The sequence below is a fragment of the Methylobacterium fujisawaense genome (assembly GCF_039619325.1).
In the GTDB taxonomy this organism is placed as follows: domain Bacteria; phylum Pseudomonadota; class Alphaproteobacteria; order Rhizobiales; family Beijerinckiaceae; genus Methylobacterium; species Methylobacterium fujisawaense.
Genome location: NZ_CP155000.1, coordinates 4,850,160 through 4,907,830, shown reverse-complemented (window position 1 = coordinate 4,907,830; position 57,671 = coordinate 4,850,160). Strand labels below are relative to the sequence as shown.

Below are 57,671 nucleotides of genomic sequence, written 5' to 3'. Positions count from 1 at the left end.
ATGTTGCCGCCGACGAGGTCCTGCATGGCGTCCGCGGCGGTCTTGTAGCTCTTCAGGGTGGCGCCGTGCTCCTCGGCGAGCTTGCCGAAGGTCGAGGCCGAGAGCGCGCCGACATTGCGGCCCTTGAGATCCTCCGGCCCCTTGATGCCGGTATCCTTGCGGGTGACGATCCGCGCGCCGGATTCGAGCCAGCCGTCCGCGAAGGCGACCTGCTTCTGCCGGGTGGGAGTGATGTCCATCGATTCGCTGGTGATGTCGTACTGATCGGCCATCAGGCCCACCAGCAGGGCGTCGAACTTGATGTTGACCGGACTGTACGCGAGCCCGAGCCGGCGGCAGACTTCGCGCATCACCCGGACTTCCAGCCCGTCGAGCTCGCCGCTCGGGGTGCGCATGCTGAACGGCGCGAAGGTGCTGTCCGTCGCCACGATCAGCTTGCCGGGCTCGATCAGCTCCAGCTTGCCCTCGGCCGCGCGGGTCGCGGGGGCGGCGAGCAGTCCGGCGCCGAGGCTGGCGCAGAGGGAGACGAGGGCGAGGATGTGGCGACGGTTCATGATGATCTCCGGTCTCGAGACGGGGCGGGAAGTGTCGGCCGCGGCCCGTCCCGCGGCGGGGGAGGCTCAGGAGAGGCGGGCGTAGCGCCGCTCGAAATAGGCCGAGAGCTGCGACAGGATCGACGTAAGGCCGAGGTAGATCAGCGCCGCCGCGATGTAGAAGTCGAACGGCCGGAAGGTCGTGGCAATCATGAGCTGCGCGTACAGCGTCAGCTCCACGACCGTGATCGTCGACAGGAGCGAGGTGTTCTTGACCGCCGAGATCGCCTCGTTGGTCAGCGACGGCAGGATCATGCGGAACACCTGCGGCAGGACGATCCGCACCATCATGATCCGCGGGTTCATGCCCAGGGCGAGCGCCGACTCGACCTGGCCCCGGGGGATCGCCGCGAGCCCGGCCCGGATCGTCTCGGCCACGTAGGCGCCGCTGCTGACCCCCAGCGCGATGATGCCGGCCGTGATCGGCGAGAGCTTCACCCCGATCTGCGGCATGCCGAAATACACGATGAAGACCTGGATCAGGGTCGGCGTGCCGCGAATGAACCAGACGTAGAAGCTCGCGAGCGCTCGGAAGGGCGCGAAGGACGAGCGCTTGCCCAGCGCACCGAGCAGGCCGCAGACCCAGCTCACCAGGATGCTCGCCACCGTGACGCCGAGCACCACCAGGGTCGCCGAGAGGAAGCCGGGGCCGTAGGTGACGACCTCGTCCGAGAGGGTGAGCCACCATTCCTGCAACGTCGCGACGCTCATCGCTGTCCGATCTCCCCGGTGATGGGCCGGCGGCTCACGCTGTCTGTCCGAGCGCGGCGGGCTGGTGCAGCACGCGCCGGAGGAACTGGCGCAGCCGCTCGCTCCGGGGCGCGCCGATGATGTCGTCGGGCGGACCGTCCTCGGCGATCACGCCGCCGTCGAAGAACAGGGTGCGGGTGCCGACATCCCGGGCGAAGGCCATCTCGTGGGTGACGAGCAGCATCGTCATTCCGTCCGCCGCGAGGGAGCTGATCAGCGCCAGCACCTCGCCCACCAGCTCCGGATCGAGGGCCGAGGTGACCTCGTCGAACAGCATCACCTTGGGCGCCATCGCCAGGGCGCGCACGATCGCCACGCGCTGCTGCTGCCCGCCGGAGAGCTTCGACGGGTAGGCGTGCCGCTTCTCGTAGAGGCCGATGCGCTGGAGCAGCGCCTCCGCCTCCGCGACGGCCTGACGGCGCGGCATCCGCCGCACCCGGATCGGCGCCTCGATGACGTTCTCCAGCACGGTCATGTGCGGCCAGAGATTGTAGCTCTGAAAGACCATGCCGATCCGAGTGCGCAATTCGCAGAGCTGCTGCGGCGTCGGCTGGCGGCGGGCGCCCTGCTCGTAGTCGAAGGCGAAGCGCTCGAAATCCATGAAGCCGGATGTCGGCGTCTCCATGAGGTTCAGGCAGCGCAGGAACGTGCTCTTGCCCGAGCCGCTCGCGCCGATGATCGACACGACCTCACCCTCGTGGATGTCGAGGGAGACGCCCTTCAGGACCTCGTTGGCGCCGTAACTCTTGTGCAGCTTCCTGATCTTCAGGAGCGGGGGCGCGGTCGTCTCGATCTGAGCCATCGTCAAACCTGATGTTATGCGATCATGCGCCGAATGATTGATTATATCTGCGCGTTATTCGCGCTATGATACTACATTTTTGCTCATCAAATCTCTCAATGTGGGATTTTATTTCGATTTTTGCGCGGTTTTACGTTGCCAAATCCGATACCATGCCTTAGCAGAGCCGGTATACCGCCGGCATTCAAGCGGTATTTTTGAGCATGGCTGCCTCCAACATGGTCATCAAGCCCATGGATCCCGGTATTCCTTGCGCGAGCGCGCCGGGCGCGTGCCTCATTGTTCAGCCGATCGACCGGATCGGTCCGGCGCCGCGGCGGGCTCCGGCCGCGGAATCCCGGGGCGGCAACGGCCGCGCTCCCGCGATCCGCGCCGAACCCGACGTCGGGGAACGGCGGCTGGACGACGTGCGCACCGGTCAGCCGGCATGACCGGCCTCGCGATCGACCCGGATTTCTGCGCGGCGCTCTTCGCCGAGCTCCTCGGCTTCAGCCAGGACGCACCCGGCGTGACGCGGGCAGCCTACGGCGCTGGCGAGGAGCGCGCACACGCCCTGATGCGGGCCACCGGGCTGGCGCTGGGGCTCACCGCCGAGACCGACGCGGCCGGCAACCTGTTCCTGACGATGGCGGGACGCGACCCGACCCTGGCGCCCTGGATGGTCGGCTCGCACGTCGACACGGTGCCCCACGGGGGCAATTTCGACGGGGCGGCGGGCGTGATCGGCGGCCTCGCGGCCGTGGAGGCCCTGCGCCGGGCGGGCCTCGTGCCGGCGCGTCCCGTGACGGTGGCGGTGTTCAGGGCCGAGGAGAGCGTCTGGTTCCCGGCCTCCTATGTCGGCAGCCGGGCTGCCTTCGGCCTGCTGCCGCCGGAGGTTCTCGACCTGCCCCGCGCCGATACCGGCCGGAGCCTGCGGGACCACATGGCCGACCTCGGCCTACGTCCGGAGGCGGTGGCGCGGGGCGAGCGGCTCCTCGATCCGGCGCGGATTCACGGCTTCGTGGAGATGCATATCGAGCAGGGACCGGCGCTGGAGGCGGCCGGGAGCCCGGTGGGGTTCGTCACGGCGATCAGCGGCAGCTTCCGCTATCGCAAGGCCGCCTGTTTCGGCCGCTACGGCCATTCCGGCGCCGTGGCGCGGAGCGCGCGCAGCGACGCCGTCTTCGCCCTCGCCGACCTGATCACCGGCCTGGATGCCCTCTGGGGAACACTGGAGGCGGAGGGCTGCCCGGCCACGATCACGCTGGGCGAGGTCGCCACCGACCCGGTCCAGCACGCCTTCGCCAAGATCCCCGGCGAGGTCCGCTTCTGCCTCGACGTGCGCAGCACCGAGCCCGCCGTGCTGGACCGGGTCGAGGCGGCGCTCGCCGAGCGCGTCGCCGCCATCGAGGCCGCCCGCGGCGTGCGCTTCGTGCTCGGCGAGCGCACCGGCAGCACCCCGGCGCGGATGAGCGCGGCACTCGTCGAGGCCCTGTCGGGCCACGCGCGCCGGCTCGGGATGCCGTTCCGCACGATGGCCAGCGGGGCCGGGCACGACACCGCGACGCTGGCCGGCCAGGGCGTGCCGAGCACGATGATCTTCATCCGCAACCAGAACGGCAGCCACAACCCCGACGAGGCGATGCGGATCGAGGATCTCTGCGCGGCCGCGACCCTGGTGGCCTACCTCGTCGCGGAAGCCTGAACCCCGCGCGCAAGAAAGGATCCACCGATGATCGTCGATCTGAACTGCGACATGGGCGAGGGCTTCGGCGTCTACCGCTTGGGCGACGACGCCGAGATGCTGACCGTGGCGACCTCGGCCAACATCGCCTGCGGCTTCCACGCCGGCGACCCTCTGGTGATGCACGAGACCCTGAGCCGCGCGGCCGCGAACGGCGTGCAGGCCGGCGCCCATCCGAGCTTCCTCGACCTCTGGGGCTTCGGCCGGCGGCCGATTCAGGGCGAGCGCCCGGCCGACATCGAGAAGGCGGTCCTTTACCAAGTCGGCGCCCTCCTGGCCCTGGCGCAGGATGCCGGCTGCCCGGTGCGCCACGTGAAGACCCACGGGGCGATGGGCAACATGGCCAACGAGGATGCCGACCTCGCCCTGGCGGTCGCCCGGGCGATCCGCACCCTCGACCGCGACCTGATCTTCGTGGTCATGCCCGGCCTGGAGACCGAGAAAGCCGGCGAGAAGCTCGGGCTGCCGATCGCGCGGGAGATCTACGCCGACCGGGCATACGCGGATGACGGCACCCTGGTGTCGCGCAAGCTCCCGGGCGCGGTGCTGCACGATCCCGATTCCGTGTCGGAGCGCGTGGCGCGGATGCTAGAGGACGGGGGGATCATCTGCCTGTCCGGGCGGCGCATCCCGACGCGGATCGACACGGTCTGCGTCCACGGCGACACGCCCGGCGCCGTCGCCATGGCGCACCGCCTGCGCGACGACTGCGCCGCCAAGGGGATCGCCCTGCGGCCGATGGCCGAGGTGCTCGGTGTCTGAGCCCGGCTACCGCCTCCTCGATAGCGGCGACCGGGCGCTCACGGTGGAGCTCGGACGCGCGGTCGACCCCGCGATCAACGCGCAGGTCATCGCCCTCGACGCGGCGCTCCGCGGTGCCGGGCGCCCGGGGCTCCTGGAGACCGTGCCGACCTACCGCTCGCTCCTCGTCCTCTACGATCCGGACCTGCTGCCCCGGACCGATCTCGCGGCGCTGATCGCCGCGCACTGGCCGCCCCCGGACGGGGCGGCGGGATCGCTGCGCCGCTGGCGGGTGCCGGTCCATTACGGCGGCGCGCACGGCGCCGACCTCGCCGACCTCGCCGCCGGGGCCGGGCTCACCCCGGAGGCGGTGATCGCCCTCCATGCCGGCCGCGACTACCGCGTCTACATGATCGGGTTCGCCCCCGGCTTCGCCTATCTGGGCGGCCTCGATCCCCGGCTCCACGCGAGCCGGCGCACCGATCCGCGGCCCAGGACCCCGGCGGGCAGCGTCTCGATCGGCGGCAACCAGACCGGCGTCTCGCCGCCCCTGGAGCTGCCGAGCGGCTGGCAGCTCATCGGCCGCACGCCCGCGCGCTCCTACGATCCGGCCCGGGCCGAACCGTTCCTATTCGCGGCCGGCGACCTGATCCGGTTCGAGCCGATCGACCGCGCCGCGTTCGACGCCCTCAGCGAGGCCGCCCGCGCCGGCGAGACCGTCGCGACCCTGGAGCGGATCGATGCCTGAGGGACTGCACGTCATCGCCCCCGGTGTTTCCGCGACCCTCCAGGATGGCGGGCGGCCGGGCTACCTGCGCTACGGCATCTCGGGGTCCGGGGCGATGGATCCAGACCTTCTGGCGCTCGCCAACGGCCTCGTCGGCAACCCGCTCGACGCCGCGGTAATAGAAATGGCGATGGTCGGTCCGACCCTCGTCTGCGAGACGGAGGTCTGCCGCGTCGCCCTCGCCGGGGCACCCTTCGCGATGAGCCTGAACGGCCGCGCCCTCGATCCGTTCACCGCTCACGACCTGCGGCGGGGGGATCGGCTCATCCTCGGCGCCCCGCGGGAGGGCCTGCGCGCCTGCCTGGCGGTCGCCGGGGGCTTCGCCGTCGCGCCGATGCTCGGCAGCGTCGCGACGCACACCCGCACCCGTCTCGGCGGCCTCGACGGCAACCCCCTGGCCGCGGGCGACCTGCTGCCCCTCGCGGCGCCCGCGCCCCGCGACCGCCCGCTGACCCTGCCGCCGGCCCACCGGCCGACCTTCGGCGGCCCGATCCGTGTGGTGCTCGGGCCGCAGGCCGACGGCTTCACCGATGAGGGCCTGCGGACCTTCCTGTCCGAACCCTACACCCTCACGGCACGGGCGGACCGGATGGGCTGCCACCTCGACGGGCCGCCGATCGCCCACGCGGACGGCTTCAACATCGTCTCGGACGGGATCGTGAACGGCTCCATCCAGGTCCCCGGCCACGGGCGGCCGCTGATCCTGCTCGCCGACCGGCACACCACCGGCGGCTACCCGAAGATCGCCACGGTGATCTCGGCGGATCTCGGTCGCCTCGCGCAGGTGCGGCCGGGCGAGACGATCCGGTTCGCGGCCGTCGCCGTCGCGGAGGCCCAGGCCATCGCCCGCGCGGCGCGGCGCAGCCTGGACGCGCGGCTGGCGGCGCTGGTGCCGGCCGGCGGCGGCGCTCTCGCCAGCGCGTTCCTGCTGTCCTGCAACCTCGTCGGCGGCGTCGTCTCGGCGCGCGCCCCGGATCCGGCGCCCTGAGGGCGCCGCTCCCTCCCCTGCGAAGCAAGAGACCGTCGATGCTCACGCCGTTCCATCTCGCCTACCACGTCACCGATCTCGACGCGGCCCGCCGCTTCTACGGCGGCGTCCTCGGCTGCCAGGAGGGCCGCAGCACCGAGACCTGGGTCGATTTCTGCTTCTTCGGCCATCAGCTCTCGCTGCATCTGGGCGAGCCCTTCACCACCACCCGGAGCGGGAAGGTCGGCAATCACACCGTGATGATGCCGCATCTGGGCGTCGTGCTGCCGCTCGAGGCCTGGGAGGCACTCGCCGGCCGCATCGAGGCGGCCGGCATCGCCTTCGACATCCCGCCGGTCGTCCGCTTCGCCGGGGAGCCCGGCGAGCAGCGCACGATGTTCTTCTTCGACCCGAGCGGCAATCCGATCGAGATCAAGGGCTTCCGGGATCTGGCCGCCGTCTTCGCGCACTGAGGCTCAAGCGCCCTCCCCGTGGCAACGGCCCGTCGCCGGAGCGGCGACGGGCGGCCGGGGCGCACCGCCCGTCAGACGCGGCGGGCGTTCCAGAAGACGAACTGGCCGTCGACCACATCCCGGAGATCGCGCCGGAAGGCCGTCCGGTAGAAATACTGGCCGGTCGGCAGGTACGGCACGTCGCGCATCGCCAGCGTCTGCATCCGGGCCGCGATCGTCTTCCGCGCCGCCTGATCCGGCGCCTCGATCCAGGCCTCGCGCAGGTTCTCCAGCTCGGGCAGGTCCGGCCAGCCGAAGAAGCCCTTGGGGCCTCCGCAGCGCAGGACCTGCTCCACGACCGGGTTGGCCATGTCGAGGCCGGTCCAGGTCGTGTTGAAGATGTTCCAGCCGCCCTGGTCCGGGGGCGCCTTGCTGGCGCGGCGCGTGACCAGCGTGCCCCAGTCGGACACGACGTATTGCACGTTCATCCCGAGCCGCTGGAGCAGGTCGTGCATGATCTCGCCGAGGGCGCTGAGCACGGGATTCTCGCTCGTCGACATGAGCACGACGCGCTCGCCCGTGTAGCCGGCGGCCACGAGGTCGCGCTTGGCCTTGGCGAGATCGCGCGGCCGGGTGAGCACGTCGAGCCCGGCATCGGTGGCCATGGCGGTCCCCGGCGTGAAAAGGCCGACATCCTTGCGCCACAACTTGGGATCGTCACCGGCCGCCGCCGCCATGAAGTCCGCCTGCGACAGGGCCTCGAGGACCACGCGACGGACCGCGGGCTTGTCGAAGGGCGGATAGAGGTGGTTCATGACGCCGGTGCCGAGATTTCCGAGCGGCGAGGCGAGCTGCGTGGCGATCTGCGGGCTGGCCTGGAGCGTGGGCACGAGATCGCTGATCGGGTTCTCCCACCAGTCGACCTCGCCGTTCTGGAGGGCAGCGGCCGCGGTTCCGGGATCCGGCATGACCTGCCACTCGACCCGCTCGAAATGGACCCGCTTCGGCCCCGCCACCCAGGACACCGGACCGTCGTCGCGGGGCCGGTAATCCGGGTTGCGGTCGTAGACCACGCGGGCGCCGACCAGTCGCTCCTTGGTGTTGAACCGGAACGGCCCGGAGCCGATCAGCTCGGGGATCTGCTGGGCCGGGTCGGTGGCGGCGAGACGCTCGGGCATGATGACGAGCACCGGTGGACCGAGCTTCGCCAGGGTCTCGAGCATCAGGCCATAGGGGCGCTTCAGGCGAATGACGAAGGTCCGGTCGTCCGGGGCCTCCAGGGCGTCGGTGCGGGCCATCAGGGCCTGCCCGAGGCTGTCGCGCTGCGCCCAGCGCCGGATCGACGCGATGCAGTCACGGCCCCGCACCGGCTCGCCGTCGTGGAACTTCAGTCCTTCGCGCAGCCGGAACATCCAGCGCCGACCGTCATCCTCGACCGTGTGCCCCTCCACCATCTGCGGCTGCGGCGTGAACTGCGCGTCGAGGCCGTAGAGCTGGTCGAACACCATGAGCGCGTGGTTGCGGGTGACGTAGGCGGTGGTCGTCACCGGATCGACGATGGTCAGGTCGGATTGTGGCACGAAGCGCAGGACGCTCGCCCGGCCGCCCTGGGCCAGGGCCGGGCGGGCCGGCAGGAAGGGGGCGGCGGCCGCGGCGGCGGCACCGCCGAGGAAGGTTCGTCGCAGCATGGAGGTCACTCCTGGCTTTCCGGATCAGGCGGGCGGGGACGGTTGCGCCGGGCGGCGCTTCGCGAGGCAGCCTTCTGCGGGCGCGCATGCCGCGGGAACACAACCTGCAAGCGCCGTTCCGCCCGGGCCGGTCACTGGGCGCGGACGGCCTCTTCGGCGCGCCGGCGCAGGGCCGCGCGGTCGATCTTATTGGTCGAGGCGAGGGGCAGCGCCTCGACGAACCAGACCCGGCGCGGGTGCTGGTAGGCCGGCGCGTGGACGAGCGCGTGCGCCTTGAGGGCGGCCTCGTCGACGGTGGCGCCGGGCCGGCGGACCACGAAGGCGACGGGCTTGGTACCCTTGATGGAATCCTCCACAGGCACCACGCAGGCCTGGAGCACGTCGGGGTGGCGCTCCAGCACCAGCTCGACCTCGCCGGGGAAGATGTTTTCGCCGCCCGAGACGAACATGTCGTCGGTCCGGCCGAGAAAATAGAAGAACCCGTCGGCGTCGCGGCGGAACACGTCGCCGGTGTCGTAGAATCCGTCCGCGGTGATCGGAACGGGGACGTCCGGCCGGTTGTGGTAGCCGAGCATGATCGCGGGGCTGCGCATCTGCAGAACGCCGGTCTCCGGCGCGTCTGGCCCGTCGAGGCGCACCAAGACCTGGGGATGCGGCGCGCCGACCGACGCGACCGGCGTCGGCAGGCCGTCCGGATGGTCGCCGAACACGACCGGGCCGCCCTCGGTGGTCCCGTAGGCGTTGAGGATGCGGGCGTTCGGCAGGAGTGCGCGGATCTGCCGGGCCAGGGCGTCGTTGACGGGCGCCGAGCCCATCCGCACCGTCCGCACGCCGGTGAGGTCGGCCTCCGCCAGGAAATCCGGCTCCCGCAGCATCATGGCGATCATCGGCGGCACGGCGGTGAGCCACGTGCAGCGATGGCGATCGATCGCCGCAATGTAGGCCCGCGCCTCGAATTGCGGCAGCAGCACCATCGTGGCGCCAGCCGCGCAGACGAGGAGCGCCAGGGCCAGCGCGTTCATGTGGTAGAGCGGGGCCGCGACGAGCAGCCGGTCGTCGCGCAGGTTCGTCTCCGCGGCGCGGGTCCGCGCCACCCAGAGGTGGCTCGCATGGCTCAGCCGCACGCCCTTCGGCCGGCCCGTGGAGCCGGACGTGTAGAGGAACAGGGCCGCCTCGCCGGGCTCCGGCACGATCGGCACGAAGGGTCCGGGATCGAGCCAGGCCGCAAAACCCGCCGGCCCGTCATCGTCGAACCCGGCGATCCGCATATCGGGGTCGAGCCCCGCCAGCATCGCCCGGCGCGGGCGGTCGCAGAGCACGAGCCGCGCCCCGCAATCGGCGAGCACGGCCGCGATCGTGGCCGGCGGGAACTTGTGATTGACCGGGACCGGGACCACGCCGGCCCGCATCGCGCCGAGCAGCGCCGCGACGGTGTCGGGCCGGTTGGCCGAGAGGATCGCGACCCGCGCGCCGCGGGAGATCCCGCCGCGTACGAGGCCGCGGGCGAAGGCGTCGGCCCTGGCATCGAGGCCGGCGCGGGTCATCACCTCGGGCCCGCCCTCGGGGGCGACGCCGATGATGAGTGGCCGGTCCGGCGGCCCGGACCGGTCGACGAGGTCGCCGAGATTGGTCGTACCCGTGGTCGCGTACGTCATAGGGCCGCCCGGCACGCGAGATGGAGGTCGAAGGCCGGCAGCGTCAGATCGGCCGCGTCCGGCCCGTGCCGGACCCAAGTCGCCTCCGGGAGCGCGGCCGCGCGGGCTTCGAGGGCGTCGAGGCCGCGAAAGTGCAGGCCGAGGGCGGCGAAACGGGCGGCCGGCCCGGGCACGATCACGATCCGCGTCTCCCCGACCCGGATGGTGAAGCCGGCGCCCGCGGCCTCGGCCGGAGCGCCGATCGCGGCCGCGTAGAGGGAAGCGTCGGCCTCCGGCGCCGGGCTCTCGATCGTCAGCGCGTCGATCCCCGAGAAGCCGTTCGGATGGTCGAGCCATTCGAGGCGCCAGACGAGATCCGGGGTCAGGTGCTCGCAATGGTAGAGGCGCCCCGCCGGAAACCGGCCGGCCGGCACCCGTACCGTGCGAAACTGGGCCTGTTCCGTGCGGCCGTCGACGGTCACCGGGCGCGAGAAGACGACGGGCGGACCGGCCGCGAGCCCCGCTGCCGCCAGCCGCGCATGGGTCGCGTCGGCGTCCCGGCTCGCCACCACGAGCCCGTTCAGGCCGAACGGGCTGTCCAGAACGTCCTGCCGCTGCGGCCCCATTTCGGGCACGCCGACGAGTTCCAGGTAGGGGCCTGCCGTCATCATCAGGTGGTTGATCGAGCCCAGCGAGTGGTGGCCGCGGGGCGTCAGCCGGAAGCCGAGGACGGCGAACAGGTCCGCCGCCCCGTCCATCCGCCGCAGCACGTTGATCACGACGTGGTCGAGGGCCCCGTCCGCCGGGGCGGCGGGGGTCGGCCCCGTCATTTCGCCGGCGCCGTCATGTAGACGCCGCGGCCGCTCGCGAGCAGGCGCCCCGCGTCGTCGAGGATCTGCGCCTCGGCCACCGAGAGCTGGTTGCCGAACTTCACCACCGTGCCGCGGCAGGTGAGATCGCCCTGCATCGCGGCGCGGTGATAATCGACCCGCAGGTCCACCGTGGGGACGCCCCGGCCGGTCTTGGAGACCAGCGCCCAGTCGGCAGTGAGGTCGACGAGAGTCGCCAGGATCCCGCCGTGGACGTAGCCGCGCTCGGCGTTGACGACCCATTCGGGCCGCCACGTCGCCTTCAGCTCGATCGTGCCCTCGCCGACGGCGACGACGGAGAGGCCGAGCCACTGGTGGAACGGGCCGCGCAGCAGCAGCGCCTCGACCTGCTCCTTGCTGAGGGGGGTGTCGGACATGGCTTCGGGATCTCCTCGGGCGGGGCTGGGGGCGACGACGCGCGGCGGACCGGCCTCAGACGGTGTCAGGGGGTGACGACGATCTTGCCCATGACCTCGCGGTCGCGGATCATCCGCAGGCCCTCGGCGGCCTCTTCCAGGGGCAGGACCTTGTCGATGGTCGGCTTCAGCGTGCCGGCCTGGATCATGTCCATCAGCGCCGACAGGTCGTCATCGTAGAAGCTGTTCGAGCCGATCACCTTGAGCTCGAAGCTCCAGATGTAGCGGAGATCCTCCTTGGGATCGTGTCCCGCGGTCGCCCCACAGACAAGCAGCGTGCCGCCGCGCTTCAGGCACTTGAGCGAGGGCACCCAGGTGTCGCCGCCGGTGAAGTTGATCACCACGTCGACGCCGCCCTCGTAGGTCCGGCGCTGCGGCTTGCCGTACTGCTGGATCGCCCACTTGGAGAAGTCGGTCTCGCGGTAGTTGACGACGTGGTCGGCGCCGAGCGCCGTCAGCGCCGCCATCTTCTCCGCGCTGCCCGCGCAGGCGATCACCTCGGCGCCGAGCTGCTTGGCCAGCATCACGCAGCCGGTGCCGACGCCGCCGCTGGCGCCCAGGATCAGGACCTTGTCGCCGGCCTTCACGGTGTTGTGGGTGATCAGCATGCGGTGGGCCGTTCCGTAGGCCACCGGCAGGGAGGCGGCGTCCGCGTAGCTCACGTCCGGCGGCATCGCGATCAGCTGGCCCGTCGAGACCCGGCAATACTCGGCCATGCCGCCGTCGAGCATCTCGCCCATAAGACCCTTGGCCTTGTTGAGCGGGTTGACCAGCACCCGGTCGCCGACGCGCCACTCCGCGACGCCCTCGCCGAGCTCGACGACCTGTCCGGCCATGTCGAGGCCGATCACCACCGGCATCGGCACCTTGATGCCGGGCATGCCCTTCACGGTGAATACGTCGTGGTAGTTGAATGAGGACGCGCCGACGCGGATCAGAACCTCGCCCGGGCCGGGGGACGGCTTCGGATAGTCGTTCACCACCTTCAGCGTGTCGATGTCGCCGTGCGCCTCCAGCACGAGCGCCTTCATCGTCTCAGCCATCGGGAAAACCCTCTTCTGCAGGTCGGAAAGGCTACGGGATCGTCTTCGACCGCTCGTAGGGGCCGGGAACCAGAGCGGTGTCCGGCAGGCTGCCCTGGACGGCGCCGACCGCCTTGAACACGTCGAATTCGCGCTTCAGCGAGGCGATGTCGGCAGGCTCCAGGCTGACCGTGTAGATGCCGTCCCAGAGCCCCGCGTAGGCCGCGGCGTCGGCATCGCTCAAGTTCGCGGCGGCCTTCAGGATCTTGGCCACCCCGGGCTTGTCGGCCTGGCCGAACGCGTAGGCCTTGCGCATCGCGGCCACGACCTTGGCGGGCGCGTCCGGATTCTGGGTCATCCAGGCGTTGCGCATCAGGCCGACGCCGAGGACCGGCGGCGCGTCCTGCTGGGTGAGGCGCTTCCACTCCTCCCGGAAGGTGCCCAGACGGCGCAGCTTGACGTCCGGCAGGAGCGCGAGGGTCACGGTGCGCAGGGCCGCCGCGTCGATGTCCTTCTGGACGAGGAATTGCGCCAGCCGGGAATCGTTGCCGGGCACGGCCTGGTAATCGGCGGGCTTCAGACCGTGATTGGTCTCCAGGATCGCCGCCGCGATGGCGGCGGTGCCGCTGCCCGCGGGCGAAGTGCCGATCTTCTTGGCCCTAAGGTCGGCCATCGTCTTGATCGGCGAGTCCTCAAGGACGACGAAGTCGAGGTCGGCCACCTGCGTCGCCAGGACGATGCTCATCGGCAGGCCGTCGGCGGTCACGCTCAGCGCCGTTCCCGCGCTCGCCGCGATCGCGAAATCGATCGCCCCGGCGGCCATGGCCTTGGTGGGCGCGTTCACGTCCGGAAACTTGACGTATTCGGCCGTCAGCCCCTCCTTCTCCATAAACTTGCCGGCCTCCAGCACGGCGCCGAAGCCGAGGCTGATGCCGGAGCTCCAGTAGCCGATGCGCACCGTCTCGGCGCGCGCGAGGGCGGGCAGGCCGACCGCGCAGAGCGCGGCGACGGCGAGGACGCGGATCCGGTTCAAGGCGTTCTCCAGGGGGTGCGAAGGGAGGACGTGCGACGGGCGTTTCCCCGCGTGGCTTCGGCCGTCACGGCTGCGCCACCTTCTTCCAGGCGAACAGGCGCTGCTCGGCCGGCTTCAGGACGAGCGTCTCGAGCCCGATCATCAGAGCGACCAGGGTGAGGGTCCAGGCGAAGACCTGATCGGTCTGGACGAGGTCCGCCGCCTGCCTCAGGCGGTAACCGATGCCGCTGCTCGCCCCCAGCGACTCCGCCACGAGCACGACCCGCGCCCCGAAGCCGATGGCGAGGCGCGCGCCCGAGAAGAAGGCGGGCAGGATCGTCGGCAGGTAGATCTTGGTCAGCACCTTGTGGCGCGGCATGCGAAAGGTGCGGGCGAGTTCGAGATGCTCGGCGCTGACCGTGCGCGTGCCCTGCCAGACGTTGGTCAGGATCAACGGCATCGCGGTCATGAACACCACGAAGATCGTGGTCCAGTTCGACAGACCGAACCAGATCAGCGCGAAGATTGCCCAGATCGCCGACGAGACGGTGTTGGTCACCGTCAGCACCGGCTCGAAGAACCGGCCGAGGCGAGGGCTCGCGCCGAGCAGCAGGCCGAGCGGCAGCCCCACCAGGGCCGCGAAGGCGAGGCCCGCGCCGATCCGGCCCAGCGTGATGCCGAGATCGGCGGCAAAACTCGGCGTGGCGACGAGGCCGAGCCAGGCGTGCCAGACCCGCGCGGGGCTCGGCAGGACGAAGCTCGGCGCGTGCAGCGATCCGAGCTGCCACGCGGCCAGCGCCAGGGCGAGGAGGGCGAGCCTCTGGAGGAGCACGCCCGCCCGGCGTCCGGCGCCGGACGTCCGTGTCTGCCGGATCAGGCGCGGCGGGGTCTTCACGAGCATCGCGCGCTCGCGGCGGAGAGGTTGATGCGCAGGCGCCGGACCTCCTCGGCGACCTCCGCCGAGAGGGGGTCGCGGGGATACGGCAGGTCGATCGCCCGGACCGCACCGATCCGGCCCGGACGCGGGTGCAGAACGACCACCTGGCTCGCCAACACCACCGCCTCCTCGACGTCGTGCGTGACGAAGACCAGGGTCATCGCCCGCAGGTCGGCGATGCGCAGCAGCTCCGCGTGCATCTGCGCGCGGATCTCGGGATCGAGCTTCGAGAACGGCTCGTCGAGGAGCAGGATCCGGGGCTCGGTGACGAGGCTGCGCGCGAGCGCCACCCGGCTGCGCATGCCCCCCGACAATTCGTGCGGGTAGGCATCGCGGAAGGCCTCGAGCCCGACGAGCCGCAGGGTCTCGTCGACCCGCCGCGCCCGCTCCGCCCGGCCCATGCGTCCGGCCTCGAGCCCGAAGGCGACATTCTGGGCGGCCGTGCGCCAGGGCAGCAGCCGGTCTTCCTGGAACATGTAGGTCATCGCCCGCCAGTCGCGGAAGGCGTGTGACGGGATGCCGTCGAGGAGGACGGCCCCCTGATCGGGCTCGACCAGCCCGGCGATCATGTTCAGGAGGGTGCTCTTGCCGCAGCCCGACGCGCCCAGGATCGCGACGATCGCGTGCTGCGGGATCGCGATGTCGATGGTGTCGAGGACGTGGAGCGGCCCGCCCTCGCGCCGGTCGAACCACTTGCTGACGTGGTCGAGCGCGACGGCGTTCACGGCTCGCCTCCGTCGGCCATCGGCGCTTGCATCGGCGGCTGCACCGGCGCCACCACGGCGGTGTCGCGCAGGCTGGCGATGACCTTCTCCAGGGTCATGTCGCGGAACGTCTCGACGTGGCGGCGCGCCACCAGGGCGGCGCTGTCGGCATCCCCCGCCACGAGATGCTCGATCATCGCGGTGTGGTCGTTCTCGATGTTCGGCCTGACCCCCTGCACGCCGAAGCCGAGGGCGACGAGGCGGGTCATCTCGTCGAGGAGGCCCGACAGGGTCCGATACAGGCGTCCGTTCCCGGCCGCGGCGGCGATCGCGAGGTGGAAGCCCCGGTTGGCCTCCAGGAAGAAGTCGATCTGGTTGCCCATCTCCACCGTGATCTTGCGGCGGCAGGCCTGCTCGAGGCGCTCCAGATGCGCCCGGTTCACGCGGCCGGCGGCGCCCCGGGCCGCGAGGGGCTCGAGCTCCATCCGGAGGGCGAAGACCTCGTCGACATCCTTCACGGTCACCGGGCTGACCCGGTAGCCGTGCCGCGGCATCGAGCTGACGAAGCCTTCCTGGGCCAGGCGCTGCAGCGCGATCCGGCAGCTCGCCTTCCCGATCTCGAACCGCTCCATCACCTCGGCCTCGGTGAAGCGCGTGCCGGGCAGGAGGCGGCAGGCGACGATCTCGCGCCGCATCAGGTCGTAGGCCTGATTGCCCTTTCGCGTGGCGTCGGGGACGGCGAGCACCGTCGCCATCGGGCGAGCCGGCCGGGACCTGTCATCGCGCGTCGTCATGGCCCCTCGCTGTTCGGGCATTGAGGCTCCCACAGCATGCTGTGAGCAGCTCACCGCACGCAGGACATGTGCCAACCACGCGCCCGCCCGGCCGCGCCCGTTGGGCATTGGCGGGCAGAACGATTGTCGGATGCCGGCATTCGCCCCGGGCTGGGAAGCTCAGATGCGCCGGGTGATCAGCTCAGCACGCCCTGTGGGCATGTCATGCCGTATTTATGCGCAACCGGCGCGCGCTCTGTAAATGAAATACCCGTCCAATTTTCCCGAAGGTATTGGGACAAGGGACCTTTCGAAACTCTTTGACGCAGAACAATCTGTGTCTTCTTTAGGCAGGCGCCGCGCCCTACACGATGTCGGGCTGGCCGCGCCGGTGCTCGTGCCCCGCGATGACGCGGCGCAGGAGCCGGGTCAGGGTGTCCTGCTCCGCCGGGGTGAGGGCCTCGACGGTCAGGGCGTGCGCGGCCCGCGCCGCCGGCTCCATCGCGCTGTGGAGCGCGGCCCCCGCTTCGGTCAGCCGACAGACCTGCGCGCGGCGGTCGAGGGGCGAGGTCGAGCGGCTCACCAGGCCGCGCGCCGCGAGGCGTTTCAGGGCGCCGGTCGTCGTCGTCCGGTCGAGGGCGACCGCGCTCGCGAGGGTCGTCTGATCGGCCTCCTCCAGGTCCCGCAGCAGCGACAGCAGGCTGTATTGCAGCGGAGTGACGCGAAACGTGGCACAGCTTTCCGCGAAAAGGCTGACGTGGATCTGGTGCATGCGGCGGGCGAGGAAGCCCGGGCGCTCGCCCAGAGGCCAGTGCCGCGTGTCCGCCGCCCCGTTCGCCTTTGCCGACCCCGCCGCGAATCCGGCGTCCAGACCCTCATCCATCGTCCGACTCCGCAGAACGGTTCCAGTCTTGGCACGCCGCGTGCAACGCCGGAATACGAAGCATGCTTCGCTTTTGGCAAGGGCGAGGCCGGCGCGCGCCGGCCGGGACCACGAGGTCGACATGGACAATCGTCTTTACGATCTGGTTCTGCGGGGCGGGCGGGTCATCTGCCCGGCCTCCGGCATCGACGGCATCCGCGACGTCGCGGTGCAGGACGGGCGCATCGCCGCCGTGGCGGAGACGATCCTGCCCTCGGCCGCCGCCGAGGTCATCGACGTCGCGGGCAAGCTCGTCCTGCCCGGCATGATCGACACCCACGCCCACGTCTACCAGTACGTCACCGGCCGGTTCGGCCTGAACCCCGACATGGTCGGCGTGCGCTCGGGCGTCACGACGGTGGTGGACCAGGGCGGCCCGTCCTGTATGACCCTGCCGGGCTTCCGCCACTTCATCGCCGAGCGGTCGCAGACGCAGGTGCTCGCCTTCCTGTCGGCCTACCTCGTCGGTGGCCTGGAGGGGCATTTCTACCCGAACCTCTACAGCCCGGACGGCGTCGACATCGACGCGACGGTGAAGTCGGCCACCGAGAACCGCGACCTCGTGCGCGGCATCAAGGGCCATGCCGAGATCGGCGGCTTCGCCCGCTGGGGCATCAAGGTGATGGAGATGGCCGCCGAGATCAGCCGGCGCGCCGACCTGCCGCTCTACGTGCATTTCGGCCAGCTCTGGGGTCTGCCGGAATCCGGCGCCAACGGCGAGGATGCCGACACCATCGTCGAGCGGGTGATCCCCCTGCTGCGGCCCGGCGACGTGCTGGCCCATCCCTTCACCCGCCACCCGGGCGGCTTCATCAACGAGCAGGGCGAGGTCCACCACATCATCCGCCGGGCCATGGAGGCCGGGCTGAAGGTCGATGTCGGCCACGGCAGCCACTTCTCCTACCGCGTGGCCCGCGCCTCGCTGCCGGCGGGCGTGATCCCCTACACGCTGGGCGCCGACATGCACGGCTACAACACCGAGGTGCCTCAACCCGCCGGCACCCCGGACGAACACCACGACGACGAGAACCACCCGTTCCTCGGGCAGGCGCGGTTCAGCCTCACCCAGGCGATGAGCTCGATGATGGCGCTCGGCATCCCGCTAGAGGACGTGGTGCCGATGGTGACGGCGCACCCGGCCGAGATGCTGCGTATGGGCGACCGGATCGGCGCCCTCAAGATCGGCTACGCCGCCGACGTCTCGGTGCTGCACGACGACCGCGGCCGCTTCCTGCTGCGTGACAACGAGGACACGCGGGTGATCGCCGACCGCCTGCTGCGCCCGGCCTTCTGCCTGCGCGCGGGGAAGCGATTCGAGGCCGACTCGCCGATCCTGCCCCAGGCGATCGCGGCCTGAGGTGGCGCCGATGCCCGCCTTCGTCCTCGACGACCCGACACCGCCGGATCCGCGCCGCCGCTGGGACAGCCTGGACGCGGCGGCCCGGGGCGCCTGCTACGACAACAACGCGGGCGTGCCCGACAGCGCCGCGCAGGTCGCGGCCCGCAACGCGGCCTCCGCGACCTACCGGGCCGCGCATCCGGACGGGCTCGACATCCCCTACGCCGCGGGGGAGCGTACGGCCTTCGACCTCTACCCGGTGGCGGACGCGCGGGCCCCCTGCCTCGTCTTCGTCCACGGCGGCTACTGGCAGCGCAACGCCCGGGCCGATTTCGCCTGCTTCGCGGAGGGCCTGAACACGGCCGGCTGGTCGGTGGCGATGCCGGGCTACACCCTGGCGCCCGCGGCGAGCCTCGCCGGCATCTTCGCCGAGATCGGGGGCGCCCTCGACTGGCTCGCCGAGCACGGAGCGGCGCGCGTGATCGGCGGTCCCATCGTCCTCGCTGGCTGGTCCGCGGGGGCGCACCTCGCCGCCCTCCATCTCGAGCATCCCGCCGTGACCGCCGTCCTGGCGATCTCGGGCGTCTACGACCTCGCGCCGATCCGCGAGACCTACCTGAACGAGAAGCTCGGGCTGACCGACGCGGAGATCGAGACCCTGTCGCCGCTGCGGTTGCCGGTGACGTCCAAGCCCATGACGATCGCCTACGGCAGCCGGGAGCTGCCCGCCCTCGTCCACGACGCGCGCAACCTCCACGCCCTGCGCAGCGCCGCCCACGCGCCGGGCGCCCTGCTGCCGGTGCCGGGCGCCGACCACTTCTCGATCCTCGACGGGTTCCGCCGGCCCGACGGCCTCCTGGTCCGGGCCGCGCAGGACCTTCTCGGAGGCGCCCGATGAGCCGCGAGGGCGTCGGGGCCTCCCTGCCCCGCAAGGAGGACGACCGCCTGATGCGCGGGCGCGGCCAGTATGTCGGCGACCTCCGGTTGCCGGGCCTGCAGGACGTGGCCTTCGTGCGCAGTCCGATGGCGCATGCCCGGATCCGCGCCATCCACGTGCCGGAAGCCTGCCGCGACCGCGTCTTCACCACCGCCGACCTCGACGGGGTGCTGCCAATCCGGGCCGTCTCGGGGCTGCCCGGCTTCAAGGTCTCCGAGCAGCCGGTACTCGCCACCGGCAAGGTCCGGCAGGTGGGCGAGTTGGTGGCGATGTGCGTCGCCCCGACCCGCGCGGAGGCCGAGGACATCGCCGCCTCCGTGGTGCTCGACCTGGAGGAGTTGCCCGCAATCCACGACATGCTGGCCGCGCGCGAGCCGGGTTCCGCCCTCGTCCACGAGCACTGGGGCGACAACGTCTTCCTGGAGACCCTGGTTGACGTCGGCATCGAGAGCGCCCTCGACGCGCCGATCAAGGTCAGCCGCACCATCTCGACGGGGCGCCAGTGCATGGCGCCGATCGAGGGCCGCGGCACCGTCGTGCAGCTCGATCACCGCCTCGAGCAGCTCGTGGTCCACACCGCGAGCCAGATGCCGCACATCGTGCGCAACGGCCTCTCCGAATGCCTCGGGATAGAGCAGGGCCGCATCCGCATCGTCTCGCCGGATGTCGGCGGCGGCTTCGGCTACAAGGCGATCCTGCTGGCCGAGGACGTGGCCCTCGCCTGGCTCGCGCTCCGCTGCGGCCACCCGGTCCGCTGGCTGGAGGACCGGCGCGAGCACCTGACCGCCAACGCCAATTGCCGCGAGCACCATTATCGCATCACCGCCTACGCGGAGCGGGACGGAACCCTGCGCGGCATCGACTGCGAGGCCACGGTCGATTCCGGCGCCTACTCGGCCTACCCGTTCTCGGCCTGCCTGGAGGCCGCGCAGGTCGCCAGCATCCTGCCGGGGCCCTACGACTTCCCGGCCTATCGCTGCCGCACGTGGTCGGTGGCGACCAACAAGTGCCCGATCCTGCCCTACCGGGGGGTGGCGCGCACCGGCGTCTGCTTCGCCCTGGAGCTCGTCCTCGACGCCGTCGCCCGCGCGGCCGGGATCCCGCCCGAGGCGGTGCGCGAGAAGAACCTCGTGCGGCCCGAGCAGATGCCGTTCGAGAACATCACCAGGAAGCATTTCGACAGCGGCGACTACCCGGAGGCCCTGGCCCGGGCGCTGAAGGCCATCGACGTGGAAGCGGTCCGCGCCCGCCAACGGCAGGGCGAGCCGGACGGGCGACGGATCGGCCTCGGCCTCGCGATCTACTGCGAGCAGGCCGCGCACGGCACCTCGGTCTATTCCGGCTGGGGGATCCCGATGGTGCCGGGCCACGAGCAGGCCAGCGCCCGCCTGACCCCGGACGGCGGCCTGGAGCTGCGGATCGGCGCCCATTCCCACGGCCAGGGCCTGGAGACGACGCTGGCCCAGGTCGCCCACGAGATCCTGGGCGTGCCGGTGGCGCGCACCCGCCTCGTCCACGGCGACACGGCGATGACACCCTACTCCACCGGCTCCTGGGGCTCGCGCGTGATGGTGATGGCCGGCGGCGCGGTCGCGGCGGCCTGCGAGGAACTTCGCGCCCGCGCCGTGCGGATCGGCGCCCACCTGCTCCAGGCGCGGCCCGAGGAGTGCCGCTTCGCGGGCGGCCACGTCGTCGGCCCCACGGGCGACGTCCCGCTCGAGGCCATCGCCCGCACCTGGTACCGGCGCCCGCAGGATCTCGCGCCCGACACCGATCCCGGCGGCCTCGAAGTCACCGCCGGCTACAAGCCGGTGCGCGATTCCGGCACCTTCTCGTACGCGGCGCACGCGGCCGTGGTGGCGGTCGATCCCGATCTCGGGGCGGTGGAGATCCTCGACTACGTCATCGTCGAGGACGGCGGCACGCTGGTGAATCCCCTCGTGGTCGACGGCCAGATCTACGGCGGCCTCGCCCAGGGAATCGGCACGGCGCTGTTCGAAGAGGTGCGCTTCGACGGGCGCGGCCAGCCGCTCGCCTCGACCTTCGCCGACTATCTCCTGCCCGGCGCCGCCGACGTGCCGATGGCGCGCATCGACCACATGGAGACGCCCTCGCCCTACACGCGCTTCGGCCAGAAGGGCATCGGCGAGGGCGGCGCCATCGCGCCCCCGGCGGCGCTGGCCAACGCCGTCAACGACGCGCTGGCGCCGCTGGGCGTCGAGATGTTGCATTCCCCCGTGACCCCCCGACGCATCGTGGAGGCCGTGCTCGCCGCCCGCGCGCCCGCCGAGACTGCGCGGGAGGCCGCATGAAGCCCGCACCCTTCGCCTGGGAGCGGCCGGGCAGCCTCGCCGCGCTCTTGGACCGCCTCGCACAGGCCACCTGCAACGTGAAGCTCATCGCGGGAGGGCAGTCCCTCGGGCCGATGCTAAACCTGCGCCTCGTCGAGCCGGATCTCATCCTCGACATCACCGGCATCCCCGAGCTCCGGGAAGCCCGGGTCGAGGGCGACACGCTCGTCCTCGGGGCCTGCGTGACCCATGCCGACATCGAGGACGGGCGCGTTGCCGACGTCACCGGCGGCGCCCTGCAGCGGGTGGCGTCGGCGATCGCCTACCGGCCGGTGCGCAACCGCGGCACGGTCGGCGGCAGCCTCGTCCACGCCGATCCGGCCGCCGATTGGGTCAGCGCCCTGACGGCCCTCGGTGCCGAGGTCGAGATCGCGGGCCGGAACGGCCGCCGCACCCTGCCGGTGGAGCGCTTCGTCACCGGCGCCCTCGAAGTGGCGCTCGGCGCGGGCGAGATCCTCGTCGCCGTGCGCGTGCCGGCGCTGCCGGCGGGCGCCGCCTGGGGCTACGTCAAGCACTGTGCGAAGATCGGCGAGTTCGCCCACGCCATCGGAGCCGTGCGCCTCGAACCCGGCGCGGGCCGGGGCCGGGCCGTGATCGGCGCGGTCGAGGGGCCGCCCGTGCTCCTGGCCGATGCGCGCCCGCTCTTCGGCGGCCGCATCGGCGCCGACTTCGCCGCGCGCTTCGATCCCCGGGTCGCGGATCAGGCCCTGCGGGAGGCCGGGATGGCCGACGCGGTCGAGCGGCACATCCACGTCACCGTCCTCGCCCGCGCGGTGGCGGCGGCCGGGCCCGTTCCCCACGCCAAGCCCCTTCCGGAGGCCGCATGAGCGCCGCGCTGGCCGAACCCGGGGCGTCCCGCATGGCCCTCGCGCTGACGGTGAACGGCCGCGCCGTCCGGGTCGCGGCCGAGCCGCGCAGCCATCTCGGCGACGTGCTGCGCGACGGGCTCGACCTCACCGGCACGCATCTGGGCTGCGAGCACGGCGTCTGCGGCGCCTGCACGGTGCTGCTCGACGGCGAGCCCGCCCGCGCCTGCCTGACCTTCGCGGGCGCCTGCGCGGGCGCCGCCGTCATCACGATCGAGGGCCTCGACACGGACGCGATCACGGGCGAGCTGCGGGCCGCCTTCAACCGCGAGCATGCGCTCCAGTGTGGCTACTGCACGCCCGGGATGCTGGTGGCCGCCCGCGACCTGGTCCTGCGGCTGCCCGAGGCCGACGAGCGGCGGATCCGCGTCGGCCTATCGGGCAATCTCTGCCGCTGCACCGGCTATGCCGGCATCGTCCGGGCCGTGATGGCGGTGATCGCGGACCGGCGCGGGCGCGGAATCCTCCCGGAGACCGGTGCGGCGCGCGCCCTCGGCCCGGTCGGCGCGCGGGTCGGCGAGGCGATGGTCACGCCCCTGACTCCGCCGGCCAAGCCCCTCGCCCCGGTTGCGCCCGCCGCGGTGGCGGATCTGTCCGACACCTTTGAGCCGGCTCACAGCTTCACGCAGGCGCTCGACCTCGCGCATCCGCCGGAGGCCGTCTTCGCGCTGCTGGGCGATATCGACGCGGTCGCCGCCTGCCTGCCCGGAGCGGTCCTGACGGCGCGACCCGCGCCTGACGCCGTGGAGGGCGGCCTGCAGGCGCGGATCGGACCGATCGCCGTGACGTTCCGCGGTCGCGCCCGCCTCACGCGGCAGGAGGCGGCGCGGACCGGCTCGGTCCACGGCGCCGGAACCGACCCCGGCGGCCGCTCGGCCACCGAGGGCCGGATCCGCTACCGGGTCGAGGCTGGACCGGCGCCGGGCACCGCCCGGGTCGCACTCGACGTCGGCTACACCCTGACCGGGCCACTCGCCCAGTTCGGCCGCCCCGGCCTCGTGCGCGACCTCGCCGGCCGCATCGCGGCGGAGTTCGCCCGCAATCTCGATGCCCGGCTCTCGGGCGTCGCGGCCCCGGCCCCCGCCGGCCTCAAGCCGCTCCGCCTGCTCCTCGGCCTCGCCCGCGCGCGCCTCGCGGCGTGGTTCGGCCGCGCCTGATCCCACCCCGCCTCAACGCACCGGAGACACGCGAATGCCCAGCAGGTTCACCCTCACGACCGCGATCCTGCTGGCGCTGACGGCGACGGGCGCCCGGGCGGACGCGATCCGCATCGGCGTCAACGAGCCCCTGACCGGGCCGTTCGCGGCCTCGGGCACCTACGTGGTGAACGGCGCCAAGATCGCCGCCGACGAGATCAACGCCAAGGGCGGCGTCCTCGGCAAGACGCTGGAACTCGTGATCGAGGACAACAAGAGCAACCCGACCGAGGCCGCCGCGGTCGCCGAGAAGCTGATCACCAGCGACAAGACCCCGGTGATGATGGGCGCCTGGGGCTCCAGCCTGACGCTCGCCGTGATGCCCAAGCTCGCGGATTACGAGACGCCGATGCTGGTCGAGACCTCCTCGTCCGGCAAGATCACGACCTCCGGCAACCCTTACGTGTTCCGGATCTCGCCGCCCTCGTCGCTGGAGGCCGAGACCTTCGCGCCGATGGTCGGCCGCCTCGGGCTGAAGAAGGTCGATTTGCTCGTCCTCAACAACGACTTCGGTCGCGGCGCAGCGACCGATTTCGGCAAGATGCTTAAGGACAAGGGCGTCGCGGTCGGCCTCGTCGAGACCATGGACCAGGGCGCGCAGGACATGAGCGCCCAGCTCGCCAAGCTGAAGGCTTCGGATTCCGACACGATCATGATCACGAGCTCGGTCGATCAGCTCGTGCTGCTGTTCAAGCAGATGGCGGCGCTCGGCCTGAAGAAGCGGGTCATCACCACCGGCGGATCGCAGAACCCGGACCAGATCATCGCCCAGGCCGGCGCGGCCGCCGACGGCACGATGCACCTCACGACGTTCCTGCCCTGGTCGCCCGACAGGACGCCAGACCCGAAGGCCACCGAGGCCTTCATCGCCGCGTGGAAGAAGCGCGGCTTCGACTTCGCCGGCGTGACCGAGAGCTTCCGCGGCTACGACGGCATCCGCGCGATCGCCCACGCCATCGAGAAGGCGGGCTCGGCCGATCCGGCCGCGATCACCAAGGCCTTCTGGTCGGTCGACTTCGTCGGGCTCAACGGTCCGATCCGCTTCGCCAAGGCCGGCCCCACCGGGAAGGAGAGCGGCCAGAGCAAGCCCGACGTCTACCTCATCGAGATCAAGGACGGGAAGGTGATCGTGCCGGCACTGTAGGGCTGCCGCCGCGCGCCCTCCCCCGCAGAGCTACGGTCTTCACACATCCCCGGGAGACATCGACGTTGGCGGCAGAGCGCGACGGGCCCCCTCTCCAGGGCGGGAGAGGGTTGGGGTGAGGGATGAGAACGCTCAGGATCGAGCGCACCCTTGAAGCGTCGACAGGGCGTGCCTCTTCCGGTGAGTTCTCGCCCCTCACCCTGTCCCTCTCCCGCACGGGAGAGGGGACCCGTGCTCCACCGTGCACCGATGTTGCCGAACCGAACGTGTGAATCCGCAAGCCCGCAGAGGGGGGAGGGAGACGCGCGGTGCCGGCTCCCGAATTGGCAACCCGCGTGTCCCCGCACGCAGCGAGGCGCCGGTCATCCGGCACGCAACCTGCCAGGAGAAGCCCATGACCGAACTGGTCCAGCACCTCGTCAACGCGCTCATCCTCGGCGGCACCTACGCGCTGCTGGGGATCGGCCTGACGCTGATCTTCGGGATCATGAACGTCGTGAACTTCACCCACGGCGCGCTCTACACGGTCGGCGCCTACGTCATGTACCTCGCAGTCGCGGCGCTGGGGCTGAACTTCTTCCTGGCGCTGCCGGTGGCGATCCTCGGCGGCCTCCTGCTCGGCGCCGCGATCGAGCTGCTGCTGCTGCGGCCGTTCCGGGGCTCGGACATCGACACCACCATGCTGGTGATGATCGGCGCCGGGATCATCCTGCAATCGGGCACGCTCTGGACCTTCGGCGGCGTCGCCAAGGCGATCCCCGCGCCCTTCCCCGAGGCGCCGCTGGAGATCGGCCCGGTCTCGGTGTCGTGGCTGCGGCTGTTCGTGCTCGGCACGGCGTTGACCCTGATCGCCCTGACCTATGCGCTGATCAACCGGACCAAGCTCGGGCTCGCCATGCGCGCCGCCTTCCAGGATTCCGACACGGCGGCGCTGATGGGCGTCGACGTCCGCCGGATCTACACCGCGACCTTCGCGCTGGGCTCGTCGCTGGCGGCGGCCGCCGGCGCTCTCCTCGGTCCCGTCTATGTGGTGTTCCCGCAGATGGGCGGCCTCGCCGAGCTGAAGGCCTTCGCCATCGTCATCCTGGGCGGGCTCGGTAACGTCACCGGCGCGGCGATCGGCGGCTTCATCCTGGCGCTCGCCGAGGAACTGGGGGCCGGCTACGTCTCCTCCGGCTACCGGGACGCGATGGGCTTCCTGATCATCATCGCAGTCCTGCTCTACAGGCCGACCGGGCTGTTCGCGAAGGCGGAGCGCATCGGATGACCCGGCTTCTCCCCCTCGCCCTGCTCGCCGGCCTCGTCGCCCTGCCCCTGGGTCTCGGCGCCAACCCCTACCTCCTCAACGCGCTGATCGTGACGGGCATCCTGACGATCGGCGCCATGAGCCTGAACCTGCTCCTCGGCTTCACCGGGCAGCTCAGCCTCGGCCACATCGCGTTCTTCGGCATCGGCGCCTATGTCAGCGCGCTGACGAGCCTCGGCTTCGACGTCGATCTCGGGTTCGGCATCCGCGCGGTCCACGAGCCGTGGCCGGCGGTGGCCGGCCTCCTGCTGGCGACGGTGGCGGCGGGCGGCTGCGGCTTCCTGATCGGGCGGCTCTCCTTCCGGGTGCGGGGCGCCTACTTCGTGATCGTCACGATCTCGTTCGCCGAGGTCGTACGGCTCGTGGCCCTCAATTGGGTCGAGCTGACGCAGGGACCGCTGGCGCTCACCAACATCCCGGCCATCACCCTCGGTCTGCCCGGCCTCGGGATGTGGACTCTGAAGACCAAGCTCCAGAACTACTACCTCGTGCTGGCCGTCGGCACGCTGTGCTGGCTGATCATCGCCCGCCTCGTCGGCTCGCGCTTCGGCCGGGCGATGCGGGGCCTCAAGGAGAACGAGTCCCTGGCGCTCTCGGTGGGCATCAACGCCACCCGCACGCTGACCGTCGCGGCCGTGATCTCGGCGGCGATGGCCGGCGCGGCCGGCAGCCTCTACGCGCATTACCTGCGCATCATCGATCCCGACGTGTTCCTGTTCGCCACCACGGTCACCATGGTCATCATGGTGGTGGCGGGCGGCAAGGGCAGCCTGATGGGCCCGGTCGTCGGCGGCCTGATCTTCGGCCTGCTGCCAGTGGCGCTCCGCCCGGTCATGGCGCCGGAGGCGCAGTGGATCGTCTACGGCCTCGTGCTGATCGTGATCCTGTTCGTGATGCCGCGGGGCATCGTGCCGGGACTGTCAGCGCTGCTCGGCCGCCGGCAGGTCCGGTCGATCCCGGTCCTCGAAGCCAACCCGGCGGTGCAGCGATGAGCGCGATCCTCTCGGTCGAGCATGTCGGCGTCCGCTTCGGCGGCCTCGTCGCCATCGCCGACCTGCATTTCGACGTCCAGGCCGGCGAGATCGTCAGCCTGATCGGCCCGAACGGGGCTGGCAAGACCACGGCCTTCAACGTGATGACGGGCTTCCTCAAGCCCAGCCAGGGCGATGTCCGCTTCCGCGGCACGTCGCTGAAGGGCCTGCCGCCGCACGCGATCACGCGGCTCGGACTCGCCCGCACCTTCCAGCGCACCAGCGTCTTCCCGGACGACACGGTGTTCGACAACGTGATGATCGGCCTGCACCAGATGGGCGCCGCGGCGGGCCGCGCGCCCGTTCTCGACGCGCTCCTCGGCCGCGCGGGGGCCGGCGAGAGGCAGCTCCGCGCCCGCGCCGCGGCGCTGCTCGACTGGGTCGGGCTCGCCGGCCGGGCGCACGAGAAGGCCGGCGCCCTGGCCTACGGCGAGCAGCGCCTCGTCGGCGTGGCGCTGGCGCTCGCCACCGAGCCCGCCATGCTGCTCCTCGACGAGCCGGTCTCGGGGATGAACGCCTCCGAGACGCGGGTCTTCGTGCGCCTGATCCGGCAGATCCGGGAGCGCGGCGTCACCATCCTGCTCGTCGAGCACGACATGCCGATGGTGATGGAGGTCTCCGACCGCATCGTCGTCCTCAATTACGGCCGCCTGATCGCCGAGGGGCCGCCGGATCGGATCCGCAGCGACCCGGCGGTGATCGAGGCCTATCTCGGCCAGGGCAGCGCGGCCCGGCAGGCCGCCGCTGCCGCGCAGGAGGCGGTCCATGCTTGAGATCCGCGACCTCATCTGCGGCTACGGCCACGTCACGGCGCTGAAAGGGCTCACGATCGACGTGCGCGAGGGCCAGCTGGTCGCCCTCGTCGGTGCGAACGGGGCCGGCAAGTCCACGACGCTCCGGGCGATCTCCGGCCTCGTCGCGCCGCGCTCCGGCGCGATCCGGTTCGCCGGCCGGGACATCGCGGGGGCGGAGCCCCGCCGGATCCTGGCGGCGGGCATCGCCCATTGCCCGGAGGGCCGGCGCGTCTTCCCGCAGATGACGGTCGCCGAGAACCTCGCCATGGGCGCCTATCTCCGCCGCGACCGGGCGGCGGTCGCGGCGGACCTGACGCGCATCTACGGGGAGTTTTCGCGCCTCGCGGAGCGCCGCGACCAGGCGGCCGGCACGCTGTCGGGCGGCGAGCAGCAGATGCTGGCGATCGGCCGCGCGCTGATGGGGCGCCCGAAGCTCGTGCTGTTCGACGAGCCTTCCCTGGGGCTCGCCCCCAACATCGTCGAGCGGATGTTCTCGGTGATCGGGGCGATCCGCGATGCCGGCACGACCGTGCTGCTCGTCGAGCAGAATGCGTTCGCGGCCCTAGAACTCTGCGATTACGCCTACCTGCTCGAAACCGGCCGCATCGTCCTCGCGGGGCGCGGGCAGGACCTCATCGCCGATCCCCACGTGCGGGACGCCTATCTCGGTGGCTGAGACGGACGGGCCAGAGCGGATTTGCCTCGGCCCGCACGACCTTCTCGCCGGGCGGAACTCGGTGGCGATCACCGTCCGAGGATACCATCTGCTTCTCGTGCGCGATGGCGAGCGGATCGTAGCCGCCGAGCGGGCCTGCCCGCACGAGGGGGCAGACTTGTCTCTCGGCCAGTGCGTCGGTGGACGGCTGCTCTGCCCCAGGCATCTCGCCTCTTTCGATCTCCGAGATGGCTCCGTCTCACCGGGCTGGTCGTTTCGTGCCCTTCGCCTGTTCGAGATCGAGTCGGCTTCGGACGGGCTATGGCTCAGGATGAAATGATGTGTCTCGAGCCGTCCTGACGCTGCACGGCGTTCCCGCGGTGCAGGCGCCTCAGCGCGGCAGCCGTGCCCTTCAACCGCTCTGCGGGTGCCGCGTCCATCTCGCGATCACGCCGGCCGTCGATCCCGTTGCGCACGGTCGGGAGCCTGACGCCGAGATCGGCGGCCGCCGCGCGGCGAGACCGTCCGCTCATCTGAGCAAGACGGACCGTTGCGGCACCAGACCCAAGTGTGGACGGCCTCCGCGTTCACGGAAAGCGCTCTCCGGGTCTCCGAGGTGAGTCCACAGTTCAGTTGCAGACCGCCCTCGGAATGGTGAACCGGGGTCGGGGCAGGCGTCGTGCCGGGCGCGGCGACCGTCAGCGGCGCAGACCGGCGCGCCCCGTGCCGCCCGGGCGCGTCCAGCTGGCCACGATGAGCCGTCTGCGGCGGTGATCGCGAAGACTGCACGCGTTCACGGCAACTGCACGTGCGGAGACGCCTGCCTGCCCTTCCAGCGCCAGGCGCGCGCGACGCGCCATACAGCCAGCGTGAAGATCGCCTCGCCTGCGAGAACGCCGACCATCGAGTACAGCGGCCCCACCACCCAGACCATGACAACGACGAGGATGACTGAGATCACCGACGAGTAGACGCTTGAGAAAGCCAGCACCCGGAACTGCCCTGCGGCTTGCAGCAAGATACTTTCCGGGGTGCGGACAAGGCGGAGGCCCATGATCGCCAACCAGAGGACAAATGCCTTCTGAACGTAAAGCAAATCGTAGTCTTTCGAAAACAGAAGCGAGGGCGCGAAATAGGCGACAATGACGCCGAGACCCAAGGTTGCGAACCAGCCGCTCATGAGAATGAATCGAAACAGGGACAGCGTGCGATCGACGTCGCTCCATCGCTGTTGGGCGACGAGCCGTGCGAGACGCGGTCTCTCGAATTCTCCGAGGGCGTTCATCAGGATGATGGCCGGCCGGATCAGGAGTGCGCTCGCCGCGAGCGCCGCAAAGGCGACCGCACCCGAGATCAGGGTCACGAAATAAGCATGTGCGTTGCCGGTGGCCTCCGTCGTGACCAGTCCGAGCAGCGACCAGCTCGAATGCTCTTTCCAGACGGCACCATAGCGCGACAATTCTTCGAGGCGGGGCAATCGAAGCTGTTCCGCGAGATGACGAGGCCCGAACGCCAGCAGACCGCCGGCTGCACTGAGCATCAGAAATCCGTAAGCGAAGAGGGGGGAAGCGCTGCCCTGCCACGCGATCAACCCGATGCCGACGCCGAGGACGACGCCGGATACGATATCGGACAGGGTGGCACGTTGCGGCAGGCCGATCGCATACACATAGGCGCGACCGAACCAGCGCAGCATTGTCAGGCTTGCAAATCCTCCGAATAGGGCTGCAGGTAGAATTTCAATCCCGAGAGCAGCACTGAGCGCGGTAATCATCACAAAAACCAATAGTCCGATAATAATATTCACACCAAACAAACACTCGACAGTAGCGGCATCGCATGTGTTGCTGGCTCTCGCCATCACGACGGGAAGGGGAGCACACAGTAAGGCGCCGGAAAAGCTCATCAGAAATTGTGATGTCACCATAAGGAACGAAAAAGTGCCAAAGTCCTTCGGGCTCATCAGATGGACAAGAACGACTGACAGAACGAATTGTGTCGCTGACAGCACCAATGGGCCGGATACGGCCAGCATGTAGGGCGCGATGATTTGCACGGCCTGTGCAACGGCGATCTTCATGGAAATATTTCGTTTCCAAACGAGCATTCCAGCACCAATTCAAATATAATACGTCTCGCCTCGAAGGGCGAATAAAGAGCGTTGTTGCAATTCAGGCATGAATCCTGCTAAGGTCACGATATCCTTGAGCACTAGCGATTAAGCGCCGACTTTTGAATGAACGCCTAATCGCAGAAAATATCAAGTCCTTAAAATGGAGTAACGCTCGCAGTAATTTGTGCGTTTTTTAGTTTAGCCGTTGAATCCGCGGCTCGAATATAAATAGAGCGCACGCCAGCAGGATGTCGTTTATGCTGCACGATCAAGACATGAAGCCTTCGATAGGCACGGTGTTGCGATGCATGTGGAAACATAAGGCATTGATGGTCCTGGCGGTGGGCGCCGGTATTGCCCTGTTTTTATCAGCTTATTTGTTGATCGCACCGGTCTATGAAGCATCGACATCGCTTCTTGTCAGTCAAGCTTCGGAGAATATTTCCGATGGCAGCCGGAAGCAGCTTGAGTTGATCACCTCTCAAGCTCGAATCGCGGAAAGCGAGGATGTCGTTCGCGGCGCAATCAATCGCGTCGGGCTCGATAAATTCAAAGGCGTCGGCCTATCCCGCCTTCCCGGATTGGGAGGATGGCTGAGGCAGATCGTCCATGGCCGGCGTGACACAGAGGGGGCAGTCCCGGAGAACGCTGGGGGTAAGGACTCAGGCATCTCCGATATCGATCTGGTCGCCTCCGTCCTGAGCCGACGCCTCACGGTGCGGACTGAACCCAATTCCGAGGTCCTGAAAATCTCGTTTCAATACACGGATCCACGTCTGACGGCGGCGTTCGTGAACGCCGTCGCCGAATCGTTCATCGAGCGCCAGATCCGTCTCGCCGATACGCCGGGCGCCATCGATTTCTTTCGCGAGCAGAAAAAGCGATTCAACGAAGAAGTGGAGATGCGCTCCCGACTGTTGGAGCATTTCTCCCGCCGGGAACGAATGTACTCCGTGGAGGATGAGCGAAGCCTGCTTTTGCATCGGGCCAGCGACATTGCGGCGGCTCTGACGGCGACGCGCAGCTCGCTGGTCGATAAACAGGGTCAAAAGGGGGCGCTTGTCGCACAGCTGCGACTTCTCAAGCCGGTGACACAATCTCCGTTCGTGTCGAATCTGGTCGAAAATCTCGGCGGTGACGAGAAAGGTCGGTCGCCGTCACGCGGCTCTTCAGAGAACACGGCCGGCGGGGGCGACCCGCCCTTGTTGATGGTGCGCGTCTATCAGGACTCGATGGTGGCGCTGCTGAAGGTCAATTCCGAGATCGCCGGCCTTCTCGATCTCGTCAAGCAGCAGGAGCAGGAGATCAGCACCGTCAACCGAGACCTGACGACGCTTGTGAGCAAACAGACCGAATTCGAGAGGCTGAAACGCGATGTCGCCCAGGCGACCTTGAATGCGGAACTCTACGCGAAGCGGACCACCGAAGAGCAAATCAATGCCGATCTCAGATCGGCAAAGCTGACGAACATTCGTGTGATTCAGTCGGCGACGACTCCGCTCCGGGCCGTGTTTCCCAACGGGGCTCAATTCCTCGGGCTCGGCGTCGTGTTCGGTCTGATCCTGGGTGCATCGGCGTCCCTGATGCTCGAAATGTACGGTTCGCGACCGGTGTCCGACGCGACGGCCCTGGACGCACCGGCTGCTCCCGGTCGCTTCGCCGCCGCACACGCTTCGACACCCGGCGCGCAGGCCAATGAGCTTCTCCGGAAGGCGTCGGCCTATTTCGCGATGGCCGACCTCAAGCGCCGCGCACGGACGCAGTCAGGATCTTAGAGCGCTGCTCAATCCTGGGTGATGCCGCTGCCGCGACGGCGACGCTCACTCGGGCCTTTCCGCGAAGATGCCGATGGACATCCTTGCACGTTGCGCTCCCCTGGCATTCGGTCGCGCATACGACGCGACCGCGCGATCTCAGCAGCCTGATCGGACAGGGACGCAACCGGGCGGGAGGAAGAAGCCCGCATCGATCCTGCCGACCGAAAACGCGGGGCGAGCGCCCGCTCAGCGAGGTACGCTGCGGCTTCGCATTGGCCATCGGGCGTGAACGCCCGACTTGTCCTGGCCATCCGACACCGTTGCCGAACAGCTGGGGCACACCCGAGGGATGCGAGAAACCGAGGTGTGATCAGAACGCGATCGGTGCAGGCTCGGCGCCCGATAAGCCCGTTGTCGCAATAGAACGCCGCAGGGCCGCGATCACTTCGTCCTGCTCATCCTCACGCAGGCTCGGGTATAGCGGAAGCGAGAGCGTACCTTCGCCCCAGTGCCAGGAGATGGGAAAACGAAGCTGCGCTTGCGCGGTGCGGTACAGGCTCAGCGCGGGAACACAGCGATAGTTCACGGTCGCACCGATCCCGGCCTCGCCGAGAGCATTCAAGACGGCATCCCGCGCCCCGCCCGGAACGTGGATCGGGAATAGATGCCGCGCCGAGACAGCGTCGGCGTCGATGGTCGGCCATCTGAAGGGCGTGCCCGCGAGTGCAGCCTCATACCGTCTGCAGAGACGTTCCCGGATCTGCAGTTGCGGGTCGATCTCAGCGATCTGCGGCTCCAGAAGGACCGCGAGCAAATCCGGGAGGTTGGCCTTCGTCCCCAAGCGGGCGATGTCCCAATGGCGGTAGGTATGCCCCTCGAATCGCCGGGCCGCACTCGCCGACATGCCGTGTTGAACGGTCTGAGCCAAGGCATCCGCCAGAGCCAAATCGTTTGTGACGACGGCGCCGCCTTCGCCACAGGTCACATTCTTGGTCGCGTAGAACGAGAAGATCGCCGCATCGCCGAGCTGCCCCGGACGCCGGCCGTCTCGCGTACCTTCGAAGCAGTGCGCCGCGTCTTCAATGATTTTTTTCAAGCGACAACCGGAACTGACCCCTTCGCGTCACGAGGATCTGACCCCCATGCCGGTTTCCTCGCCTAGACGGGCGTGGGGTTGGGGACGATAGCGGCCCTCTGTAGAAGTCCGCTGCGACGCTTCTCGCGCAGGCGGTAGCTGTCACCGCGGATGGTGACGACGTGGCTATGGTGCAGCAGCCGGTCGAGGATGGCGGTGGCCACCACCGCGTCCCCGAACACGCTGCCCCACTCGCCCACCGCCCGGTTCGAGGTCACCAGCATCGCGCCGCGCTCGTAGCGGCGACTGACGAGCTGGAAGAACAGGTGCGCGGCATCCGGCTCGAACGGCAGGTAGCCGAGCTCATCGATGATCAGCAGCTTCGGCTTGGCATAGTGCGTCAGCCGCTCCTCCAGCCGCCCCTCGGCGTGCGCCTTGGCCAACTGCGCCACGAGCGTCGTGGCTGGGGTGAACAACACGCCGTAGCCGGCCACGATCGCCGCACGCCCGATCGCCACCGCCAGATGCGTCTTGCCCACCCCGGGTGGTCCGAGGAGCAGCACCGCCTCACCGTTGGCGATGAAGCGGCCGGTGGCGATCTCGCGGATCTGCGCCTTGTCCAACGAGGGCTGTGCGCCGAAGTCGAAGCCGGTCAGGTCGCGCACGAACGGGAAGCGGGCCAGCCCGAAGGCCATGTCGATGCGCCGCTGATCGCGCCGGGCGATCTCCCGCTCGCAGAACAGCGTCAGCGCCTCGCGGATCGTCAGTTCGCCCCGGCCGGCCTCGTCGATCAGGCTGTCGAGTTGGTCACGCATGGCCGTCAGCTTCAGGCGGTCGAGCAGTACGGTGAGGTGATCGTGTTCCTCGCTCATCAGAAGCCTCCCCCGGCGACAGCCTCGTACTCGGCGAGCGGACGCAGCAGTTCCGGCGTCGCCACGAGAGGAGGCGGGTCGCGCCGATGAGCCGGTCGCTCACGGCTACCCACGAGCCCGGCCAGATGAGCGTCGTCGACCGCACGGCCGTGACGTCCCTTCAGTTCGGCATGCGCGGCGACCTCCCGTCCGCCGTGGTGGACGCGCACCACCGCTCCGCTCACGGTGACCCGCACCCGCTCACCGATCAGCCGCCAGGGTACCGAGTAAGCGTTGCCGTCGACCGCAACCGCGCAGTCCGCTCCGACCCGGCGCACGAGATCGCGCGCGGCGGAAAACGGCGGCACGCCCGCGAGCGGCCGTAGCGCCCGAGCCTCGTCGCGGGCGAACCGCTCGCCCGGCGCCTCGCCGGTCGTGCCGTGCACGCGCCGGTCGGCGACGTCCCGCGTCCAGGCATCGAGATGCGCCTCCAGGGCTGCGAAGCTCGCGAAGCGGCGGCCGGCCACGGCATTGTTCTTGACGTAGCCGACGCCGCGCTCGTCCTTGCCCTTCGTGCGCGCCCGGTACGGGGCGCAGGCCCGCACCCGGAAGCCCCAGTGGCGGGAGAAGGCGTGCAGGCGCGGGTGCAGGACGACCTCGCGGCTCACAGGGTCGTGGTGCAAGACCAGGGCGCGAGCGTTGTCGAGCAACACCTCGTGTGGCACGCCGCCGAAAGCCCGGAAAGCGCTCTCCAGCCCGGCGAACCAGTCCTCCTGCCGTTCGTGGCCGAAGGCACGCACGTGCAGGCGGCGCGAGTAGCCGAGCGTCGCTACGAACAGGGAGACCCGAGTCGGCACGCCGCCGATCTCGACGCGCCGTTCGCCAAAGTCGATTTGCATCTGCTCGCCCGGCCGCGTCTCGAACCGCACGCTCGCCCGCGCGGCGATCACCAGATCCCGCCGCAACGGCGCGACCGCCCGCTCCACCGTGCGCAGGCTGACGTGGATGCCCTTCTCGGTCGCCAGATCCTGGCGCACGACGTCGGCGTTGCCCGCATGCTGCCGGAAGCGTTCGACCAGCCAGTCCGCCAAGCCGTCGAGCTGCTTCGAGCGCGAGGGCGTCGCGCAGGGGCGCCAATCCCCCCGTCGCAGCCACTGCTTCACCGTGTTCTTCGAACAGCCAAGCTCGGCTGCGATCCGCTTCGCGCCCCAGCCGAGCGCCTGCAGCCGCATCATCGCCGACACGTCGTCCGGCGTCTTCATCTCGGCCCTCCACGGATCGTCCATCCGCGTCAGAGCCTGAGCCTCGTTCCTGATCATCTCGACCTCCTCGCTCATCGAGGGGGTCAGATCCTCATGGCGTCAGGGGGTCAGTTTGCCGTGTCGCCTGACAATTTTGACCGACTCGGGGATCACGGCCCTGAGCGACGGTATATCCACCATGTGGCCATACAGGTGAACCGGGATGACGGCTCTGGTCCTCGTGGTCACCGCCTGCCCTGCCTGGGTCAGGTCCATGAGCAACGTTCGCGCATCAACGTCCACGAAAATCGGTGTCGCTCCAACTTGCCGGACGACATTGGCTGTCGCGGCGAATGTCATGGCAGGAACGATGACCTCGTCGCCCGGTCCGATATCGAGGGCGAGCAAAGTTGCGACCGCGCCCTGCGTCCAGCTTGACGTCAGCTTGGCGCTCCCGACCCCGAAAAAGCGGCGCAGCGTCGTTTCGACCTCCTGGCACCGCGGACCGCTCGTGAGAAAGGGACTCGCGAGAACCGACGCGACACGTTCAGCGTAGCAAGCCGGGAGGGCGTGTCGATAAAATGGGACAGCCATTCAGCTGACCTCGCTGAAGGAGGGTTGTTCGGTATCAGTATACACCGTCCGGGCAGTCGGAATACCGCGCGGTATAACCGATCAAGCCCCCCACGAGACGGCCGTCCGATCGTCTGATCTGCTCTGATGTCTGTCGACGCGACGCGCGTCAGGCTCGCGCGGGCCGACACGGCCGAGGCCGCTTTGCGCCCTTGGTCCGGTCGCCAAGGGTCGCGTCCCCCTAAGCATACGGCGCACCCGCGGCGCAGGGCCCAAACACGCGCCGACTCAATGAAGGCCCCCATTGCCTGCGCGGTTCCCCGCAGATGCCATCGGGTTTCTCGCGCGACGCGATCGCTGCTGCCTTGCTCAAGTCCAAGCTGCGGACAGGAGATCCCGATTGCCGTGCCGGCGGGGACGTCGTTGAGACCGGGGGCCGAGCTCGGCGCCGTCCTCGGTTGCATCGGCTGAGGCGCGACGCGGTCCAGTTCACCGTTCATGAGCGTCGTCGCGATAGGGGTCCGGTGGTCGGCCTTACCGAGGTGCTGCGCTGGCAAATTACTGTTTACGCTTCTGTAACGATTGACGAGGAGAGTTCGCGATCGGCGTGAGCTGGCGATTGCTCCAAGCGAGGATGCCCAGACATGGTCTTTATCATCGCCTCGGCTTTCGCAGCGGCTCTCGTTGCGTTCATCTCCACGATCGGCAGCGGCCTGGTTTTCTCGATCCTCGCGGTCTTCATCTCTGGCAATTGTGCCGCTCTGCTCGCTGGATGCTGGCTCATGCGCCAGCGGGGCGCGGCTTAACGGGATCGGTTGCTAGCGAACCGACCGCTCGACCTCCTGATCGCTCGTGACGCTCAATCCAACCTGGCTGCGCGGCAACGAATCGACCGCCGGTTCCTGGGATAAGCGCGCGGTTCCAGGATCAAGACGACCGCACCAGCCGAAGCCGCTCGGACCACCGTTCGGAACGACGTTGCCGACACCTCAGCGATCGCGAAATCGCGGCGTCTGGCTCGGGTGAGGCGCAGCATCCCCGGCCTTCCGGAACGGAGGGCTCCAGGCGGCGCGATTCGGCCTAACCGGCGCGGCTTCGGCGGGTCTCGCGCCGCTCCAGCCGACGAACGTGCGCGGCAAGGCTCGAGGGGATGATCCGCGGATGCGCGACAGTCCGTTTTGACGCCGCGCGCGGGAAAGCAGCACAGGGGCATGATCAGCGCTCACGCAGGAGCATTCAGGCCGTCCTGAAGGTGACCGTCTTGTGTCCAACATAGTTGGCGACGGCACCCGCCATGATACCGATCGCGTGCGCGGCAGGCGCCGCGATCTCTGTAAGGCCGAGCGGCATCAACAGCCCATCGCGTGCGACAATCGCCACCGCCACGGTGACGAGTCCCCCGATCAGATTGACCAGGAGGAACCCCCCGAGTTGCGCGGCAAGGGATCGCGACGAGCCCGGGAAGACGAAGCTGCGGTAGATCAGGAAGCCGATCACCATGCCGAGCGCGGTCGCTGTGGCGACCGCAAGCGCGAACGGCATTACGGTGTTGAACAGGAAGCGTGATGCCCAACTCACGCCCGAGGCGAAGCCGCCCGCGAGCAGAAATCGGACGCGCTGGTCGAGGCGGATGAGTTCCTGCAGGTAGAGCCGCATCATCTCAGACCGAAAAGCCCGCCCAAGCCAGCACGAAGCACATCGCGAGCGCACTGCCGGCCGTCAACGCCAGCCGGTCCGTCAGCGCGAAGACAACCGGATCATCCTGCAGCGTGCCGCGCTGGCACGCGACCCAGATTCGCCCCAGGATGATCGACAGCGCCAGGGGGAAGCCCCAGAGCCATGCCACATCGCCATAGAAGGTCTGCTTGAACGCGTCGTCGATCACGTAGAACACCAAGATCAGGAGCGCGGACGTGCCCGCGGCGACACCGGCGGCCAGCACGAGGGGCAAATCCACTGCCACGTAGCCGCGTCCGTTGATCTGAGCCGCGCCGCGCGCCGTGGCACGGGCGATCTCGGTGTGGCGCTTCGCCAAGGCCAGGGAGGTGAACAGGAACATCGAGAATACGAACAGCCACGGCGAGGCGATGGCCTCCACAGCGGCGGTGCCCACCGCCAACCGAATCGTGAAGAGGCTGGCGAGCGTCAAGGCGTCAAGCAGGACCACCCGCTTGAGATAGAACGAGTAGGCGAGCGTCAGCCCGGTATAGGCTGCCAGCGTGAGAACCACCTTCGGGCCAGCCAGTGCGCCGAGCAGGAATCCGGCTCCCAGGCCGGCCGGCACGGCGGCGAGGCCGTAGACGATCGGAAACTGGCCGCTGGCGAGAGGCCGGTTCTTCTTCGACCAATGCCGACGATCGTCCGCCACGTCCCAGATGTCGTTGAGGATGTAGGTCGCCGAGGCGATCAGGCAGAGCGCCACGAAGCTGATCGCGAGCGACCCGAGGGCGGACGGGTCGAGGAAGCGGTTGGCCAGGACTGCGGGCACGAGAACAAGCGCATTCTTGGCCCATTGATGGGACCGCATGCTCTTGAGGAGCAGGCGACCGTAAGGCGGGCGCCGGAATACGCCGGCGACGTCGGCTGCTCTGCCGGCCGCGCGCTCCACCCCCGGGGAGGCGCCGACCACGATCGCCTGCCGGGCGGCATGCCACACCGGCAGATCGGCGCGGCTGTCGCCCGCATAGTCGAAGCCGAGCGGGAAAAGGCGGGCGAGCTCAGCCGCTTTGGCGGACCCTTTCAGATTCGTCTGCCCGTCGCTGGCGATGACGCTGCTGATGAACGGGAAGCGGCGGGCGATCTGGGAGGCCGTCACATTGTCGGTGGCGGTCGACATGTGAATCGGCCGGCCTCCCTTGGCCTCGGCCTCTGCGAAGGCGACCAGCTCGGGGTTTTCCGGCAGCGCCTCAATGTCGAGCGTAACAGCCTGGGCCATGCGCCGCTTCAGGTGGGCGCGGCCGCCCATGGCCCAGTAGAGCATGCGCAGGACGTTCAGCGGATCGGCCCGCACCAACGCAAGCGCCTTCTCGTAGAGGACATCCGTCCGCAGGAGCGTTCCGTCGAGATCGAGGATGAGGGGAACCTCGCGAGACCCGAGTTTCGGCCAAGCCGGGTGCCGAACGGCCTCGACCCCCGAAGCGATGTGCCCTGACAGCACGGATCCGGCTCCCAAGCTCGGAGACCGGCCATACTGAATGCGGCGGGTGATATCGTGCAGAACAGATCGCATCATCACAGACCGAAAGCTCCGCTACCGATTTAAATAGGGCCACCTCAAACACGACTGCTGAATTGCCGTGATCCATATCCGGCTGGTCAGGTCACGACCGAGATGACAATTTCCCAGCCGGAGACTCATTGCCGGAGTCGCCACAGCGCCGATCTTCGGGGCCACACGGGGACCGGAGAGGCCGCGTTCGCGGGTCTCAGCGCAGCGAAAAGCATTCTGCGTCCTCTCCGAATGCGTAGGGCTTCGCTTTGCAGTCGGCCGGTTCCCCGACCAGGAAACCGGACCCCATGTAACCCACGTAGACACGGCCGAAATGATCGGTGTCGGCGCCGAGAACAGTGACCTGATCCAAGCTGCCGACGGGGAAAGCCCCTATCTTCGTCCAATTCTCACCTTCATCAATCGATCGCCAGAGTCCATATTCGCCATTCAGCCGACCGGATAAGAAAATTGTAGGATAACCTGCCTGATCAGGTCGACCAAAAGCGATATCATCCACTTGGCTGACACCGCGGATCGAGGTCCAGGTTTCCCCGCCGTCGCGGCTGCGCCTCAGGGGCGTCCCCGTTGCGTATGGGATGCCCGACGTGAAGAAGAGCTCGCCCGGTCGACCTGGCACAGCGCGGAGCTTCGCGGCGTACGCGGTGTTCGGCGCGATCTCACCCTTGAAGACGTGGCGCCAAGTCTCGCCACCGTCGCCCGTCCGCCAAAGCCCTTGGAGTCGCTGATTCGCCCCCTCCCCGCTGTGGACGAGATAGAAGACGCCGGGCCGTGTGCCGTCCGCCGTAAGTGTCTTCCGCGACAGGTATATGTGCGGATGTGAGCCCGTGAACGGAAGGGACTCGCCGCTCAGTACCACCCGTCGCCAGCTTCGGCCGAGATCCTTGGTGTAGAACGGGGCGCGGTTATAGGTCGGCTCCCAGACGATATTGTTCGTATCCCCGGCCGAGACCGCGATCGTACCGAACGACATGCGCCAGGGGTCCTCGGGACGGGTCCCCGGAGGGGTCGGAAGCGCGGCGAATTTGGTCCAGCTGTCGCCGCCATCCAAGCTGTACCCGGCCAGCACGGCATCGCCGTCTTCCGAGCAGCAGGACGTTCGGGTATCAGACGCATTCGTCACGACGAATCGCGGATTGGCGGGTGTCAGCGCCACTTGCTGTGCTGCGATCAGCACACGCTCTTTCGGCCCGTATGTCGTTGAGTACGCTGTCAGGTCCCGTTTGACGTGAATACCGAAATCCCAGACCGCAAACAGGGGGGCCTGCCCTGGGGCTTGGTTGACGTCGTTCGCGACGAGCTCCTCGATCCCCCGGGTCTGGCTGACCCACGTCACTGTCCGCGAAGAGTCGGAGAGGTCGGCGTAGAATACGCCCATGCCTGCGCCAGCCCAGAGCCGATCCTTCTTCACAGGATCGAACATGATCCGGCTCATGGCGAAGTAGGACGCATTGCTGACGCGAAGCCATGGCGGGTCGCCGGACCCGACCCGAGACTCATGCGCCAGTCGTGTCCACAACCGTCCTCCGTCATTCGATCGGAACACCGTTCCGCTTTGATCGATGACGAGGATGCGTGAATCGTCCGGGTCGATCGCCACGGCTGCGAAGGGCAGACTCGGCAGGCCTCCGTTGGATGTAAGGCTCTGCCATGCACCCCCGCGATAACGCCAAGCCATTCGTGTCTCGCGATCGACACCAAAGAAGGTCCCGTCGCGCGCGAAGGCGCCCTGCGTGAGAAGCGACGGCCCGCCCTGCCCGTCGGATGCCAGGCGGGAAAAGCTTCGGCCGCCGTCGGACGAGGCGAAAAGGCCGTTTCCGGCCGACATCGCCCAGACGCGCCCTGCGACTTGGCCGCCCGGTTTCTCGAACCACGTGATGATGCCGGGGCTCTGATGGCCGTCCTGCGCCGGACGTAGATCCATCGCCGGAGGCACGGTCGGGATGCGTGACCACGTCACGCCTCCGTCCTCAGTGCGCCAGAGACCATCCGCCGGGGTTCCGAAGAGCGCAACGTCCGGGCGCGCAGGGTCGACCGAAATGAACGGCCCATAATTGCGGAACTCGCTATTTGGGTCGAATCCATGCTCGAACGGAGCCGTCGATGAGACGGCGAATGACCGCCCTCCATCCCGCGAGGTAAAGACCCGTCCCTTCAGAGCCAGATAGATCTGGCGCGCGTCGGACGGCGCAACGACGACCTCGTAAACACCCTCGTTCAGGCCGTTCTGAACATGATACGTCGACGGCATAGACGCGGAGGTTACCAATTGGACCCACCGATTGGCCGTGTCGCTCCAGATATAAGCTCCGTACACATCCGCTCTGACAACGCGCGTCGACCCGCTGGCGTCAGATGAGTATCCGGTTATGAATCCACCCCCGCCGATCTTCACCGGCCGCCAGAGATAGGTCTCCGCACGAGCGACGGGCAGCACCACGAGCCCCCAAAGCAACAGGGCGAAACCGCGTAACGACACGGACAGCGACAGGCGCATCATCGACGAGCGTCGCTGATCGAACGGCCGACGAAGCCTCCACATGCGATGCGCGACCGCAGATCGCCCGGTCATCTTCGGGTCCGCAAGACCCAGTTCCGCCAGCATCAACTCAACCAACATTGGCTGGAACCATGAACCCTAGTGCAGCAACGGACCGCCAATTGATCCGATCCCGGCACCGCACAGGGATTTGCCAGACCTGTCGGTCGCCGATCGATCCGCACCCGCGCCTTCCAGAAAGCATCGCGGTGTTCGGCCACATGGTCAATTGAACCGAAGCGAACAATTGGCCTACCCCTGATTCAGTTATGGTCAGGACGCCCACAATCAGCCTCGCCTTCTCATTTTCTCGCTCTTCGAACTACAAGCTCAAGCACTTGAACACAGCCATCGAGATAAAGGCCTAGGGTTTTAGATCCACGTCTTGCGCGAATGAAACATCAAGCCCGAATTTTGCCAATATCAGCAACCCTCACTTGCCGATTAGTCAGCCCTTAATGATCACCGCGTCCAATCGATCCGTTGGCGATCGGCGCGATGCTGCGAACCCCGCAAAAAAGCCGATTGCAACCGCGTTCCACGCCACGAACGAGTATAGCCCGGCTTGCACTGAGCCGCGCCGCAGCATGAGAAACAGCACGGGTAGGACAAACGCCACGAGCAGGTATGGGAGGTAATGCCAGTCTGAGACTGCCAAGATCGTCAATGCGAGGATTGCGGCCCACCAGATCACGACGATAGCGCATGTCCAAAACTGCGTAAGTTTAGAAAGCGCTTGCCGACCGCGAGGCCGGGCGAGGATCGCCCGAGAAACTTGGCCGACGCCGTTCGCGTAGCCAGATAGAAATCGATCCCGCAGGAGCTTATAGCTTTCGGACGTATGCCCATAATGCACGACGGCAGGAACATCGAGCCGAGTCAGCTTCCAGCCATCCGCAATCAATCGCGAAGCGAGCTCAAATTCTTCAAATGATTTCAAATTTCGGTCTGCGAAATACCCGCTCTGCTTTACCGCCGAGACGCGATAAAGCCCCCCACAATCGAGACGATCGATCAGACGAGGGTAATAAGCGCATCTCCTTTCCGCATTGATTTTCCGTGTGCGGAATTCATGGTTCTCGACATTCGCCTCTTCGACACGGCCCCCGACCCCGGCGAAATCCGGATGCGTCTCCAAAAATGGTATCGCACACGGCATGAATGAAGGATCGATCTCCATATCACCGTCAAGAAGGTAGAAGAACTCTCCGCGGGCGAACATATACGCGAGCTGGGCACCAGCGCCGCACGAGCGTTCGGCTGGATTCGCCAATTGGACGATCTTTACGTCGTACCGCAACGCAATCTCCAGCGTACCGTCCGTGGATCCGCTATCCGCGATCAAGACTTCACCACCGTACGGAGCGGCGGCCACAAGCGCAGTTTCGATCGCCCGCCCGATCCGGGCGGCCTCATTGAAAACCTTAATCCCAATTGTGAGCTTCATTGCCAGTTCCGCATCGAAGGACTCTTACGGACGAACGTCACCCATTCCTCGGCCGAAAACCGATCTTAAGACACAAGATCCTCGTAGAGTGACATGGTTTTATCGAATGAAAGTGCGGCCGCGATATGTCTTGATCGCAAAGCCATGTCCTCATAATATCTATTATCGGAAGACAATCGGTCAATCGATCGGGCCAAGCTACGCGCATCGTCGAGATCAACTGAAATGCCGCAGTGTCGGCCGATTTCGTCAGTGATAAATTCCAATTGAACTGGGATATTTGAAACGACAAGGGGCAAACCGAGTTTGGCCGCTTCGATGAGTGCGAGGCTATGGCCTTCGAAGCGACTCATCTGCACGAAGACATCGGCCGCCGCGAGGACGCGAAGTGCATCTTTGCGGCCCATGAGTCCGAGAAATTCTACCCGATCCGTTACACCGAGGCGGTCAGCCAGTGAACGCAGTCTCGTCTCCTCAGGTCCATGCCCTATGATGCTCACAATCACGTTTGGCATGTACAACGCCGCTTTGATCAAGACGTCGTAATTCTTTTGCGCTGAGAGGCGGCCGAGGCTTATAACGCGAAAGCGGGCATCACCCCCGATGCGCGGTTGCCTCATCCGGGACAATTCCGAAAGATGCTGCTCGATCGCGGGAGAAAGCGCGTTGCTGATGACCCGCTGCTTTGATCGCAGCCAGCCCCGCTTCAAGTGATACGACGTCGCGACCGTCTTCGAGACACTGACCGACGCCGAGACGTTCGGCGGCACAGATGTATATCGATCAAGCCAGTTCATAGGCCATTTCAACGTATTCGCAGGTGTGTGATGTGATGTGATAGCTCGAATGCGCCTGCAGGAAAGCAAAGCCGCCACGGGCACCAATAGATTTGTGGCAGGCATCGCCGTCACGACACAATCCGGCGCATCCTTCCTGAAGAGCAGAACAAGATCTCTGATCAAACAGAGAAGACGGAGCGTTGATCGCGGCTTCTCAGAGACCACGTGGTGCCACGCGATGTGTTTATCACCAGCCATCGATGTGTCGGCACTCGGCCAAAGCGCGATGAGACGTGTCCGAAATCCCTTAGCCGCCAATCCAGCAGCCAGATCGCTCCACAGCTCGCCGACACCACCGGATGAGGAATGGTTGGCAAAGAAGTAAACGGTCGGCTGCGACCGTATCGAGGCTTTCGGTACGGAACGCTGGATCGGCTCCGTCAATGACACCGCAGCGCACATCCCAATCCGTCTCATTGATTGTCACCTAGCCCGGCACTTGGGCATAGAACCGGTTTTTCTGTGAGTCCTCTCAAATCGATATTCGGCTATGAATAACATATTTTATCACTTTAAGGTCACTGATCCACGATAAATCGGCTCATCGGATGTTTTGGTCAAAAGATAAAATATTGCGACGGGATTTGACCATATATATCGGAATAGTAATCGTCTCGGCTCCTGATATATTCTGTATAGCCATTCCAGACCGATACCCTGCATCCATCGCGGCGCTCGCGGAACGTCCTCCGCGATGTGATCGAACAGCCCGCCGCAGGTTCTGATCCAGGCCAAACCGCCCAATTTCTTCTGCCATGAGCAGGCGATCTCTTCTTGCATCGGACTGCCTAAACCGAGCCATAAGACCTGCGCTCCGGTGCTGAGTATCTCAGAACAGATCTCATCGGCGTCGGCGCGATTAAAATATCCGTCGCGGCATCCCACCACCTGCAGATCCGGAAAAATCAGCTTCAACTTTTGCGATGCCCGCAAAGCCACCTCAGGCTTTCCGCCGAGGAAATAAAAACGTATGCCCTTTTGGGATGCTAGATCGGCGCAGTCGTGAATGAGATCAGTCGTCGCTACCCGCTCGGGCAGCGGGCTTCGACAAAACAAGCGCGACGCAAAGACCAGCGATGCACCATCAGCATCGACGATTGACGCTTTTGAAATAAGTTTTCGGAAGTTATTATTAACATGAAATCTAGCAATTACCGATCCATTGGATGCAACGATTATTCTGGGCTCAACAAGATGCCCCAAAGATGCCAAACGGCAATCCTCATCCATGCGCCGTGCCAGTTGTTTGCGCGATAGCACTGCGGTGGGAATCCCGCCGACACGGATCAGGGACGTTTGCCCGCTCGACTCATCAAATAGCGCACCGTAAACCGGCCGTGGCTGAGGAGTGTTGTCGTCACGAGGGCCAGACACTTTGCCCTCTGGCCGCACAACCACAGCCACGCGGTGCCGCCACTTAACAGCACCTGACCATTCGAAGTATGTCGACAGCCGGCCAAAATGCGACATCTCTACATCCCTCCTATATCATACGGGTGTAGGGCAAACACGGCATCTTAACAGTTCGTTAATCTATATCCAGCCGCCTCACGGAACGCAATACCGAATTCGACGCACAGGAATAGCGGTTTCGAGGCGCGCCTCCGCATCTATGGCAAGTGTCGATTGGATCGGTGGAAACCGCTTCGAATTCACGCTCGAAAATAACGGTTTTGCTCATGAAAGCGGCAAGCCGATACAATCCGAACAGCATCAGTGCCCGCATTGCCGGCACTGGACCGCTCGGCTCACGAGAAAAATCAACGGCCCCTCGGGCGGGAAACCGTTTTCACCTCATCGAGGATGGCTGGAGAAATTCACGCATAGAGTTTGCTCCTTTGATGCCGAAGGGAGAGCAATTGAGCCCATCTGGACGAGGCACAGGTCCACTGCACGACCTGCGTTGAAGCTTGCTCTCGAGGACTGGAGCAGCGCGATGCGACTCCATCCATTCATCAGGCTCGGGGGAATCTCATCGAAAACCTGCGGAGGGCGGGCCCTCCCCAATCCAGCGCGGTTAGAAAGCGATATCTACTTTCCCATCCTTTAAGCTATCGCGACGATTAGGTCTCGGTTTTGCGGAACGCTCTTATAAGGACCTCGCATCATCAAAGCAGCGATAAATATCACTCAGTATTTTATCGATCAAAATCATCAATCAACATGTTGCTCGTTTCTGCGTCGACGCCGGATCGCAATCCGGAAGACATTTGTAAATCGATCTTTTTACTACCAGAGGCTGCACTTGCTGTCAGTACATCCGGCTGGTAAATGCAAATTAACGCTATTGCCAAGCGCTACGAGAGCCGATATAGAGCATTCAGATACGAAACTGAGTTCGTGCACCAAGTTCAGGCGGCAGCCGTGAATTTAAGAGCGGGCTGCCTGTTAGCGTGCGCCACAGACTCTTACGTTAGCGAGTTCTGCAAACGCGTCGAGTAGCAAAGTCATTCGTACGGAATTCCAGAACTGCAAAAGCACCGAACTGCAGACTTCAGCCGACAAAAGTCAATGCGTCTTTGTCGTGACAGCACACACGAGACCGTGCGGTGCAAGATCGAGAGTCGCAATCATACAATAACGCAATAAAATTAATTTTATACAGTATTAGATATTTCGCTTACTGTGAAGGGTGCAGTGTTTGTGCAAAACTTTTTTCTATAGTCTCAAACAAGAAGGAGGAAATAAAGTCGGAGATTCGCATCCGACACGCCGCTTTTACTCAATCGATTATTGGAATAGATCGAGGAGGCTTAAGCGATGAGTTCTGCTGAAAACGGGTTGCTTGTGACCTCAGATCCTGGAGCTCGAGCGGGAGCTGACCACACATCCAATATTCGGCACGGCGCACATGTCGCAATCGATATGGCTGTTGCGGCAGCTGCCATCCTCCTTCTTATGCCACTCTTTATGTTGATCGCCATTTTGGTATTACTCGACAGTCCTGGACCTATCTTGTTCAGGCAGGAACGCACTGGACTGAATGGCCGTAAGTTCAATATATATAAGTTTCGTACGATGTGCGTCCAAGAAAACGGACCCATCGTCCTACAAGCGAGTCGCAGCGACGCTCGGGTAACTCGAATTGGGAAGTTTTTACGGCGCAGCAGTCTCGATGAACTTCCGCAGTTGTTAAATGTTATCAAGTGTCAAATGGCAATCGTCGGGCCTCGGCCACACGCAGTTTCCCACGATATTTATTACAGTAAAATAATACCAAATTACAATTCTCGATTTCATGTGCGCCCTGGCATCACAGGCTGGGCACAGATTAACGGGTCACGAGGCGCAACGCCCTGTGCTGCGGATATGGAAAAGCGCGTTGCTCTTGATCTTTGGTATGTATCAAATGCCAGCCTTATGCTTGATCTCAAAATTGTTTTAAAAACCGTTTTTATGTGCCTCGCATTCAAATTGGATGCTTACTAAGAGCACAATCGTTACGCGAGCGATATATTTCGGATGGCATCCAAAAGCTGAACGGATGCTATCTTTGTTGGGATTGTCCACACCCATTGGCGCCTCTGCGTCATGAAATCCGAGAGCTTCGAGCGGGGTGTTCACGATGCAGAGGACGGTCGCTGTTACCGGAGCCGGCGGATATATTGGTTCTGTCCTCGTCGCACAGCTTCTCAAAAGTGGCTACCGCGTTCGCGCAATCGACGCGTTCTTTTTCGGGCATCAGTCGTTACGTTGCCTTCGAGATCATCCCGCGTTGGAAATTTTACAATGCGACATTCGAAACTTTCCGCCAGGAGTTTTCGATTATTGCGACTTTGTGGTTGATTTGGCTGCATTGTCGAATGATCCGTCCGGCGACCTCAATCCAGAACTCACGCGATCGATCAATGAGCGAGGGCGAATAGCGTCGGTGGTTATTGCTGAACGGTCCGGGGTCAAACGCTATATCTTCGCGAGTTCCTGCGCGGTTTATGGCGAACATATTGGAAGCGACGTCGATGAGGAATTCGCGCTTCGGCCGCTGACACTCTATGCAGAGACATGTGCAAGAGCCGAAGAAGCTGTATTGAGTCGTAATAGCTCAGTCTTTTCCACAGTATCCTTGCGTAACGGCACCGTCTTTGGCCTGTCGCCGCGAATGCGCTTCGACTTAGTCGTCAACAAGATGGCACTTGATGCTTATGAGCTTGGCTGTATCAGTTTAGCGGGAAATGGCGTACAATGGCGGCCTCTCATCCATGTCGACGACGTTGCGCGAGCTATTTTGATTGCCTTGGATGCGCCCGATGCGACCATTGCCGGTCAAGTGTTTAACATAGGTTATGAGAACTTTCAGATCTCGGAAATAGCTTATCAGGTCTGGTTAGCAAGCGATTCTGCGCCCACCGTCTCCTTCGTGGACATCGGTGAGGATCGTCGAAACTATCGTGTCAGTTTTGCGAAAGCTGAAGTGCGACTCGCATTTCGGGCACATCGGTCGATCGGAAGCGCCGTGTCGGATATCCAGGAGGCGCTCCGGGATGGGCGTGCCGGTAATGCCCTGTGTTGCCATACGGTCGAATGGTATCGTTCCCTGTTGGCGGCAAAGGGCACTGGTCTTGGATTCGCAAATCGGCATGTTAGCGGAAAGACAGGTTTAGTCGGATCAGCGGGCCCAAACCGACCGCGCGTTTCGGCGCGTTGATGCGATCAGAGGCGGCCTGGGATCGACTGCTCAGGAGCCACTTTCCCGAGCCAAATCCTTATGGTTGGAAACGTCATTTGCTGGAGCTTGGCCACGGGTCATCAGTGACCGATGCCGCAGCGTTTCGAATGAAAAGCCTTAGAGTCAGAGACTAGAGCGGTTGAGCTGTGTCCTGCAGATGAGGGCTTAGGCGAGCGTCGGCAAGGCGAGATGGATGTCAGCGCGTTGCGCGTAGCCGATGCTCAGTCGACCGACTGGGGCGAGCCAGGCCGCAGTTCGCTTCACGCTCCAGCGATGGCCTCCGAGATGCTGGCTGCTCTCGATGCCCCGTCGAGCGATCCATGGTGTGATGCCGCGCGTCGAACCCTCGCGTCGGCAGCAACGATGATCGTAGCCCTTGTCTGCCTGCAACTCGTTTGGTGTGCCTCGCGGGCGCCCACGCCATCCGGTGCGCACGCCTGGCGCCGCGTCGAGGGTCGCCGCCAGCATTCGGCAGTCGTGACAGCAGACACCGGTGAAGGTCAGGCCAAGCGGCGTACCCCTGGCATTCACGACGAGGTGGCTCTTCGTACATTGCTCCCACAGTCGGTCGAATTCCGGCCCGTCGCTCAGCCCTTTTTTTTGCCGGCAGGCAGGCAGCGTCGAGTGCAGCGGCATCCTGAAGCTGCTCCAGCATCGCGCGGATCACAGCCGTCCAGATCCTAGCCACTTGCCACGCGCCCAGCCGCCGCCAACTCGTCTTGCCGCTGCAGTTCACCTCAGAACGCTACAGACGCTTCCCCTGCATGCCGTCGCACAGGACGCGGATGCTGCCCGACAGCGCCGCCCAATCCGAGGCGCGCGGCCTCCCACCTTTCGGCATCTCAGGCTTGGTTGACAGAAGCGGCTCGATCTCAACCCAAAGATCGTCGGGTATAGGAGAATCCGTACGCGCCCAACCCGCTCACCGCGGTTTGGTCTCGCGCTTTCACGCTCTTTGGCCGTCGAGTTGCCGTTTATGGAAGTACAACTGCCGCGATTTCGTATTTATTTTAACGTATCCAATGAATAATGGCCAGGATAAAAAATTTTGCAGCGATTTCGGACCGCGCTTGATTTTTACGGGTTTGAATGACAACCGGTCCGGCTATGGCTAGCGATTGATGCCGCCGCTCAATCGTCAACACATAGCTTTGACCATTTTACTCACTTGGTCTGGGGGGGGAGCGGGCTGACAGCGTTTAATTCGGATTAGTGTTCAGCACCAATCCGATAGGATTGGGGCTGCTTGGCGAAAATTTTCAATAGATTTCAGCATTCGCGTGTATCAGCCCAGGCAACCAATAAGAGTCGTTTGCTTTGTCCAGGTCGATCACCGCCAAGATCGAATTTCTTGAATCACGAGCGAGCCAAAGCGACGCCATACCGCTATTGATCTGTGAGCATTTATCGGAGCAATAACTGGAGATATGCGATATACCCCCAAATATATGATGCTCGCGCAGAGCAGCAGCCCCGACGCAACGCATAGAGCCGCAATGATCAGACCATCGACGGCCCGAATCAATCGAGACCTTGACCTGTGCGTGCTGCGCTGAAATTCAAGAGCGGGCTGAGCTTGGCGCAAATCCGTACACTCTATTATTCAGGCCTTGGTTACCTACGCATATTTCATCCTCATTGTCGATACCGGGCCGACGAAAATTTGCCTCGCCCGAGATCACTCGAGTTTTCGCCTCTCTGCATGTCCCGCCGCGTGACATAGCGCTTCAGCTGCTTTGACTTTCCTACTCGATTGTCGAAGTAGATGGTATTCGGCCCGCCCGCAAGATTTTAGGTAAGTCCCACGTCCAAGAGCACGAAGCGCTTAAAGTCAATGGAACGGCTGGCTGGCGCGCGAATGGACGATGTTGTTCAATTGCGAGCCATCTCGCCAGAGGTGACTTGTCGGTCGGCTCGCCCGACGGCGTTGCGGAATGAACGCAGCGGCGCCCCAAATATGAAAAATTTATCGGCATCTGGTGGCGCCAAGCGTCTCAGCCCCACGTGGACTCTCCTTCGACGGCGGCGACGCCGCAGTCATATGAACATTTAACCCACCCTGTGATACATACCGGTACGAGCGTGAACTGCGTCATCTGCGTGGCCGTCGTTCGAGGTACGTCTCTGGCTGCCTACGCTCACCGAAAATCGATCTCCGCTCTGATGTCATGGCTGACACCCGCGCACAGTGCACCGGTATCGCACATTCAGTCCTGACATCCCTGGCAGATGGATCGAACAGATTGCCGAATGAGGACCTCCGCCTGACGATCTCGCTTTGCGATCTCAGCATTGCTGACTTGCCGATGCGTGGTCTGGAAACGCCGTCGCGAAACTGCAGAGTTCCGCTCGCTTGTTGACGCGGCAGCCGCGAAGGCCGGCAGGCCCTCGCTCGCGGCGACGGATGTAACGCGCATTCGATCATGTGTGCGATGAGCGAGGACGGTTATCGGGTCCACGCCATTGCCGCTCTGACGTAGACGGGGCGTCTCGACAAGCCCATCGTCATGGAGCTCAGACACCGGCCCAGGATCCGCGGACAGCATCGGAGCGCTGGAATCCAAAACCGTCAAGCTCAGACATCCACCCAAACCTGCGCTCAGACAGATCGAAAGACTGGAGGAGGCGATGCGCCATAGCTTCGATGCCATTTCGGGTCCTCGTAAACGGGATCTAGGCGAAGCAAGATTGCTCGATGAGCGATCTCCGGTATAGGTAGTACGGTGGTGATACGCTTACCGAATCTGGGTACGAGAGGCTGATCGAAATGTCAGGTTCTTGTAAATCTACTGCTTTCGTATGAACGTGCAAATCAAAACGGATGCCGACGTTTTGGCACGAAAATGGCTTTCAAGGGAGATGCGACTAAGGCGCGGACCAACACGGACCATCTTCTCAACAGGTGCCGTATATGTTCAATGTATTGAACTGAGGCGCCCCCGGTGTCGCTCGACGTGAAATAGATTCCAATTTTTGCGGCATCGCATGCTGAAGTCTGGCGTTCTTCCTGCCTGCATTAAAGGGGTTTTCAGCTCAATTGACGAGTTGCATTAGCGATGGATGAATACTAATTTTACATTGTGCTAAGCGCCTAATCGAGATGATCTTTTCGTTGAAGGTAATAGGCTATGCCGATTTAGAAGGATGGGCGCCCACCGAATAAGCATATAAGTTTAGTTCATTCTGAATTTTTTTTTCTGCACCAGCACCCGATCATCGATTGATTTTAGAAAGCTGACGCGCACATCTTGAGACGTCAATCATTTTATCGAACAAAATACTTTCGAGGGCGTGAGAATGATGGAACAGTTAGATGTCAGGAGATCTCAACAACATGAGACATAAATTATTGCCCGTCGGCATCAAAGGTGAAGCGGGACCTTTTACGCGGAGCTTCCGCAATGAGGCTTACTTCAATTTCGCTGTTTAAAAGCGGAGTGATTTAACCCTCATAGGATGAAAATAGATCGATGCGGACAACTTCATTCAGTGCCACCGTCGGCAGTTCGAAAATATCTGTTCATAATAGCCTCGTGTCGATCGCTTTTTTTGCACTTTGCGTAATGGTCGTCAGTGCACCAATCACCCAGGACGGGATGAGCGCGGGCACCACATCAATGACCGAGGGAAATTCCATCCGACAACTAGCATATGTTCTTATTTTATTATTTACGATGGTCGGAGCTGGCATTCATCGCGATTTTCGAGGCTTGTCCGCACTTGCAGCAGACATTCGCGTCGTCCTGGCGTACTGTTGGCTGAGTATCGTCTGGGCTATTGATCCGTCAATCGCGACCCGCCGTTTGGCCTTGACGACGATTGTGGCTTTTTCAGTTGCTATCGCTGTCAAGTCGCTTGGTGTCACAAAGACTATTGCGCACGTCCGTATCGTTTTAATGGTGGTAATCCTCGCAAGCTACGCGACCGTCTTGCTCTTCCCGAGCATCGGCATTCATCAGCCCGAGGCAGGTCGAGATGCTGCTCTCATTGGTGATTGGCGTGGCATCTATCCTGAGAAAAACTTCATGGGTGCAATCTGCGCGATAACCGTGATTATTCTGTATTTTCAAGAGATAAGGCGTCTGCGCGTTTTGAATTGGATCTTTATCGTAGCTTCACTAATATTTTTGATCAAAACAGGATCCAAGACTTCTACCGCGCTTGTTTTACTGGCACTCCTTATGGGCCACGCGTTTCGCGCCAACAATCATAGGGATTGGCCACTTGCTTTCGCAGTTGCAATGACGGGCACCTTTTGTGTAGGGGTCATCCTGCTGTGGTATGGAGAATTGTTGTTAGAACCTTTAGATCGAGATGACACATTGACGGGTCGCTCTCAAATTTGGAGAGTCTTGATTGCTTACATCTCAGATCATTGGCGACTTGGTGCCGGATATGGATCATTTTGGTACATTGGATCCGCAAGCCCAGTTTATGATTACGCGAAAGGAGGAAGCTGGTTCGAAATTGCCTCTCAGGGGCATAATGGCTATTTAGACGTCGCATCGCAGATTGGCCTTCCAGGGCTGGCGATTACCTTGTATTTTCTAATTGTCAGGCCCGTTGCGAAACTTTTGAGCCGCTCGGAATACAATAACAAAACAGGCGCCCTATACATGGCTTCATTTGTTTTTTTGGCGGGCCACAATTTCACAGAATCCACATTGCTCTCCCGGGACCACATTCTTCAGTTTCTGATTGTCGTCGTCATCTCTATGATGAACACAGTTAATTATGAGTGCGCGCAACATCGATATGATGATTCCACTGGGAAAGTCAATTCTAATTGTTAGAATCAGCGCTTAGACAAAAAGTGTTGTAAATCGAGAAGAATTCAATCGGATAATCGAATATTCATTCCACGGCGCGCCGTGAGTTAGTCCTCTTGTAGAGACCAACAAGCCTTCATACGATTTTTAAGACGCGTATTAGATCCAATATACATAGTCAAACTCGGCTCTTCACACTGACGACCAGCATGTCCTGTATCGAGGTGTCTTGGCTTGATGACCCCAAGTCGGACCCAAGTGAAGCAAAAAAGCATTCCCGAAAGCGTCGCAAGCACCATCGAATCAAGCGCTTCCCTCGCATCTGACCTGTCCTGAGCGGCGGCATGTCATACGTTCGAACCACATCCGAGCGCGCTTTCGCTCATTCGGAGCCAACAGGAGCTGGCGCGCAACACATGTCCGAGCCTAGCCCATTACGGGGATCGGGAGAGCCAAAGTCACTCGTTTAGGGTAGTCCGCCACTGAGAAAAGCCGCTTCGGCGAGTTCGTTTCAGAGAGTAATTCTGGCTTTCCTCTCCGTCACGCTCTGATCAGACGTTTCGCCTCTAACGTGGAAGAACCTGATCCATAATTTTCTATTTGAGTTTCTTCGTGTTGATATGCGTTCACGATTATCAATTTCATAGGTTTAGATCTTTGGAAATCTACGGCGGTCCGACACACCAACATAATCGATCTGATGATTTTCTCATTTTGAAAACTTACTTTCCATGAATTCGCTTCACTGCGATGACGGGGACTCTGTCATCAGTATCGACATAACGTGCTTCTTGTCCCTTGAGTTGAGCACTCGGCACGGCCATTGTACGAATTTGCGCTTTCGCGCCTTTTGCTTATAATATTTCGCTGTAAGCGCAGTCCCTTCAGAAGGCATCATGGCGGCGATGGCGACAGAAGCTGTGAATGTGCTCCTTGCGGGATCGTTGGCGATAGCCCCGGGACTTTTATTGGTTGCCATGCTGGCTGAGGTAATTCCGATACGATTGAGAGTCTTAGCGGCTTTCGTGCTCTCTCCCGGACTTTTGTCTCTAGAGCTCCCGATTGCAATATTAGTTGGGTTAGATTTCAAGCAATTTTCCTATTTAGCAAGCTTATTGAACCTATTCCTAGCTGTAATTCTTATCTTTTACTTTCGGCCGAGACTCAGCCCCCGTGGCATCGGATACCCTGCGCTTTTAGCTTGCGCGTTGACGATCCCGATCATGGTCATCGTTCTGAGTCAGACATTCCGTACGGATTACGGTTGGCATAACATGATGCAGGTTGCGGCTATACAGCAACTCAATCGGCTACCTCGATTGCCCGAAGAGTTCGAGATGGCGGGCTTTCGGCTAAATTATGGCTGGGTTGGATGGGCGCAGCTAGGGGCCATTTCTAATCTGATCCAAATTTCACCGACGAGGCTTTTTCTACCGGTAAACATACTCCATTTCATATCGATGTTTGTCTTACTCGTCGAATGTTCGGTATTATCTCTTGGTCGGCGTCACGCCCCGCTGATCATAGCCGCAAGCACTGCAGTGGCACTTCTAGCTGCAGGTCTGCCTGATATTATACTAGGCATATTCAGAAGAGAGTATCATGCATTGGGAGACGCGCGAATAACGCCGATGATGGAAAAGATACAGAATATGGACACGATGGTATTCGGGCTGTCTTCGTTTGCCTTGATGGTCTTTGCCGTATCGGCCTATCTAGAGTTTAAGAGGTTTTCATTTCTCATCCTCGCGACTCTTTCGTCTTTAGCAAGCTGTTTGGTCTATCCTTTGTTTCTGCCCTCGTGCATGGCAGTTTTCGCTGCTTTGATTGCCTATGAAATTCTGCAGCAGATCCGTGGAGTGAAATCGTTCGATAGGCGGGCTTTAATAAGAATTTGCCTTATCAATTTACTTTGGATCGCGAGTTTTGGTTTGGTGATTCTATACGGTCTCTTTCTGGGACGAGATTCCGAAGTCCCGCCGTTCAGTGTCATGCAGCTTCGTGACTTTCCCCTTCAATTCGTCAGATGGGGATGGATCTATTGTGGGATTGACGCAATATTGCTTTCGACAGTGATATTTCGACGAAAAAGCCTGTCTTGGTCGCAATCATTCTTCATCGTTGTGTCATTCGGCCTGCAGTTTGCCTACGTTGTAATCGCGGTTCGCGACGGCGTCGGATATAAGTTTCTCTTCACAGCTTTATTATTTGCAGCACCTGTGGTCGCAGCTGAAATTTCCCGGTGGGCGGATATCGGATCGCGGTCATTTGTCCTTGCGGGCGTCTTGGTCGTTCTGTTTTTGTCGTGCGTTGTCTACGAATTTCCTCGATGGACCAATCCCGATTTGCGCTTCGCGAACCCCGTGAACATTTATACTTTGGAGGTCGCGCCTGAACCCAATGAGATGCCATCCTGGCTCCAGGTAGTCCGCGAGAAAGCCCCGCCGGATGCCGTGCTTTTTACTGCGCCCGACGAGCGACCTCTCGCTGTGTTTTCCGGGCGTGCTCTATACGTGTGTGGTGATGTTCCGGTTCCTACATCTCGCGCCGGATACTCGATGAATTGCACCCGTGAACTCACGTCTGTTAAAGGCTACTCTCCGAAGAAGGTGGCTGACAGAATGGAGCTTCTCACTCTTGCACTCAAGAAGGAGATCAGCGAAGCTGAGGCGGAGACGTTGATGAAAGCGTTTCGAGCGTTAGACCGGCCGATGATTTTCCATACAAGCGGTTTTTCAGGATTTACGCGATGGCTCAGGGAGAAGGAACTTGGACGACCAATTTTCGTTTCCGAGACGGACGTCGTCTGGTCGGTCGACAAAGCTCGCGCCGGCTCCGATCCCACTGACAGTTCGGCCTTCTATAGCCACGGGCCCACATGAATTGAGCCGGTGCGTATGAGCGCGAAATTTGAACCGCCGCCTCGGGAGCCATCGAACGGCTGCGGCTTCGGATCGCCTGCAGTTCAAGGCCCGGAATGTGGAGGGCCTGCCGGCAAGGCTGCATGGTCAACAGGGCCTCTAAGCCCGCATTCCACTCCCGCCAGCCGGGAACATGTGAGCGCTCCGCAAGGAGGATCGATGGCCCGCCCCTGTTCGGCCGCTCGTTCGGAGCTGGAAGGCGTCGACGTCCTTTGAGGAGCAGGGCTACGCGATCCGCTCCGGCATCGGCATGGGCGGATCTTGATCGGGCAGAGGTCAGTACCTGTCGCCCGGGCTCACACCATCACTCGTTTCGAGATCCTCGCCAAAACTGGGAGCGCTTACGCCCTGTCGGTTGGGAGCGTTCGTGGGAGCCGGACGAAGGGGCGCCGTCCTCGCTACCGTGGGTCGCATAGCTGCAGGCCGCCCCGGTGGACCTGCCTTGCCTGCCGGACCTCCAGGCCCGGCAGGCCCTCGTGGGCCTGCAGGCCCCGGCGGGCCAGCGGGTCCCGGTGGGCCCATGGGACCCGGCCGGCCGGAGGATCCTGGCGGCCCGCTCGGCCCTGGTGGCCCGGGAGGGCCGACGATGGCCGTTCTGGATGTTGCTGTTCCGCTGAACTCGGACGGCTTGGTGCCGTCCATCCTGTCGCCCTGTTCAACCCTGTTACTGTGGCCGGTCGCGGCAGCGGCGCCGGGCGGTCCGGGAGGTCCCGCTGGTCCTTGCTCGCCGCAATTGGCCACCACGATCTTACGCTCTTGCCGCGTCGTGCGCAGGGTCGCGATGCACGTCGCTGGATGATAGATCACGCGGAATTCAAAATATCCCCGATGGTCGATCTGACGGGAAAAACGGCCATCTAGACTGATATCAGCGTCTTTTTCGTCGGAATAGCCTATAATCCAGAGTTCTCCGCCAGTTATCTTGGCGTCCGCTACTCCGATATCGGCAATCGCCTCCGATATCGGCGCGAAATAAATTATTGTTGACGAAATAAGTACGATAACTTTCCCGTTAGTAGCCATAACTGATTCCATGATACCCGGGCAACCAATATATTCACGGATCGATTTTCGGCAATGATCGCGCCCGAATTCGCGTGATTGTAATGCATCTAGAATATATAACTGATATTGAGTCGCGCACAAGCGCACATTCCTGATGAAGCCAGACGATGAATTTTCGGCCGCATCCGGTGCCATTGGGGAGAATTTATTACTAACAAATATTGCCATATACTGG

General features: G+C 64.7%; 47 protein-coding genes and 3 pseudogenes (1 of these 50 only partly in view). 23 read left to right on the top strand and 27 right to left on the bottom strand.

Annotation, left to right across the window (positions count from 1 at the left end):
- The 3 genes from ABC766_RS23255 to ABC766_RS23245 all read right to left on the bottom strand — a co-directional run.
- Positions 1 to 554, bottom strand: partial view of a transporter substrate-binding domain-containing protein gene (locus ABC766_RS23255; RefSeq protein WP_345819622.1) — the 5' portion only. 256 nt of this gene lie to the left of the window's left edge; 554 of the gene's 810 nt are visible here — the first part of the coding sequence; its start codon is at positions 552 to 554; its stop codon lies off the left edge, out of view.
- A gap of 66 nt (positions 555 to 620) precedes the next feature.
- A complete protein-coding gene (locus tag ABC766_RS23250; RefSeq protein WP_043758610.1) occupies positions 621 to 1,304 on the bottom strand; it encodes an amino acid ABC transporter permease in 684 nt (227 codons plus the stop codon).
- Positions 1,305 to 1,338: 34 nt separating this feature from the next.
- The gene (locus ABC766_RS23245; RefSeq protein ID WP_345819621.1) at positions 1,339 to 2,145 is read right to left on the bottom strand and encodes an amino acid ABC transporter ATP-binding protein; all 807 of its coding nucleotides are present in this window, start codon (positions 2,143 to 2,145) and stop codon (positions 1,339 to 1,341) included.
- A gap of 203 nt (positions 2,146 to 2,348) precedes the next feature.
- Here ABC766_RS23245 and ABC766_RS23240 point away from each other — a divergent pair, with 203 nt between their 5' ends.
- Genes ABC766_RS23240 through ABC766_RS23215 form a run of 6 tightly spaced genes read left to right on the top strand, consistent with a single transcriptional unit; the run spans position 2,349 to position 6,836 of the window.
- Positions 2,349 to 2,576: a hypothetical protein gene (locus ABC766_RS23240; protein ID WP_345819620.1), complete on the top strand. Its 228-nt coding sequence runs from the start codon at positions 2,349 to 2,351 to the stop codon at positions 2,574 to 2,576.
- Positions 2,573 to 3,829 carry a Zn-dependent hydrolase gene (locus ABC766_RS23235; RefSeq protein ID WP_345819619.1) on the top strand — a complete coding sequence of 419 codons (1,257 nt, stop codon included), beginning with the start codon at positions 2,573 to 2,575 and terminating at the stop codon, positions 3,827 to 3,829. The genes ABC766_RS23240 and ABC766_RS23235 overlap by 4 nt, the downstream gene beginning before the upstream one ends.
- Positions 3,830 to 3,856: 27 nt before the next feature.
- Positions 3,857 to 4,630, top strand: a complete 774-nt coding sequence (locus ABC766_RS23230; protein ID WP_345819618.1) for a 5-oxoprolinase subunit PxpA — start codon at positions 3,857 to 3,859, stop codon at positions 4,628 to 4,630.
- The gene (gene pxpB, locus ABC766_RS23225; RefSeq protein WP_345819617.1) at positions 4,623 to 5,357 is read left to right on the top strand and encodes a 5-oxoprolinase subunit PxpB; all 735 of its coding nucleotides are present in this window, start codon (positions 4,623 to 4,625) and stop codon (positions 5,355 to 5,357) included. Before ABC766_RS23230 ends, pxpB begins: the two co-directional genes overlap by 8 nt.
- Positions 5,350 to 6,384, top strand: a complete 1,035-nt coding sequence (locus ABC766_RS23220) for a biotin-dependent carboxyltransferase family protein (protein ID WP_345819616.1) — start codon at positions 5,350 to 5,352, stop codon at positions 6,382 to 6,384. The genes pxpB and ABC766_RS23220 overlap by 8 nt, the downstream gene beginning before the upstream one ends.
- A 38-nt stretch (positions 6,385 to 6,422) precedes the next feature.
- Positions 6,423 to 6,836: a VOC family protein gene (locus ABC766_RS23215; protein ID WP_345819615.1), complete on the top strand. Its 414-nt coding sequence runs from the start codon at positions 6,423 to 6,425 to the stop codon at positions 6,834 to 6,836.
- A 71-nt stretch (positions 6,837 to 6,907) separates the two neighbouring features.
- Here ABC766_RS23215 and ABC766_RS23210 read toward each other — a convergent pair whose 3' ends face one another.
- The 10 genes from ABC766_RS23210 to ABC766_RS23165 form a co-directional block, all read right to left on the bottom strand.
- Positions 6,908 to 8,503, bottom strand: coding sequence for an ABC transporter substrate-binding protein (locus ABC766_RS23210; protein WP_345819614.1), 1,596 nt, complete (start codon positions 8,501 to 8,503; stop codon positions 6,908 to 6,910).
- 131 nt (positions 8,504 to 8,634) lie between these two features.
- Positions 8,635 to 10,158 (bottom strand): class I adenylate-forming enzyme family protein, encoded by a 1,524-nt coding sequence (locus tag ABC766_RS23205; protein ID WP_345819613.1) that lies wholly within the window; start codon positions 10,156 to 10,158, stop codon positions 8,635 to 8,637.
- Positions 10,155 to 10,967: a VOC family protein gene (locus ABC766_RS23200; protein ID WP_345819612.1), complete on the bottom strand. Its 813-nt coding sequence runs from the start codon at positions 10,965 to 10,967 to the stop codon at positions 10,155 to 10,157. Before ABC766_RS23200 ends, ABC766_RS23205 begins: the two co-directional genes overlap by 4 nt.
- Positions 10,964 to 11,383 carry a PaaI family thioesterase gene (locus ABC766_RS23195; RefSeq protein ID WP_043354697.1) on the bottom strand — a complete coding sequence of 140 codons (420 nt, stop codon included), beginning with the start codon at positions 11,381 to 11,383 and terminating at the stop codon, positions 10,964 to 10,966. The genes ABC766_RS23200 and ABC766_RS23195 overlap by 4 nt, the downstream gene beginning before the upstream one ends.
- A gap of 65 nt (positions 11,384 to 11,448) precedes the next feature.
- Positions 11,449 to 12,465 (bottom strand): quinone oxidoreductase family protein, encoded by a 1,017-nt coding sequence (locus tag ABC766_RS23190; protein ID WP_342145351.1) that lies wholly within the window; start codon positions 12,463 to 12,465, stop codon positions 11,449 to 11,451.
- A gap of 31 nt (positions 12,466 to 12,496) precedes the next feature.
- Positions 12,497 to 13,477 (bottom strand): ABC transporter substrate-binding protein, encoded by a 981-nt coding sequence (locus ABC766_RS23185; RefSeq protein WP_179696957.1) that lies wholly within the window; start codon positions 13,475 to 13,477, stop codon positions 12,497 to 12,499.
- A gap of 64 nt (positions 13,478 to 13,541) precedes the next feature.
- Positions 13,542 to 14,357 carry an ABC transporter permease gene (locus ABC766_RS23180; RefSeq protein ID WP_053610078.1) on the bottom strand — a complete coding sequence of 272 codons (816 nt, stop codon included), beginning with the start codon at positions 14,355 to 14,357 and terminating at the stop codon, positions 13,542 to 13,544.
- The gene (locus tag ABC766_RS23175) at positions 14,348 to 15,118 is read right to left on the bottom strand and encodes an ABC transporter ATP-binding protein (RefSeq protein ID WP_345819611.1); all 771 of its coding nucleotides are present in this window, start codon (positions 15,116 to 15,118) and stop codon (positions 14,348 to 14,350) included. The genes ABC766_RS23180 and ABC766_RS23175 overlap by 10 nt, the downstream gene beginning before the upstream one ends.
- Positions 15,115 to 15,891, bottom strand: coding sequence for a GntR family transcriptional regulator (locus tag ABC766_RS23170; protein WP_345819610.1), 777 nt, complete (start codon positions 15,889 to 15,891; stop codon positions 15,115 to 15,117). Before ABC766_RS23170 ends, ABC766_RS23175 begins: the two co-directional genes overlap by 4 nt.
- Positions 15,892 to 16,234: 343 nt before the next feature.
- Positions 16,235 to 16,753, bottom strand: a complete 519-nt coding sequence (locus ABC766_RS23165; protein ID WP_345819609.1) for a MarR family winged helix-turn-helix transcriptional regulator — start codon at positions 16,751 to 16,753, stop codon at positions 16,235 to 16,237.
- A 121-nt stretch (positions 16,754 to 16,874) separates the two neighbouring features.
- Here ABC766_RS23165 and ABC766_RS23160 point away from each other — a divergent pair, with 121 nt between their 5' ends.
- The 11 genes from ABC766_RS23160 (at position 16,875) to ABC766_RS23110 (ending at position 28,751) form a co-directional block, all read left to right on the top strand.
- On the top strand, positions 16,875 to 18,149 hold the full coding sequence (locus tag ABC766_RS23160; protein WP_345819608.1) for an amidohydrolase/deacetylase family metallohydrolase: 1,275 nt from the start codon (positions 16,875 to 16,877) through the stop codon (positions 18,147 to 18,149).
- Positions 18,150 to 18,159: 10 nt separating this feature from the next.
- A complete protein-coding gene (locus ABC766_RS23155; protein ID WP_345819607.1) occupies positions 18,160 to 19,029 on the top strand; it encodes an alpha/beta hydrolase in 870 nt (289 codons plus the stop codon).
- A complete protein-coding gene (locus tag ABC766_RS23150) occupies positions 19,026 to 21,380 on the top strand; it encodes a xanthine dehydrogenase family protein molybdopterin-binding subunit (protein WP_345819606.1) in 2,355 nt (784 codons plus the stop codon). The genes ABC766_RS23155 and ABC766_RS23150 overlap by 4 nt, the downstream gene beginning before the upstream one ends.
- Positions 21,377 to 22,246, top strand: coding sequence for an FAD binding domain-containing protein (locus ABC766_RS23145; RefSeq protein ID WP_043354720.1), 870 nt, complete (start codon positions 21,377 to 21,379; stop codon positions 22,244 to 22,246). Before ABC766_RS23150 ends, ABC766_RS23145 begins: the two co-directional genes overlap by 4 nt.
- A complete protein-coding gene (locus ABC766_RS23140) occupies positions 22,243 to 23,442 on the top strand; it encodes a xanthine dehydrogenase family Fe-S subunit (RefSeq protein ID WP_345819605.1) in 1,200 nt (399 codons plus the stop codon). Before ABC766_RS23145 ends, ABC766_RS23140 begins: the two co-directional genes overlap by 4 nt.
- Positions 23,443 to 23,476: 34 nt before the next feature.
- Positions 23,477 to 24,625 (top strand): ABC transporter substrate-binding protein, encoded by a 1,149-nt coding sequence (locus tag ABC766_RS23135; protein ID WP_345819604.1) that lies wholly within the window; start codon positions 23,477 to 23,479, stop codon positions 24,623 to 24,625.
- Positions 24,626 to 25,019: 394 nt separating this feature from the next.
- Positions 25,020 to 25,892: a branched-chain amino acid ABC transporter permease gene (locus tag ABC766_RS23130; RefSeq protein WP_345819603.1), complete on the top strand. Its 873-nt coding sequence runs from the start codon at positions 25,020 to 25,022 to the stop codon at positions 25,890 to 25,892.
- On the top strand, positions 25,889 to 26,923 hold the full coding sequence (locus ABC766_RS23125) for a branched-chain amino acid ABC transporter permease (RefSeq protein ID WP_345819602.1): 1,035 nt from the start codon (positions 25,889 to 25,891) through the stop codon (positions 26,921 to 26,923). Before ABC766_RS23130 ends, ABC766_RS23125 begins: the two co-directional genes overlap by 4 nt.
- A complete protein-coding gene (locus ABC766_RS23120) occupies positions 26,920 to 27,735 on the top strand; it encodes an ABC transporter ATP-binding protein (protein WP_279899146.1) in 816 nt (271 codons plus the stop codon). The genes ABC766_RS23125 and ABC766_RS23120 overlap by 4 nt, the downstream gene beginning before the upstream one ends.
- The gene (locus ABC766_RS23115) at positions 27,728 to 28,432 is read left to right on the top strand and encodes an ABC transporter ATP-binding protein (RefSeq protein WP_345819601.1); all 705 of its coding nucleotides are present in this window, start codon (positions 27,728 to 27,730) and stop codon (positions 28,430 to 28,432) included. The genes ABC766_RS23120 and ABC766_RS23115 overlap by 8 nt, the downstream gene beginning before the upstream one ends.
- Positions 28,425 to 28,751 (top strand): Rieske (2Fe-2S) protein, encoded by a 327-nt coding sequence (locus tag ABC766_RS23110; RefSeq protein WP_081948780.1) that lies wholly within the window; start codon positions 28,425 to 28,427, stop codon positions 28,749 to 28,751. Before ABC766_RS23115 ends, ABC766_RS23110 begins: the two co-directional genes overlap by 8 nt.
- 13 nt (positions 28,752 to 28,764) lie before the next feature.
- On the opposite strand, the pseudogene ABC766_RS23105 reads toward ABC766_RS23110, so the two are convergent.
- Together ABC766_RS23105 and ABC766_RS23100 are read right to left on the bottom strand one after the other, a co-directional pair.
- A pseudogene (locus tag ABC766_RS23105) lies at positions 28,765 to 28,968 on the bottom strand (IS3 family transposase); the annotation flags it as partial.
- A 236-nt stretch (positions 28,969 to 29,204) separates the two neighbouring features.
- Complete coding sequence (locus ABC766_RS23100; RefSeq protein WP_345819600.1) at positions 29,205 to 30,491, bottom strand: hypothetical protein; 1,287 nt, start codon at positions 30,489 to 30,491, stop codon at positions 29,205 to 29,207.
- Between the two features lie 290 nt (positions 30,492 to 30,781).
- Here ABC766_RS23100 and ABC766_RS23095 point away from each other — a divergent pair, with 290 nt between their 5' ends.
- Positions 30,782 to 32,299 carry a GumC family protein gene (locus tag ABC766_RS23095; protein ID WP_345819599.1) on the top strand — a complete coding sequence of 506 codons (1,518 nt, stop codon included), beginning with the start codon at positions 30,782 to 30,784 and terminating at the stop codon, positions 32,297 to 32,299.
- Between the two features lie 37 nt (positions 32,300 to 32,336).
- On the opposite strand, the pseudogene ABC766_RS34020 reads toward ABC766_RS23095, so the two are convergent.
- The 11 genes and pseudogenes from ABC766_RS34020 to ABC766_RS23045 all read right to left on the bottom strand — a co-directional run.
- Positions 32,337 to 32,592, bottom strand: a pseudogene (locus ABC766_RS34020) (IS3 family transposase); the annotation flags it as partial.
- A 59-nt stretch (positions 32,593 to 32,651) separates the two neighbouring features.
- Positions 32,652 to 33,377 (bottom strand): DegT/DnrJ/EryC1/StrS aminotransferase family protein, encoded by a 726-nt coding sequence (locus ABC766_RS23090; RefSeq protein ID WP_345819598.1) that lies wholly within the window; start codon positions 33,375 to 33,377, stop codon positions 32,652 to 32,654.
- Positions 33,378 to 33,439: 62 nt separating this feature from the next.
- Complete coding sequence (istB, locus tag ABC766_RS23085; RefSeq protein ID WP_127991182.1) at positions 33,440 to 34,228, bottom strand: IS21-like element helper ATPase IstB; 789 nt, start codon at positions 34,226 to 34,228, stop codon at positions 33,440 to 33,442.
- On the bottom strand, positions 34,228 to 35,526 hold the full coding sequence (gene istA, locus ABC766_RS23080) for an IS21 family transposase (protein WP_427902312.1): 1,299 nt from the start codon (positions 35,524 to 35,526) through the stop codon (positions 34,228 to 34,230). Before istA ends, istB begins: the two co-directional genes overlap by 1 nt.
- Before the next feature lie 42 nt (positions 35,527 to 35,568).
- The gene (locus tag ABC766_RS23075; protein ID WP_345819597.1) at positions 35,569 to 36,042 is read right to left on the bottom strand and encodes an aminotransferase class I/II-fold pyridoxal phosphate-dependent enzyme; all 474 of its coding nucleotides are present in this window, start codon (positions 36,040 to 36,042) and stop codon (positions 35,569 to 35,571) included.
- Between the two features lie 1,215 nt (positions 36,043 to 37,257).
- Positions 37,258 to 37,677: a GtrA family protein gene (locus ABC766_RS23070; protein WP_345819596.1), complete on the bottom strand. Its 420-nt coding sequence runs from the start codon at positions 37,675 to 37,677 to the stop codon at positions 37,258 to 37,260.
- Between the two features lie 4 nt (positions 37,678 to 37,681).
- Positions 37,682 to 39,178 (bottom strand): UbiA family prenyltransferase, encoded by a 1,497-nt coding sequence (locus tag ABC766_RS23065; RefSeq protein WP_427902261.1) that lies wholly within the window; start codon positions 39,176 to 39,178, stop codon positions 37,682 to 37,684.
- Positions 39,179 to 39,446: 268 nt separating this feature from the next.
- Positions 39,447 to 41,855, bottom strand: a complete 2,409-nt coding sequence (locus ABC766_RS23060; RefSeq protein WP_345819595.1) for a hypothetical protein — start codon at positions 41,853 to 41,855, stop codon at positions 39,447 to 39,449.
- A 382-nt stretch (positions 41,856 to 42,237) separates the two neighbouring features.
- Entirely contained in the window at positions 42,238 to 43,236 is a 999-nt protein-coding gene (locus ABC766_RS23055) for a glycosyltransferase (protein ID WP_342142982.1), read from the bottom strand.
- Between the two features lie 65 nt (positions 43,237 to 43,301).
- Positions 43,302 to 44,465 carry a glycosyltransferase gene (locus ABC766_RS23050; protein ID WP_345819594.1) on the bottom strand — a complete coding sequence of 388 codons (1,164 nt, stop codon included), beginning with the start codon at positions 44,463 to 44,465 and terminating at the stop codon, positions 43,302 to 43,304.
- Positions 44,466 to 44,582: 117 nt separating this feature from the next.
- Positions 44,583 to 45,545: a WecB/TagA/CpsF family glycosyltransferase gene (locus ABC766_RS23045; protein ID WP_345819593.1), complete on the bottom strand. Its 963-nt coding sequence runs from the start codon at positions 45,543 to 45,545 to the stop codon at positions 44,583 to 44,585.
- A 1,290-nt stretch (positions 45,546 to 46,835) separates the two neighbouring features.
- Here ABC766_RS23045 and ABC766_RS23040 point away from each other — a divergent pair.
- Together ABC766_RS23040 and ABC766_RS23035 are read left to right on the top strand one after the other, a co-directional pair.
- Positions 46,836 to 47,504: a sugar transferase gene (locus ABC766_RS23040; RefSeq protein ID WP_345819592.1), complete on the top strand. Its 669-nt coding sequence runs from the start codon at positions 46,836 to 46,838 to the stop codon at positions 47,502 to 47,504.
- A gap of 136 nt (positions 47,505 to 47,640) precedes the next feature.
- Positions 47,641 to 48,720, top strand: coding sequence for an SDR family oxidoreductase (locus tag ABC766_RS23035; protein WP_345819591.1), 1,080 nt, complete (start codon positions 47,641 to 47,643; stop codon positions 48,718 to 48,720).
- Positions 48,721 to 48,906: 186 nt separating this feature from the next.
- On the opposite strand, the pseudogene ABC766_RS23030 reads toward ABC766_RS23035, so the two are convergent.
- Positions 48,907 to 49,636: pseudogene (locus tag ABC766_RS23030) on the bottom strand (IS5 family transposase).
- 2,575 nt (positions 49,637 to 52,211) lie between these two features.
- Between ABC766_RS23030 and ABC766_RS23025 the strand changes: the two are divergent.
- From ABC766_RS23025 to ABC766_RS23015, 3 genes are all read left to right on the top strand, one after another.
- Entirely contained in the window at positions 52,212 to 53,534 is a 1,323-nt protein-coding gene (locus ABC766_RS23025; protein WP_345819590.1) for an O-antigen ligase family protein, read from the top strand.
- Positions 53,535 to 54,406: 872 nt separating this feature from the next.
- Positions 54,407 to 56,392, top strand: coding sequence for a hypothetical protein (locus ABC766_RS23020; RefSeq protein ID WP_345819589.1), 1,986 nt, complete (start codon positions 54,407 to 54,409; stop codon positions 56,390 to 56,392).
- Between the two features lie 470 nt (positions 56,393 to 56,862).
- Complete coding sequence (locus ABC766_RS23015; protein WP_345819588.1) at positions 56,863 to 57,048, top strand: hypothetical protein; 186 nt, start codon at positions 56,863 to 56,865, stop codon at positions 57,046 to 57,048.
- Positions 57,049 to 57,671: the final 623 nt, after the last annotated feature.

Excerpts from the sequence above, each read along its gene's own strand:
- ABC766_RS23250 (WP_043758610.1), bottom strand. The coding sequence starts at position 1,304 with ATGAGCGTCGCGACGTTGCAGGAATGGTGGCTCACCCTCTCGGACGAG.
- ABC766_RS23245 (WP_345819621.1), bottom strand. The coding sequence starts at position 2,145 with ATGGCTCAGATCGAGACGACCGCGCCCCCGCTCCTGAAGATCAGGAAG.
- ABC766_RS23240 (WP_345819620.1), top strand. The coding sequence starts at position 2,349 with ATGGCTGCCTCCAACATGGTCATCAAGCCCATGGATCCCGGTATTCCT.
- ABC766_RS23235 (WP_345819619.1), top strand. The coding sequence starts at position 2,573 with ATGACCGGCCTCGCGATCGACCCGGATTTCTGCGCGGCGCTCTTCGCC.
- ABC766_RS23230 (WP_345819618.1), top strand. The coding sequence starts at position 3,857 with ATGATCGTCGATCTGAACTGCGACATGGGCGAGGGCTTCGGCGTCTAC.
- ABC766_RS23220 (WP_345819616.1), top strand. The coding sequence starts at position 5,350 with ATGCCTGAGGGACTGCACGTCATCGCCCCCGGTGTTTCCGCGACCCTC.
- ABC766_RS23215 (WP_345819615.1), top strand. The coding sequence starts at position 6,423 with ATGCTCACGCCGTTCCATCTCGCCTACCACGTCACCGATCTCGACGCG.
- ABC766_RS23210 (WP_345819614.1), bottom strand. The coding sequence starts at position 8,503 with ATGCTGCGACGAACCTTCCTCGGCGGTGCCGCCGCCGCGGCCGCCGCC.
- ABC766_RS23205 (WP_345819613.1), bottom strand. The coding sequence starts at position 10,158 with ATGACGTACGCGACCACGGGTACGACCAATCTCGGCGACCTCGTCGAC.
- ABC766_RS23200 (WP_345819612.1), bottom strand. The coding sequence starts at position 10,967 with ATGACGGGGCCGACCCCCGCCGCCCCGGCGGACGGGGCCCTCGACCAC.
- ABC766_RS23195 (WP_043354697.1), bottom strand. The coding sequence starts at position 11,383 with ATGTCCGACACCCCCCTCAGCAAGGAGCAGGTCGAGGCGCTGCTGCTG.
- ABC766_RS23190 (WP_342145351.1), bottom strand. The coding sequence starts at position 12,465 with ATGGCTGAGACGATGAAGGCGCTCGTGCTGGAGGCGCACGGCGACATC.
- ABC766_RS23180 (WP_053610078.1), bottom strand. The coding sequence starts at position 14,357 with ATGCTCGTGAAGACCCCGCCGCGCCTGATCCGGCAGACACGGACGTCC.
- ABC766_RS23170 (WP_345819610.1), bottom strand. The coding sequence starts at position 15,891 with ATGACGACGCGCGATGACAGGTCCCGGCCGGCTCGCCCGATGGCGACG.
- ABC766_RS23165 (WP_345819609.1), bottom strand. The coding sequence starts at position 16,753 with ATGGATGAGGGTCTGGACGCCGGATTCGCGGCGGGGTCGGCAAAGGCG.
- ABC766_RS23160 (WP_345819608.1), top strand. The coding sequence starts at position 16,875 with ATGGACAATCGTCTTTACGATCTGGTTCTGCGGGGCGGGCGGGTCATC.
- ABC766_RS23155 (WP_345819607.1), top strand. The coding sequence starts at position 18,160 with ATGCCCGCCTTCGTCCTCGACGACCCGACACCGCCGGATCCGCGCCGC.
- ABC766_RS23150 (WP_345819606.1), top strand. The coding sequence starts at position 19,026 with ATGAGCCGCGAGGGCGTCGGGGCCTCCCTGCCCCGCAAGGAGGACGAC.
- ABC766_RS23145 (WP_043354720.1), top strand. The coding sequence starts at position 21,377 with ATGAAGCCCGCACCCTTCGCCTGGGAGCGGCCGGGCAGCCTCGCCGCG.
- ABC766_RS23140 (WP_345819605.1), top strand. The coding sequence starts at position 22,243 with ATGAGCGCCGCGCTGGCCGAACCCGGGGCGTCCCGCATGGCCCTCGCG.
- ABC766_RS23135 (WP_345819604.1), top strand. The coding sequence starts at position 23,477 with ATGCCCAGCAGGTTCACCCTCACGACCGCGATCCTGCTGGCGCTGACG.
- ABC766_RS23130 (WP_345819603.1), top strand. The coding sequence starts at position 25,020 with ATGACCGAACTGGTCCAGCACCTCGTCAACGCGCTCATCCTCGGCGGC.
- ABC766_RS23125 (WP_345819602.1), top strand. The coding sequence starts at position 25,889 with ATGACCCGGCTTCTCCCCCTCGCCCTGCTCGCCGGCCTCGTCGCCCTG.
- ABC766_RS23120 (WP_279899146.1), top strand. The coding sequence starts at position 26,920 with ATGAGCGCGATCCTCTCGGTCGAGCATGTCGGCGTCCGCTTCGGCGGC.
- ABC766_RS23115 (WP_345819601.1), top strand. The coding sequence starts at position 27,728 with ATGCTTGAGATCCGCGACCTCATCTGCGGCTACGGCCACGTCACGGCG.
- ABC766_RS23100 (WP_345819600.1), bottom strand. The coding sequence starts at position 30,491 with ATGAAGATCGCCGTTGCACAGGCCGTGCAAATCATCGCGCCCTACATG.
- ABC766_RS23095 (WP_345819599.1), top strand. The coding sequence starts at position 30,782 with ATGCTGCACGATCAAGACATGAAGCCTTCGATAGGCACGGTGTTGCGA.
- istB (WP_127991182.1), bottom strand. The coding sequence starts at position 34,228 with ATGAGCGAGGAACACGATCACCTCACCGTACTGCTCGACCGCCTGAAG.
- istA (WP_427902312.1), bottom strand. The coding sequence starts at position 35,526 with ATGATCAGGAACGAGGCTCAGGCTCTGACGCGGATGGACGATCCGTGG.
- ABC766_RS23075 (WP_345819597.1), bottom strand. The coding sequence starts at position 36,042 with ATGGCTGTCCCATTTTATCGACACGCCCTCCCGGCTTGCTACGCTGAA.
- ABC766_RS23070 (WP_345819596.1), bottom strand. The coding sequence starts at position 37,677 with ATGCGGCTCTACCTGCAGGAACTCATCCGCCTCGACCAGCGCGTCCGA.
- ABC766_RS23060 (WP_345819595.1), bottom strand. The coding sequence starts at position 41,855 with ATGCTGGCGGAACTGGGTCTTGCGGACCCGAAGATGACCGGGCGATCT.
- ABC766_RS23055 (WP_342142982.1), bottom strand. The coding sequence starts at position 43,236 with ATGAAGCTCACAATTGGGATTAAGGTTTTCAATGAGGCCGCCCGGATC.
- ABC766_RS23045 (WP_345819593.1), bottom strand. The coding sequence starts at position 45,545 with ATGTCGCATTTTGGCCGGCTGTCGACATACTTCGAATGGTCAGGTGCT.
- ABC766_RS23040 (WP_345819592.1), top strand. The coding sequence starts at position 46,836 with ATGAGTTCTGCTGAAAACGGGTTGCTTGTGACCTCAGATCCTGGAGCT.
- ABC766_RS23035 (WP_345819591.1), top strand. The coding sequence starts at position 47,641 with ATGCAGAGGACGGTCGCTGTTACCGGAGCCGGCGGATATATTGGTTCT.
- ABC766_RS23025 (WP_345819590.1), top strand. The coding sequence starts at position 52,212 with ATGCGGACAACTTCATTCAGTGCCACCGTCGGCAGTTCGAAAATATCT.
- ABC766_RS23020 (WP_345819589.1), top strand. The coding sequence starts at position 54,407 with ATGGCGGCGATGGCGACAGAAGCTGTGAATGTGCTCCTTGCGGGATCG.